The sequence below is a fragment of the Pedobacter fastidiosus genome, from assembly GCF_014306625.1.
GTDB classification, from domain to species: domain Bacteria; phylum Bacteroidota; class Bacteroidia; order Sphingobacteriales; family Sphingobacteriaceae; genus Pedobacter; species Pedobacter fastidiosus.
The window spans coordinates 203,119-260,789 of record NZ_JACRYL010000003.1 but is presented as its reverse complement, the minus strand read 5'-3'; the positions used below and the strand labels follow the sequence as shown (position 1 = coordinate 260,789).

Sequence of the window (57,671 nt, the reverse complement as noted above, 5' to 3'; positions counted from 1 at the left end):
GAAAACATGGTGCAAATACTGCTCACGTAAAAGAATATATTGATTTCGCCGCTAAAAATGGTTTAGATGCCGTTTTAGTTGAGGGATGGAATGAAGGTTGGGAAGATTGGTTTGGTAAAACAAAGGATTACGTTTTCGATTTTGTAACGCCTTATCCAGATTTTGATGTGAAAGAATTGCATCGTTATGCAGCAAGTAAAGGCATTAAAATGATTATGCATCACGAAACTTCTTCATCGGTTCGCAATTACGAAAGACATATTGATACGGCTTATAAATTTATGAAAGCCAATAGTTACGATGCGGTTAAAAGCGGTTATGTAGGGAATATCATTCCTCGAGGCGAACATCATTATAGTCAGGATATGGTTAATCACTATTTATTCGCCATTACTAAAGCTGCAGAATATAAAATTATGGTGAATGCGCATGAAGCCATCAGACCAACAGGCTTGGCTCGTACGTATCCTAATTTAATTGGAAATGAATCTGCAAGAGGTACAGAATATGAGGCATTCGGTGGAAGCAATGCAGATCATACCACAATCTTACCTTTTACTCGGTTAATCGGCGGACCAATGGACTATACTCCAGGCATTTTCGAAACCAAAGTGAGCGCCTATAATCCAGAGAATAAATCTTTTGTTCATACTACATTGGCACGTCAGTTGGCATTATATGTAACGATGTACAGTCCATTGCAAATGGCAGCAGATTTACCAGAAACGTATAATAAATACATGGATGCTTTCCAGTTTATTAAAGATGTAGCCGTTGATTGGGACGATACGAAGGTTTTGGAGGCAGAACCCGGCGATTACATTACTTATGCCCGTAAAGCAAAGGGAAAGGATAACTGGTTTGTTGGCCGCACAAATGACGAAGTTGGACGTACATCTAAAATTGATTTCAGCTTTTTAGATGCTGGTAAAAAATATATAGCAACAATTTATGCTGATGCTAAAGATGCTCATTACGAAACTAACCCAAAAGCCTATACCATTCGCAAAATTGAAGTGACCAATAAAAGTAAGTTAACTCAATACTGTGCACCTGGAGGTGGTTATGCAATAAGTATAATGGCGAAATAAACGAATGTGTTTTAATCTTAAAATTATATAGTCGCAGCTTTTTGTTGCGACTATATTGCTCTATAAAAGAGGCCCGTCATTGCGAGGCACGAAGCAATCGTACAACTATAGGTTATAGCTTTTGCATTAGGATTGCTTCGTGCCTCGCAATGACGAACTTTTTAAAAATGATTTCCGCAGAAACTATAATTTTTGCATATTGCTATCAATAAAATCTGCGTAAATCCTCTTTATCTGCAGAAGAAGAAATATACCAGCAATCATGGCAAGAACTAAAAACCACATCGAACTTCAATTTTTAAGCGAGCCCGCTGATGTTAATTATGGCGGTAAAGTTCATGGAGGAATGATGATGAAATGGATTGACCAAGCGGCATTTGCTTGTGCGCTACAATGGAGTCAGTCTTACTGTGTTACCGTTTATGTTGGTGGAATTCGATTTTTTCATCCTGTTCATATTGGGCATTTGGTAAAAATGGAAGCCCGAATTATTTATACAGGAAAAACCAGTATGCATATTGCTGTTGATGCTTTTTCTAAACCAGTAGGACAGGCAGATTTTGTGAAAAATACCCATTGCATTATTGTTTTTGTCGCGGTGGATGATGATGGACAGCCGAAACCAATTCCAGCTTTTAAGCCTAAAAATGAAAAAGAAATTGCCATGCATGGTTATGCCATCAAGTTAATGGAATTACGTAAAAGCATAGATAAGGAAATGGAACCTTATATTGTTTAAAAGTGAAGATTTGCAAAACCTTTTTTTCCCCAAGTTCAACATGCCCTTCGGAACATATCGAACAATAAAGTGCTTTACTATATGTCATCTTTCACGCGTAGGCGGGAAGCTTACTACTCTTTAAATCTCCCGCAAATTAAGGTGATTCTCGCAGATTTATATTTGTCTTTTTGTAGCATCTCGTTAAAACTAGGTTATTAATCTATCTGAAAATATTATGCTACAGGTAAGGTAAAGCAAAATTTACTTCCTTCTCCAATGGCGCTAACCACCCAAATTTTTCCCTGTTCCGCTTCGATAAAATCTTTTGATATGGCTAAACCCAAGCCTGATCCAGATTTATTTTGCCCATCGGTAGGTACTTGAAAATACCGATCGAACAAACGTTTTTGATATTTTTCATCAATTCCCTTTCCATAATCTTGAACTGAAAACTGGATGAATTTGTCTTTTTGGAAAACATCAATAATAACCTTTGATTTTTCTGAACTGTAGCGCAAAGCATTTGACAAAAAGTTAACCAAAACCCAAGCCGTTTTTTGAATATCTGCATTTACATCAGGTAAGTGTTCATCACAATTAAGCTCCAAATTTATTGATTTCTGTTCTGCCTGGAATTTAACCGCATCCACCGCATATTGAACAATTTCCAATGGTTTTGTTATGGCAAATGTCAGTTTCAAGTTACCTGTTTCGGCTTGCGAAAGGTCTAAAAGTTCGCTGGTTATTTTTAAAAGCCGGTCGCTATCTTCCTTAATGTGGTTTACCAACTGACTTTGTTCCTCATTCATTGCACCAACTCGTTCGTCGTTTAAAAGCTTCAAACTCATTTTTATCGATGAAAGAGGTGTCTTTAATTCGTGAGAAACCGTGGCAATGAAATTTGTTTTGGCTTCATCTAATTCTTTAAACTGAGTGATGTTTTTCAATACATAAACACTTCCTGCAGATTTTGAAGATTCAATTAATGTCTTTTCTTCTTGTTCTTCATAATTTGGAATAACGATTTCTCTACTTTCTAAGAGGAAGTAAGACTCTTTATCATCAGCGTAAATTTTAAGAGTTTTATCATCCGTTTCGGGTTTGATGATTCGTTTTAATAACTCATTCTTTTTAATCAGCTCGCTTACATTCTGACCGATAATTTTATCTTCATCCAAGCTAATCAGCTTTGCTGCCAAATGATTTAAAAAGAGTACTTCCCCCTGCTCATTTAAACCGATAATGGCATCCTGCATTTGGGCAATTATGGCTTCAATTCTCGATTTTTCTGATTTAATTTTGGAGAGATTACTGTTTTCCCATTCATTTAGCTTAACAACCATTCCGTTAAATGCATCAGCGAGTTCGGTAAATTCATCATCGTTTTCAAAACGCAATCTTTGCTTGTAGTTTTTACGACTAATCTGCCTAATTGCCGAACTAAACTCTGCCAATGGGTTAGCAACAAAGCCCGGGAAGTTTACGATAAAAGTAAAGAGGATTAAAAAACTCAGCGTTGCAGCAATCATAATGTATAAATTCGCTCTACCAGATGCTTCGTTTGCCAGTTCATTTTTATGATAAATGGCCGTCATGTTAAGGTTTTCGATGTTTTGCAACTCTGCTCTTAACGCTTTCACGGTATTTTCATTTTCTTGAGCAGATTTAGAACTTAGAAATGCTTTATAAAGCTCGCTTAATTTTAAAAAAGCTACTTTCTCGCCAGGTTCGGTAATGTTGTTCCCTTCGTTTTTAAGATTAATTTCAAAAGCATTTTTACTTAGAACAGAAAGCGGAAATCTGTTTTCATCAAGTACGTTGCGCATAGATGAAACGTATTTTAGTGATTTGTAGTTGTCTTTTAAAATCACTTTAGATTTATCAGAAAGCTCATTTAGATAAAATAAGGCGATCAATCCGAAGGATAAAACGATTATAAAGAGAAACCCGAATCCGAGGCGGAGTTTGGTTTTAATTTTCATGGTGTTGTTGTTTTGTTTTTACCACAGAGGGCACTGAGTTTTTCACAGAGAAAAAGAGATTAAAAAACACAACTCTGTGTTTTCCCGTGAATATTTCTTTGTGTACTCAGTGGTTAATAATTTTAAGAAAGTATAACTAAATCAATTTCCTTTTCTGCTAAATTACGCAAGAGTTGGTTAAAAATTGCCGTTCGCATAATTACCTGAAAAATATTTAAATGGGGTTTGCCAATGCAGATGGTGGTAATTTCCTTTTCTGTTGCCATATTGATTATACTTTGGGTAATTTGATTGCTTTTTACTTTAATTACTTCAGCGCCCAACTCGGTAGCCAGTTTAAAATGATTAATTAAATGGCGCTGCTTATCCAGTTTAATCCGCTCCAAACTCTCGCTATCACTTTGTATATAAAGTACAATCCACGGAGAATGATAGTAAGAAGCCAATCGAGCAGTTTTTCTAATTACCACACCCGCAGTTTCGGCATTAGAAGAAATGCAAGCTAAAAATCTTTCAGGCCTTAGCTTAATCGATTTTGGAATTTCCGTTTGGATTTTCCGTTCTACCTGATGAACCACTTCTTTTAAAGCAAGTTCCCTCAACTGCAATATTTTATCCGATTGGAAAAAGTTTTCTAAGGCTCTTGCAATTTTAGACTGATCATAAATTTTCCCTTCTTTTAGCCGAGTTACGAGTTCATCGGCAGTTAAATCTATATTCACAATTTCATCGGCAATTTCTAAAATTTTATCAGGAATTCGCTCGGTAACGCTGATGCCCGTAATGTGCTCTATTTCTTCGTTTATGCTTTCTAAATGCTGAATATTTACTGCTGATATTACGCTTATGCCAGCTTCTAGAATATCGAAAACATCTTGCCAGCGTTTGCCGTTTTTGCTTCCTTCTGCATTGGTGTGGGCAAGTTCATCAACGATTACAATTTCTGGGTGGCGGTTGAGAATGCCTTGTAAATCCATTTCCTCTATCTCTTTACCACGATAGAAAATATTTTTTCTGGGGATAGTTGGTAATCCACCTACCAATGCTTCTGTTTCGGCTCTTTTGTGAGTTTCTACATAGCCAATGCAAACATCAATTCCATTACGCAATAAAGCATGCGATTCTTGCAACATGCGATAGGTTTTACCCACACCGGCACTCATCCCAATATAAATTTTGAGTTTTCCTCTTCTGGATTTTTGAACCAAATCAAGGAAATGTTTTACCGAATCGTCTTTTTCTTGCATTGATGTAAAATGTAATGATGCGTAATAGGTAAGACGGAAGATGTAATATGGATTATGGAAGCTCCCTCCTCATCCATCTTACATCATCCATTTTTTAGAATGCTACCGCTATACTTGCTGTTAAAGTTGTATTTGCATTAACGAAATTCCCTTCGCGATTAAAAATTTTATCTTTACTATCATAAGTTTTTCCTTCTAAACGGATCACTGCATTTGCAATTGGAGCATAATCTATATTTAATGAATAACCTTTAGTTTTAAATCCATTTGGTGTTCCTGTAGAAATAAAAATTCCATTCTTGTCTTCATAATATTCGAATCTTCCAGCTAAAGCCCATTTATCAGCGAATTTATATTGAGCAATTGCAACTGGAGAAATTACTTCATTTTTACTGCTATTGCCCTTTTGTTTTTGTTGTGTGCCATAATCAAAACCTAAAGTCAAGCCAAATTTATCTGTAACTTGATAAATGCCATACACATTATGATAAAAGCGATTAACCCGAACAGAGTCTGCGCCTTCGGTACCCAAATAGTTACTGTAATTCAACGTAAATTTAGCGTTTGGTTTCCATGTAAGTTGCAAGCCACCAGCAGGTTTGTCATTTCCATTTTGGCGTGTAATTCTTTGCCAACCATTTAAGTAGAGTAGGGTCGCGGTAAATTTTCCGTCTTGGGTGCCATAAGAAAGTTTAGCGCCAGATTCGTAATAAGGTGTATTTTCTGATGATATATTTCGAGTTAAGACCCAGCAATCTTTCGATACAGCGCCCTCGAAACCGATGTGTGAAGAAAATATTCCGGCATCGATCCATAAGTTTTCTGATTTTGATAATTTAACACCTGCATTGGCTTCAAAAATATTTTTTAAAACACCAGGTTCTGCAGACAGATTTGCGTTTGCATAAGTTCCGGCCATTACGGCTAAGTTTGCTCTAATTGCACCGCTATCGTAGGCGGCTTTAATAAAACCTAAGTTTAAGTTAACTTCATTGGCACGGTTGTGTGAATAAATAAAACTCGGGCGATTATGGTCTTCAGGCTTATTAAAATCGTATCCATAGTAGGTTTCCAAGTAGCCCGAAAATTTAACTTTGGGTTGATCTTGTGCGTAAGCAGTTATTGTTGCTGTTAATGTTGTGATAAGGGTGATTAGTTTTTTCATGATGTGATAAAGTGATTGCACTGATTTTATAAATTTTTGTTTAAAGAGGTCGTCATTTCGGCCGTAGTGGAGAAATCTTTGGACAATTTTTGAAAGGTTCAAAGATTTCTCCGTTTCGCTGCGCTCTAGTCGAAATGACGGAATTGGCGGAGAATTAATTTCATAGAGGCGATCGTCATTGCGAGGCACGAAGCAATCCTACAACGAAAGCATTAGTGGCGAACGGATTAAGATTGCTTTGTGTCTCGACCACATTTAGACTTACAAATTATCCAATGCTAAATTCAGTTTCAAAACATTTACTGATGATGGGCCAAACAAACCCAAAAATGGTTTTAAGGTATTCATGGCAACTAGCTCTTTAACTTTTTTCTCATCTAATTTTCTGGCTTTAGCAACTCTTTCAATTTGAATTGTTGCACCTTGTTCTGAGATATTTGGATCTAAACCACTTCCAGAAGCAGTAACCATATCTGCAGGGATTTCTGATTTTTTTAATCCGGGATTGTATTTTAAAAGGGTATCTATTCTATTGGAAACTTCTTTTAAATAATCTGGATTTGATGGCCCTTTGTTAGAACCTGCAGAACCTGCTGCATTATACGCCACAGCAGATGGTCTGCCCCAAAAATATTCGGGTTTGGTAAAAGATTGTCCAAGTAACGCATAACCAACAACTTTTCCGTTTTTAGTGATTTTTTCGCCACCACCGTTTCCTTTAGAAAGTTTACCAGCTAAAGCGATGCCTAGTGGATAAAGGATGCATAATAATACGATTAAAACTAAGGTTAAGCGTATAGATTGTATGATGTAATTTTTCATGATGATATTTGTGTGATTACACAGATTTTAAATGATTATAAAGATTCAGGCTTGTCATTCTGAGCTTGTCGAAGAACTTTTATAAGCGTTTCGACAGGCTCAGCGTGACAGCTCGGTTAAACAAATAGTCCTACTAGCAGATCAATTAATTTGATTCCTATAAATGGCGCTACAACTCCACCAATCCCGTAAATAAACAAGTTTCTACGAAGCAAAGCGGTTGCTCCAATTGGTTTATAAGCAACACCTTTTAATGCTAGTGGAATTAAAATCGGAATAATGATTGCATTAAAAATAACCGCCGACATAATTGCGCTTTCTGGAGAATGCAAGCCCATAATATTTAAGCTTTGCAATGCAGGAATCGATGCGATAAATAGCGCAGGAACAATGGCAAAGTACTTCGCCACATCATTCGCGATAGAGAAAGTTGTAAGTGTACCACGTGTAATTAACAACTGTTTCCCGATTTCTACAATCTCGATTAATTTTGTTGGATCGTTATCTAAATCTACCATGTTACCCGCTTCTTTCGCGGCTTGGGTTCCACTGTTCATGGCTACACCAACATCTGCTTGTGCAAGGGCAGGGGCATCATTTGTTCCATCACCCATCATGGCAACCAGTTTACCTAAAGCCTGCTCATCTTTAATGTAATTCATTTTATCCTCAGGTTTTGCTTCTGCGATAAAATCATCTACACCTGCTTTTTCTGCAATGTATTTAGCTGTCAAAGGATTATCACCAGTAACCATTACTGTTTTAACGCCCATTTTGCGCAAACGCTCAAAACGTTCGCTGATGCCTGGTTTAATAATATCCTGAAGTTCAATTACGCCCAAAGCTTTTTCATTTTCAGAAACCACTAATGGCGTTCCACCGTTTGAGGCAATGCTTTTTACGTGATCTTCAATATCTGAAGGAAATATATTACCTGCTTTTTCAACTATATTTCTGATCGAATCGAAAGCGCCTTTTCTAATGCGTCTGCCATCAACAGTATCTAATCCGCTGGAGCGGGTTTCTGCAGTAAATTTGATGAAAGTAGAATCTTTCGGTGTGGTTAACGGTTTAAAGCCTTGTTCATTTGCCAGTTCGATAATCGATTTTCCCTCTGGAGTTTCATCTGCTAGCGAGCTTAAAACACAGGCATCCGTAAAATCTTTAATTACAACGCCAGCAGTTGGGTAAAAATTGGTTGCTTTTCGGTTTCCTATGGTAATTGTACCGGTTTTATCTAGAAGCAGAACATCAATATCGCCTGCAGTTTCTACAGCTTTCCCCGATTTGGTAATTACATTTGCACGTAAGGCTCTGTCCATTCCCGCAATACCGATGGCAGATAATAATCCGCCGATGGTTGTTGGGATTAAGCAAACAAAAAGTGAGATTAGTGCTGCGATTGTAATTGGTGTATTCGCATAATCTGCAAATGGTTTTAAGGTTACACAAACGATTATGAAAACCAAGGTAAAACTAGCCAGTAAAATGGTTAGCGCAATTTCGTTTGGTGTTTTCTGACGAGATGCGCCTTCAACCAAAGCAATCATTTTATCTAAAAAGCTTTCGCCAGGAGCGGTGCTTACCTGTACTTTTATTTCATCAGATAATACTTTTGTTCCGCCGGTAACTGAAGATTTATCACCTCCAGATTCACGAATTACAGGAGCAGATTCTCCCGTAATTGCAGATTCATCAATGGTTGCAATCCCTTCAATAATTTCTCCATCGGTTGGAATCGTATCGCCGGTTTCGCAAACAAAAACATCACCTTTTTTAAGTTGATTAGAAGAACGGATTTCTATTGTTCCATTGTCTAAAAGTACTTTGGCTGGTGTTTCTTCTCTGGTTTTACGTAAACTATCTGCTTGTGCTTTACCTCTTGCTTCGGCAATTGCTTCGGCAAAATTGGCAAATAAAACAGTGAGAAACAGCACTAAAAAGATGAAGAAATTGTATATCGGCGATCCTTGTCCGCTATGGCTGAAAGAATAAACCGTAACATAAGCCATTACCAATGTGCCAATTTCTACGGTAAACATAACTGGGTTGCGAACCATAACCCGAGGATCGAGTTTGATAAATGATTGTTTTAATGCAGTTTGCACTAAAGCAGGTTCGAATAATTTATTTGATTTCATTTTTCTTGATTTAGTTGTCATCCTAAGCTTGTCGAAGGATTTACAAAGCATTTCGACAAGCTCAATGTGACAGTTCTATTTTAACATCGTAAAGTATTCTGCTAATGGACCTAACGCCAAGGCAGGGAAATATGAAAGTGCATTTAACACTAAGATTACTGCGAAAGTCATCAGGGCGAAGGTTTTGGTATCAGTTTTTAAAGTACCTGCCGATTCTGGAATGAATTTTTTAGCACCTAATAAACCTGCAATTGCAACCGGACCGATAATGGGTAAAAAGCGACCTAAGAAAATGATTATCCCGGTTAAAACGTTCCAGAAAACATTGTTATCGCCTAAGCCTTCAAAACCAGAACCATTGTTTGCATTTGATGAAGTAACCTCATAAAGCATTTCGGAAAACCCATGGAAACCTGGATTATTTAACCAGTTTTTAGGCTGAACTGCCCAAGCTGCGCCACCATGATTGGTGAAAACATAACTTGAAATTGCTGTTCCTGCCAAGATTAAAAACGGACTTAAAAGCGTGATAATCGCTGCAATTTTAATTTCTCTTGCCTCTACCTTGTGTCCTAAAAATTCTGGCGTTCTACCAACCATTAATCCAGAGATGAAAACGGCAATAATTAAGTAGATGAAATAGTTAAGCAATCCCACACCACAGCCACCATAAAACGCATTAATCATCATGGCTAATAATTGCCATAAACCGGTTAAAGGCATTGTACTATCGTGCATTCCATTTACCGAGCCTGTAGAAATTACGGTTGTTAATGTACTCCAATAAGCTGTTGCAGCAGGGCCGAATCGAACTTCTTTTCCTTCCATTGCACCAGTTGTTTGGGCAATTCCCATTTTAGCTAAAGCAGGATTTCCACCCAATTCGGAACTGAGCGTAGGAATCATCAACATAAACAAACCGATAGTCATTACACCAAAAATGGTCCAAGCTAATTTTTTTCTACGGATGAAATATCCAAAAGCGATAATCATGGCTATGGGAATAATTACTTGCGCAATCATTTCGACCATATTGGTAAAGTAACTTGGGTTTTCGAATGGATGGGCAGAATTTGCACCAAAATACCCACCACCATTCGTTCCCAAGTGTTTTATGGCAATCATCTGTGCCGCCGGACCGCGAGAAACATGAACTGTATCGCCTTGAACGGAGATAAACTGATCTTTTCCTTCGTAACTTGCTGGCGTGCCGTTAAAAGTTAAAACTAAGGCAATTACTATTGATAAGGGCAATAATAATCGGGTAATTGCTCTTACAAAAAACTCCCAAAAATTTCCAAGTTGTGTAGTTGTTTTATCTCTAAAAGCTTTAAACAACACAACGGCCGCTGCAATACCAGTGGCTGCGCTTACAAATTGAAGAAACATTAGCACGAATTGCTGTGTTAAATAACTCACACCACTTTCGCCAGAATAATGTTGAAGATTACAGTTGGCTACAAAGCTAATTATGGTGTTAAAGGCTAAATCAGGCGTCATGCCTGGGTTTCCATCCGGATTAAATGGAAGTTTATCCTGAAAAATCAACACAAAAAAGCCGTAAACCAACCATAAAATATTAATAGTAAGTAACGCTTTTAGCTGCTGTTTCCAGTTCATTTGCTCTTTTATGTTAATGCCAGAAAGTTTATAAATTCCGGTTTCGAGCGGTTTTAAAAAGTCTGTCCAAACTTTTTCTCCTGCAAATACCTTTGCTAAATATTTACCCAAGGGGATAGCAATAATTAAGGTGAGCAGGAATGTGGCGATGATGCCGATTAATTCAGTGTTCATTTTTTTGTTTTTTGAATTTCCCTGTAGAAATTAGGGGTTAAAATTTTTCGGGTTTAATCAACACGTAAATCATATAGATAAATACGGCGATAGAAATGATGAATAGTGCTACCATGTTTTTAAATTTTTTCGAACCAATCGATTGATTTGTAAGTTGCCCAGCAGAGCAGGAGAATAATTAGAGATAGGATAATTGTCATAATTGTAATGATTTATGAAATGCCTATTGCCAACTGTTGTACCATTATAATTGTTTTATTTTTAATGAACTGATTTTCAGTTGTTTGATTCTAAATATTTCAATTTTAAAATTTTTAAACATAAAAAAACCCTTCCGTTTTGGAAGGGTTTTTATCGATTTGGGTGGACTAATTAATTATTGGAAATTCTTCTACTAGAAAATAAGTAGTATTATTAGCTCAATAACTATTCAATATCGGCTCAAAAAACTTTCAATTTGAGCTGATTTATTAATTAAAGTGAGCTGATTTAAGTTTTTGTGAATTTATTGGCTCAAAATAAGCTATATTTAATTTACAATTGAGCTGATAATGAAAACCGAAAATAAAAACGAAATAATTTCAATTTTAGAAAGTCGAGGTACACTTTCATCAAATGAGATATTTCAGGCTTTAACGGATTCTCAAAGCCTTGCTACAGTTAAAAGAATATTGTCCAATCTTGAAGCTGATGGGATTATACTATCTAAAGGTAAAGCTAGAGCCACTAAATATGAATTGAGTCCTTCTTTTCAATTATTGAAAGAGATAGATTTGCGAGAATATTTTAAAAAGGAACAGGATGAAAGGGAAATCAAAAATAATTTCAATTTCAATCTGATCACAGAAGTGCTGAGTGAATCCCAGCTTTTTACGGTAAAAGAACAAGAATCTTTAGAAGAATTACATGATTTTTTCAAGGAGAAAATATCCAAGCTTTCTAAAACAGAATATAATAAAGAGATGGAAAGGCTAGCGATAGATTTAAGCTGGAAATCTTCGCAAATTGAAGGAAATACATACTCTCTTCTGGAAACTGAATTATTGTTAAAAGAAAAAGAAACGGCTCCAGGTAAACCTAAACAAGATGCAATTATGCTTTTAAATCATAAAGAGGCATTAAATTTTATCATTGAGCATTCAGATTATATTGTTCCGATTACGATAAGAGGAATTGAAGACATTCACAGTTTGCTTATTAAGGATTTAGATGTTGATAGGAATATACGTAGAGGAAGAGTTGGTATTACGGGCACTAATTATACTCCGCTTGATAATGAATATCAAATTAGAGAAGCACTACGTGAGATGTGTTCCGTTATAAATGCGAAAAAAAATGTTTTAGAAAAAGCGCTTTTAACGTTGGTCCTACTTTCCTATATTCAGGCATTTGCTGATGGAAATAAAAGAACTGCAAGGATTGTAAGTAATGGTGTGCTATTCGCTTCTGGATATTGCCCCATTTCATTTCGAACCATCGATTCGATTACATATAAAGAGGCAATGTTGGTTTTTTATGAGCTAAATAACATCAGTGTGTTTAAAAGAATTTTCATTGAACAATATACTTTCGCAGTAAAAAATTATTTTTAATTTCTCAACATATACCTACTTAAACTTCCTTAATCCCGTATTCCTCAATTTTTCTATAAAGCGTGGTTAAACCAATGCCCAATAATCTTGAGGTTTCGGTTTTGTTGCCCTTGGTATGAATCAACACTTTTTGAATGTGCTGTTTTTCTATTTGCTGTAAATTATAATCGTTCGCTAGTGGGGTAAATTCAAAAAACTCTGGTGGCAAAGCCGAAGTATTCAAGGTTTCACCATCAGAAAGAATAACCAAACGTTCTATTACATTTTTCAACTCGCGGATATTTCCTTTCCAACTGTGTTCTGTAAAAATGGATAAAATTTTATCATCCAAATTCAATTCTTTTCGGTTTACCTTATCCGAAAATTCAGTTAAATAATGTTTGGCCAACGCAGGAATATCACTTTTTCTCTCTCTCAACGGAGGAAGAATAATCGTAAACACTGATAAACGATAATATAAATCGGAACGGAATTTACCTGAAGCCGCATCTGCCTTTAAATCTTTATTGGTGGCTGCAAGAATGCGAACATTTACTTGTTGAGTTAAGGTATCGCCAACTTTAATAAAGCTTTGATTTTCTAAAACCCGCAATAGCTTAGCTTGCAGATCGAGGTTCATTTCTCCAATTTCATCCAAAAACAAAGTTCCGCCATTGGCTTCTTCCAATAGTCCTTTTTTATCTTTATTTGCGCCAGTAAAGGCACCTGCTTTATAGCCAAATAATTCGCTTTCCAGTAATTCAGGACTAAATCCGCTACAATTTAAGGCAACAAATGGTTTTAATGCCCTCGGACTTTCGTAATGGATGGATTGGGCAAAAACTTCTTTTCCTGTACCTGTTTCGCCCAAAAGTAAAACTGTTGTATCGGTTTGGCTTACTTTTTTTGCTAAATCTATTGCTTCTTTTAAAGCTTTGGATTGACCAATGATGGTACTGAAACTATGTTTTTTGGTGATTTTATTTTCGAGATCAAAAACCCGCTTTTGGAGATTTGATTTGTCCATTGCCTTGTAAAGCAGAGGAATTATTTTATCGTTGTCATCGCCTTTTACAAGGTAATCGAAAGCCCCGTTTTTAATAGCCAAAACGCCATCAGCAATTGTCCCGTATGCGGTTAAATTAATAATTTCTACAAAAGGCTTAATGGCTTTAATGTCCTTAACAAGTGCAACGCCATTAACATCCGGTAATTTTACATCGCTAATCACCAAGCTTACGTCGTTAGTTTTTAGTAGTTTAATGCCTTCTTTGCCTGTATTGGCTTGTAAAGTTTTAAAACCTTCGAGTTCTATAATTCTTGAAAGTAAACTGCAAATTTTCTTTTCATCATCAATGATGAGGACAATCCCGTTCATAGGTTTAATTTATGTGGCAATATTAAGAATAAAAAAATGATTCTATTTTTAGTAAATTCAAATTGAATTTAATGTTTCAAAATAAAAAGGTAAATTTGAGTATGAGAACCTTAACAATCAATATTGATGATTCAAAATCAGAGAAAGCTATAATTGATTTTTTAGACAATATGGGATTGGATTACTCTGTTGATTTAACAGAAAAAACTTACTCTTGGTGGGCAGATCAAGAAGTAATCAATAAATTAAATAATCGTTCTGAGAATTTAAAAAGTGGAGTTGATAATGGACTTTCTTTTACAGATATTAAGAATAAACTCTTGAATAAGTAATCTCTTTAAATTGAATTACATTATTATATTCTCGTCTTCGGTAGAAGCAGAAATACAACAATCTTACGATTGGTACGAAGAGCAAAAATCAAATTTGGGAGAGCGATTCCTAAATATAATCGAAAGTTCTATACAAGCAATTTCAAAATATCCAGAAGCCTTTCCTCTTAAACTTGGCACTTTTAGAGAATACGTAGTTCCAAAATTTCCATATGTCATAGTTTACGAATTGATACCCGAAAAGGGATTAATTTACATTCTCCATGTTTTTAATACTTATTTAAACCCCAATCGAAAGAGAGAAGTTTAAAATTTTACTTAATACTATAGTCCCACCTAAACAAACCAAACAATAAATCTTTAAAAATTTATAAAAATTTCCATCAAATTATCCTGTACCTTTTTCGTTTCCAAAGCATCAAAATAAAAGCAAATTGATCATATTTGGATACGCAAAGCAAAATTTATGTTTAAGAGACTAACCACAATACTTTTCTTAGGATTTTCCGTGATTTTTTGTTCCGCCCAACAGGTAAGGCCGGCAAAATCATCAGAAATTTTTAGGGAACTAAAAACACTGCAACACCTCCCTAAAGTTTTATATCTCGCTGCACATCCCGATGATGAAAATACAGGTTTATTATCATGGTTAGTTAACGAAGAAAATGTAGAAACTGCTTATTTATCTTTAACCAGAGGTGATGGTGGGCAGAATCTTTTGGGTACAGAACAAGGTGCCGCTTTAGGTTTAATTAGAACACATGAACTTTTGGAAGCCAGAAAATTAGATGGTGCACAACAGTTTTTTACGCGAGCAATTGACTTTGGCTTTTCGAAAAATACAGACGATACTTTTAAACAATGGGATGCCGATAGTATAACTGCTGATGTGGTTTGGGCAATTCGAAAATTTAGACCTGATGTAATTATCTGTCGTTTTCCGCCAACAGCGGCTGCAGGGCATGGGCAACATGCAGCATCCGCTGTAGTTGCCGAAAAAGCTTTTAAAGCTGCGGGTGATAAAAATATGTTTCCCAATCAACTAAAATATGTAAGCATTTGGCAACCAAAAAGATTGTTGTGGAATACCTTCAGATTTGGATCTGTAAATACGACTGCCGAAAATCAGCTAAAAGTTACTGTTGGCCAGTACGATGCACAACTTGGAATGGGCTATGGTGAGCTTGCGGGTTTAAGCAGAAGTTTGCATAAAAGTCAAGGTGCGGGTACACAATCTGTGGCCGGGATAAGAAGTGAATACTTTACTCATGTTGCTGGCGAACCTGCTAAAACTTCACTGTTTTATGGTTTAGCTAAAAACTGGACGAGTAAAGGTGTTCCAGAAATTGATTTGGCTTTAAGTAAAATCGTTTCAGCTTTTGACTTTAACAAACCCGATTTAAGCCTGCCTGCTTTACTTGCGGTAAGAAAAAAGATTGCCCTTTTGAAGGATGCAAATTTGAAAAAAGACAAGCTCAAATCTATAGACAATATTATTTTAAGTTGTGCAGGTTTTATGGGTGAGGTGGTTACCAATCAGGCTGAAGCTGTTGCTGGAGACAATTATAATTTTAGGTTAAACCTGATTTCTAGAGCAACGGATGATGTTGTTGTTGAAAAGATAAATTGGTTGAACACATCTGAATCTATTAACAGAAAATTATCGAACGATTCTTTGATTACCATTGAACATAAAATCCAAATCCCCAATAATGCAAGTTTAACCGAGCCTTATTGGATGGAAAAACCCGCTAAAAATCCAGCAACTTTTAGTGTAACCAACGATACCCTTATCGGATTGCCCGAAGCAGAATCGCCATTAATGGTAAAGATTTTGCTTAAAATTGGAGCAGAGAGATTGGAAGTTAATCTGCCTTTATCCTACAAAAAATTAGACCCAGTAAAAGGTGATGTTGTTGAGCCTCTAAGAATTGTTCCTGCGGTGGAAATTAAATTTGCTGAATCCGTTTATTTCGCGAATGATAAAGAAGATTTAACTGTTAAACTTCGAGTCCGAGCAAATAAAGATGTAACCAACGGAAAGATAATTTTGAAATTTGGTAATGAGTTGACTCAATCCATGTCTGTAGATCATATCAATTTAAAAGCGAACGAGATCACCAATATTAGTGTACCAATAAGCAAGGATCTTTTATTAAAAATCAAGTTAAATCGATCTGTTGTACAAGCTTCTTTAGCAACTGAAACTGGTGTATATAGTAAAAGTCAACAGGTTATCCAGTATGCTCACCTACCTGTATTGCAATATTTTGTGCCTGCTACGGCTTGGTTGCTCAAAGGAGATCTTAAAGTAACAGCTAAGAAAATTGGCTATATTCCGGGGGCTGGAGATCTTATTCCAGAGTTTTTAAGGCAAGCGGGTTTACAGGTTGATGTATTAAGCGAAACAGAAATTTTAAATCCTGCAAAATTGGCTACTTATGATGCCGTAGTAACAGGCGTTCGGGTAATCAATACAGAAAAGAGAATAAAAAATTGGCAAGTTGCATTGCGTTCTTACGTAGAAAATGGGGGCACAATCGTAATGCAATATAATACCACACAGGATATGGCTTTGCAAGATTTTGGAGTTTATCCATTAAGTATTGGCGGTAAAAGAGTAACTGAAGAAAATGCCGAGGTTAAAATATTAAATCCAGATCAGCGCCTTTTAAATTATCCTAATAAAATTACGGCTGAAGATTTTAAAGGTTGGGTGCAGGAACGTGGTGCTTATTTTCCAGATAAATGGGATAAAAATTACCAGCCACTTTTCGAAATGCACGATACTGGAGAGGAACCCTTGCAAGGATCTACACTTTACACGAAATATGGGAAAGGTAATTTCATTTATACACCTTTAGCATTTTTCAGACAATTGCCTGCCGGAAATGTTGGTGCTGCCAGATTGTTTTTCAACTTTTTATCAGCCAGTAAATAATGAGAAAAGTTGTTAAAAACTGGAATACTTGGTACATTCTTCTGGGCTTGGCTTTGGTTGCTCAAATCTTTTTTTATTATTTATTTACTAAGCACTGGGCATGAGTAATATCGATTGGTTTGTACTCATTTTTACCCTTTTTGCTGTGGTTGCTTATGGCGTTTTTATCGGTCGTGGGCAAAAAAGTAACGAGTCATATTTAAAAGCCGATAACAAAATGCCATGGTACATAGTACTGTTAGGCATTATGGCCACTCAAGCCAGTGCAATTACATTTTTATCTGCTCCTGGACAGGCATATACTGATGGAATGCGTTTTGTTCAGTATTATTTCGGTTTGCCATTGGCAATGATTGTAATCTGCATTACGTTTATTCCAATTTTCCAGCGATTAAATGTTTATACCGCTTACGAATATTTAGAGCAACGTTTTGATAAAAAAACAAGAGTTTTAACCTCGTTGCTTTTTTTATTTTCCAGAGGATTATCAACCGGAATAAGCATTTATGCGCCAAGTATAATCCTATCGAGCGTACTCAATTGGAATATCTATTTAACTAATATTTTAACAGGCGGAATCCTTTTAATTTACACTTATGTTGGTGGTGCAAAGGCAATTGCACACACTCAAAAACTTCAGTTTCTAATTATTTTAGGAACTATGGCTTTTGCAGGTTATCTCTTGGTGCAAAATATGCCCAATGGGATCGGTTTTAAAGATGCATTGTATCTCGCCGGAAAATCTGGCAAGTTAAATGTGATAACAACTGATTTCGATTGGAAGGATAAATACAACATTTGGAGTGGAATTATTGGAGGTTTTTTTCTAGCCTTATCCTACTTTGGTACCGATCAAAGTCAGGTTGGGCGATACATTACAGCCAAAGATAATACCAATGCCAAAATGGGTTTATTGCTAAATGGAATGGTTAAAATACCGATGCAGTTTGCGATTTTACTTATTGGTGCTTTACTTTTTGCTTTCTTCTCTTTAAAGCCAGCACCTATTTATTTCAATGAACGATCTTACGAACATTTAAAAGAAACTCAACCCAAGAGAGCTGCCATTTTTGAACAGGAGCATCAGGCGTTGCAACAAAAATTTAATGAGCAATCGAAACAAATTCTGGCAGAGAAAGATAATTCTTCAACGCAGTTAAACGCTTCGATTGATAATTTTAAAACTACACAAAAACAGGTTGCTTTATTGCACACCAAAGTGGAGGAGGCGATTAATAAATCGAATTACAACGCAGAAAAAACGGATACCAATTACATTTTTCTATATTTTGTTAAGAACACATTGCCTGTTGGAATGATCGGTTTGCTTTTTGCTGTAATCTTTTTGGCCAGTTGGGGATCTATTTCTGCTGCATTAAATTCTTTGGCTGCGTGTTCGTTAAAAGATGTTCATCTTATTTTTAGTAAGGAAAAACCAAATGATCAGCAGGAATTAAGATATAGCCGATTGCATACTTTGGCTTGGGGGATTTTCTCTATCGCGGTTGCCATGTTTGCCACTCAAATGGGGTCTTTAATTGAAGCTGTAAACGTATTGGGTTCATTATTTTATGGGCCAATTTTGGGAATTTTTTTGGTGGCTTTTTATTTTAAAAAGATAGATGGCTCTTTGGTATTTATTTCTGCAGTGCTATCAGAAATTGCAGTAATTACCGTTTATAAGTTCGATATAGTGTCATTTCTTTGGTTAAATGTAATTGGAGCCTTTGCAGTGATCTTATTTTCGGGTATGGGCTTATTGTTTTATCGTCCCAAAGCTTTAAATTCGTAAAATCAAAAACACAAAACAGATAAAAATATAAACTATGAAAACGATGATCAAATCTATCGCTCTGCTTTTTACAGCAATTACCATTTCGGTAAGCGCATTTGCGCAAGATGCTGCACAGCCAAAACCGAGCCCTGCAGCTGTAGCTACAGGAAAAGTAAAAGGCGCAACGATTACAATTAATTACAGCAGCCCAGCTGTTAAAGGACGTAAAATTTGGGGTGGGTTAGAAGCTTGGGATAAAGTTTGGCGTGCAGGTGCTAACGAAGCAACTACTTTCGAAACCGATAAAGACCTTAACGTAGAGGGAAAAACACTTCCGGCAGGTAAATATAGTTTCTTCCTAATCCCTAAAGAAAGTGGTACTTGGACTGCAGTTTTTAACAAAGAGCCAAAACAATGGGGTGCTTACAAATATGAAGAAGCGAAAGATCAATTAAGAGTTGATGTTAAAACCAAACCTTTAAAAGCAACACAAGAAAGATTAGTTTATAAAATAACTAAAAGTGGATTTTCTTTAGAATGGGATAAAATTTCTGTTCCAGTTTCTATTAAATAATTATAAATTTAATCATTTCAAAAGCCTTCCAGTTAATTTGAAAGGCTTTTTTTGTGCTTTTTATTGTGATTGCTAGTCTGGATTTGCAATCCCGTCTTTATTAAGCTAAGTATTTTTTTAATCCTTTAAACTCCAATGTGCTTTAATTTTCCGTGTGTAAAGAACATAAAACATAACAAATTCTTAATCTTAAAATATTTAATTTAGGCTGATTTATAAAACCACACAATCTCCCTAAATCTAATGAATCACAATACAATTAATAAAATAATACTCTTCTTACTTTTAATAACCAATCTTGGTGTTTACGGCCAAAAACAAGACAGCAATTTTTCTATTAAAAATACCAAGCCTGTAAGTTTGGTAAATGTTTTTTTGGGTTCATCTGCAGATCACGGACAAATGTCGCCAGCGGCATCTTATCCATTTAGCATGTTGAGCATTGGTCCGCAAACTTACCCTAAAACACACACGGGCTACGAATTTTTGGCTAAGAAGTTTTTAGGTTTTACGCACAATCGTTTCGAAGGCGTGGGTTGCCAAGGTTCTGGCGGAAATATTTTAATCAAACCATTTTTAGGCGATGATCCTGAAAAATCAATTCTAATTAAATCATCAGAAAATGCTGGTCCAGGTTTTTATGAAGTAGGTTTTGAAAATAAAATTAAAGCTAAATTTGCTGTTTTAGGAAATGCAGGTAAACATTTTTATCAATTTCCTAAGGGTAAAAAAGGATTCTATTTAGATTTAGGATATGCCTTTAATGGTGCGTTTGTATCCGAAGAACATCAAATTAATAAGAATGCTATTGGTGGTCGAGTTGATTCTAAAACAACCTGTGGAGCTGGTAAATATCGTATTTATTTCTACTTAGAAATTGAGGGAAATTCTGAGTGGAAACCATTGCAAGACCATAAGTTAATTGCGAGTTTGGCCGATGACGCCACCACTGCTGGAATTAATATTGCATTTTCTTCTGTAAGTGTTGAGGCTGCGAAGGCATCATTAAACAAATCGGCTTACGAAAATGTAAAGACTCAAAGTAGTATCGATTGGAATAATAATTTAAGCAAAATTGCTGTCGAAGGAAATTTAGAAGATGCAAAATTGTTCTACTCATTATTATATCGCACCATGCAATCGCCTTACGTAATTTCGGAGGCTAACGGAGACTATAGAAATACAAAAGGAGAGTTGCAACAAAGTAAGGACGTGCGTTACAATGGCTGGGCAATATGGGATAATTATCGTACTCAATTGCCATTGCTATCTATTGTTGCTCAAGATCGTTATGCTGGAATGGTTAATTCCATCGCTGATTTATACAATTCCGGTAAGAAGGATTATGCAACACAAACTGAACCATCAAATACGGTTCGTACAGAACACGCAATTGTGGTTTTGCTTGATGCTTACCGAAAAGGTTATCCAGTAGATTTTACAAAAATAACCGATTCTTTGGTTAAGGAAGTGAATGGATTGGATTATAAATCGCCTGATAAAGCCTTAGAATCTAGCTACGATAATTGGGCACTTTCTGAAATTTTCGGGATACTTAAAAACAAAGAAAAGGCAGATTTTTATAGAGATAAAGCTTTAGATTATAAAAAATACTGGAACAAGGATTTTAAAGATCTTACAAAGAGAGATGTCGATCAAATGCAGGCCAGAGGATTATATCAAGGTACGATTTGGCAATATAGATGGTTTGTTCCTTATGATTTTAAGGGATTAATTGAGCTGGATGGGGGAGAACAATCTTACTTGGCAAACCTTGATGAATTTTTTGAAAGGGATTTATACAACCACGCCAATGAACCCGATTTACAAGTTCCATTGATGTATAATGTAACTAAAGAAAGCTACAAATCTCAATATTGGGTGCATCAGATTGCTGCAGATACGGTGATTCAAAATTATTTTAATGATAACAGTCGTGGAATAGGAAGTTACATTGGTAAAATTTACAGAAACCAGCCACATGCCTATTTGCGCACCATGGATGATGATGCAGGCGCAATGAGCGCTTGGTATATTTTCGCTGCTAGTGGGTTTTCTCCAGCTTGCGTGGGCTGGCCGGTTTATTACTTAAATGTTCCATTATTTCCATCGATTACCTACCAATTACCAAAAGGAAAAACTTTTAAAGTTGAGGTTGAAAACTTTAATCTGAAAAATAAATACATTAAAAATGTGTTCCTAAATGGGAAGATATTTAAGAAAAATTACATCACACAAGAGGATATAAACAATGGAGGCATTTTAAAAATTGTTGCTTCTGCCATTCCTGTAAAAACTTCAGATACTGAAAATTGGATTTCAAGCATCACAAAATAATTATGAAAAAGATCACCCTACTGTTTGTTGCCTTTGTAGTTTTTGGTTTTACTGGTAATGCCCAAACGCCCCAGCAAAAACTCGTTTCGCTCTTTGATAAAAATAATAAAGAAATTTTGGTTGCTGCACATCGTGGGGATTGGCGAAATGAACCAGAAAATTCTTTAAGGGGATTACAGAACTGCATTCAAAAAGGAATTGATCTTGTTGAGCTCGATTTGAAGATGACGAAAGATAGCGTTTTAGTGGTGATGCACGATAATACGCTAGATAGAACAACAAATGCAAAGGGGAAGATTTCTGATTATACTTTTGATCAGATTAAAGTATTTAGGTTGAAGAATGGTTTAGGTAGGGTAACAACCAATGCAATCCCTACTTTTTTAGAAATGATGGAAGCCGCGAAAGGTAAGATATTAATTAATGTTGATAAGGGAAACACCTATTTGCCACAGGTTTTCGAAGTTTTAAAGCAAACGAATACAATGGATCAAGCGATTGTAAATGTTACGGATAATACGCAATACGATAAACTAAAAGCAGAAAACAACATTCCGGAAGGCGCATATTTGATGGTTGTTGTTGGGATGAAAAATGATGATGCCTTATCGGTTATAGCAAGTTATAAGGCTAATAAGAGAGCGATTATCCAGCCTATTTTTGATCAGGATAATTACCCAGCAATAAGCGAGTTGCCAAAAATTTCAAAAGATCAAGTGATTTGGCTTAACAGTTTATGGCCATCTTTAAATGGTGGACATGATGATGATACTGCAGTGGAGGAAAACAAGAAAGACGAAAGCTGGGGCTGGTTAATTGATAAAAAAGCTACAATTTTACAAAGTGATCGACCTATTGATCTTATACTTTATTTAAGAGGAAAAAAGCTTCATAAGTAATCCCGAAAATAATTTCATTTTGACCAATTTTTAACAAACTAATTTAATGCAATCCTGTTTATAGTTATATAAAATATTAGAACATGGCCCCATTAGATTTAAACTTACAACAAAACGCTACACTAACCAATAAAAACACTCCAGAAACTCAAAACGATCAAACATTTGATTTACATCCAGAAGCATATAAAGTGAAAGGACCGTCTCCAGAAAAGATGAACTCTGTTTCTGCCTCATTACGCTCTTATGCGCACGGATTATACGGTTTATTATAAGTCGTTTATCATATAGTTAGTCGCAACAACCGTTGCGACTAATACTTAAACTTATTTTTTCTTATCAATTTATAAGGATTAATTTTCTCAAATATCCTCTACCTTTGTTTTTCTCTTTTTAATTTCTCACTTTGACTATTAGTAGAAAGCTTCGTTTTGTATATGCTTAAAATTAAAAATCAGCCTTAAAGGCTAATGTTAATTTAGTTCCGTTTAAATCACTCAGAATATCCAAACGGCCATTTAGCTCGTCGGTTCGGTTTTGAAGGTTTTTTAAACCCATGCCTTTGCTATTTTCACTTACTTTAAATCCCTTGCCATCATCTTTAAAGCTAATAGTACAATCTAACTCGGTAAAATAAATTTTAATCCAGATATTACTTGCTTCCGCGTGCTTAATGGTATTTACAAAACACTCTTTCAACCAAAAATATATATGCTGAGATTGATTTGGAGACAGTCTAGTACTGATTTCGAACTCATTAAATTCGGGGTATATTTTAAGTAAGCCGCTTTCCAAAAACTGAATTCCAATTTTATGGAGATAATCCGATAAATTATAAGAAAGGCGATCTTCTGAGCTTTTTAACGGACTTGATAATTGGTGACTGTAATCTCGAGTTTGCACATATAAACTTTCCACCTCTAGTTCAACCTCACTAAAACCTTTTCTTTCATTTTCAGAACCTGCTTTTCGTTTATAATCACTAATTAGGTAACGGAGAGAAACTAAACTACCGCTTAAATCATCATGAAGTTTTCGCCCAATAATTATCCTTTGCTCTGTAACTGCTTTTGTACGTTCGTTTTTAAGGTTAAAATCTTGTGTAAGCAATATTTCTGAGGCTCGGATCTTTTCAGCTTCTAAGGCGATTGTTTTTAAATTGGCATTTTTTAACGCGGCATATTTTTCTTCAGTATCCATTTTCATTTTGTAGCTAATTGCCAACGAAAAGAAAATAATTTGAACAAAGAAACCCAAAGAAATGAAGGTTAAGCTGGTAAGATGAAATAAATATCCTCCATTATAAACAGAAACAGCGGTAAAAATATTGAAGAAAACGGTACAAAAAGCGCCCCACAAAATGTATGTATTAAATACATTTCGTTTTTCTTTGTAGAGCGTAAATAAAATCATAATACTTGATAACAAAATAACCGAATCGAATACTAAAGTAAGAATGGAAACAGTTTGTTTAAGATCATCCCGTACAATGTATTTCGCCGAATGAATTAGCACACAAATGGGGAAAATAATCCAGTTTTTTCTGGTATAAGTAATTAAAAATGATTGGTGTTTATTTCGAAGTCTTAAAGTTGATAAAATAAAATTTAAGTAAATAAGATAGGATGACCAAAGTGTTGAGGTACACAGAATATAGGGAAAAATCGGCGTCGTATCTATCTTTCCATTAAGTGTTCCAGTTGCCTGTAACAAAAAACAAAGGCTTACCCACAGGTATAAACTGTAATTGCCAAGCAACATTGTCCTGTTAAAATAAAACAAGTTAATGTGGTAAATGGCGACAATTAAAAGTGCGCCAATAGTAAAGATAGGGATTAAGTCGTCCCAATAAAATTGATAAAGCATTGTATAGAATGATTAGGATTTTGGGACGCGTTTAAAGATAAAAAAAATAATTGTAATACAAAAGATACATAGTTTTTAAGCGCTTTAATATGGGTTTTAGTCTTGCAGAATTTTGCGACTTTTTTATGGAAAAGATTGTAATAAATTTAAATTCCCGACAAAACCTGCATGGTGCTAAATGAAAAATTTAATACTGATTTGGCCAGAAGAAAAGAGTTTAGGCGAAAATGTATCTACTAAAAAAAAATATATTTCATTTAATTAATAACCTAATAAATAGGCTGTTATAAAATTTTTATAACCATTTTTTTCTTTTACTTATGGGCATTACCACAATGGCCCAAGTAAACAATAAATGGAAAAATCACTTCATCAGATTATGGTTTACCCTTACCAGGTGCTAGCATAAAAGTGAAAGGTACAACAGCAGGAACTTCCACAGATTCAAATGGAAATTTCTCTCTTCAGATACCACAAAATAACGCAACAATTATAATTAGTCTTTTGGGTTTTGCTCCAAAAGAGGTTAATGTTGGAGACAAAACAACAATTAATGTGGCGCTCGTTTCAGATTCTAAACAGTTAGAAGAAGTGACGATCTCTACAGCTTTAGGTATAACAAGGCAAGCAAAATCTTTAGGTTATGCTGCTCAAACCGTAAATTCTGCTGATTTAAATTTTAATCATCAGCCAAATCTAGTTAATGTCTTGCAGGGTAAAAACACAGGTGCTGATGCCGATGATTTGGATAGAAGACATATTTATAAAGTTTCGGTAAATCAGGCAGATAAACAAGCTTTAAGTATTGGGAAAGGTATCGAAGCTTATCCAGTAATTTTAGCCGATAATGAAACCGTAGTTTGCTTAAGCTCTACTGCACAAAGACCACTTTTGCCGGCGGTTTTAACAAATAAAAAGTCACTTCAACTTGTCGGTGAGGAGCTCATTCCAGCTGATTTTCCTGCAAAGCAATTGGTAGTGCCCAAACATATAAGCTTTAAAGCTGCAGATGGCAAAACCATTTACGGACAGTTATTTACGCCAAAAAAATCTACTGGAAAATCCCCAGCAATCGTATATGTTCATGGTGGTCCACAACGACAAATGTTTTTAGGCTGGAATCCGATGGATTACTATTCTATAGATTATGCCTTAAATCAGTATCTGGTTAATTTGGGTTTTACCGTTTTGTCTGTTAATTATCGTTTAGGCTTAGGTTATGGTTACGATTTTCACAAACCTGCAAATGCTGGTGCCCAAGGTGCTTCAGAGTATCAAGATGTTAAAGCCTCAGGAGAATGGTTAGCCAATCAGCCAAATGTTGATCATAAGAAAATCGGAATTTATGGAGGCTCATATGGCGGTTATTTAACGGCTTTGGCATTGGGGAAAGATTCAAAAATTTTCGCTGCTGGGGTTGATATTCATGGGGTTAACAATCGTTTTAGTAATTTTAGTGCTGAAGGGAAAGAGATTGCTCCTGATGCCGATTTGGCTGCCAAACTCGCTGCGGAATCATCGCCAATGAGTTATTTAAATACCTGGACTTCTCCAACTTTAATCATTCATGCTGATGATGACCGCAATGTTGCTTACAGTCAAAGCGTAGACTTGGCCAAACGGTTTGAAGATAAAAAGTTCGAATTTGAGTTTTTGGCCATTCCTGATGATACACACCATTGGATGAAATTTTCTAATGGTTTAAAAGTAAGTGAAGCAACTGCCGAATTTCTGAAACGAAAACTGATGGATAAATAGGGCTAATTTCATTAACCTACATTTAACACGCAATCTTTAATTAATTATTTGGGCGTTTTACACGCGGCAAAGCCACCCCTTTGGGGCTATCCGTTGTATCTTTTTGGTAGAAAAACCAAAAAGGATGCCACTTCTATCATTAATGCAAATCAAACTTGGTAGATTGTCATTACCCTTTTTTGATTCTTTTTAAAATCATTAAGCTTAGCGGATTAAAAGCATAGCCAGAAATGTTATTCTGTAACATCACAACCGATTGATCATAGAATAAAGGAACAACTGGCGAGTAATCCATTACCATTTGATCCATTTGGCGATAAAGCTTAAATCTTTTTTCATTATCTGGCTCGTAATAACTTTTTTCGAAAAGCTTATCGAAATCATTATTGTAAAAGGCTGTATAGTTTGGCCCGTATGGAACTTTGTTTTTTGAATAAAACATAGAAAGGAAATTTTCGCCATCAGCATAATCGGCTAACCAAGAACCACGGAAGAAATTTACATTGTTCTTAGACATTAAATCTCGCAAACTAGAACTTGGGCTCACATCTATTTTTGTTTTCATTCCAATTGCATTTAATTCGCCCTGAATAAATTCTATTAAATCTTTATAAGTTGTAGTGGTGTTTAGAGTAATTTCGGTTAAACCTTTACCTTCAGGGAAGCCAGCTTCGGCTAATAATTTCGCGGCTAACTTAGGGTTGTAGGGATAACCTTTAACCGCCAAGCTATCAAATCCGGGCATTCCTTTTGGGATAAAACCAGACGTTGCTGCAATTCCGATCCCGTTTCGGAGGTATTTAATCAGCTTATCCCGATCAATAGAATAATTAATGGCCTGCCTAACCTTTTTAAATCTTAACGGAGAATTTTTTACAATGCTTAATGAGGAATCTACCAAAATGCCCACATATTCTGTACACAAATAAGGGCTTTTTGTGAGGGTAAATTTCCCTTTGTATTTAGAAGCCATCTTACCACTTTTGGTTAGAATATCATCACGATAGCTTCCATCAACATTGTAATAAAAATCGAGATCCTTTTTTAAGAAACTCATAAAACCACTTTGCTTATCGGTAATGAAGGAAGCTTTTAAAGCATCAAGATAGGGCAACTGTACGCCTTTATTATCCTTTTCGAAATAGTGTTCGTTTTTTAAAAGGACTAAAATTTCACCTTCTTTCCAATACTTAAATTTAAAAGGTCCGGTGCCAACCGGGTGACTTCTAAAATCCTTTCCATAATGTTCTACCACTTCTCTTGGAACTACGGAACAATATTGAGTAGTGAGTAAGCTCATAAATGGCGGGAAGGGGCGAACCAGTTTAATTTGAAAAGTAGAATCGTTTAAGGCGATAAAATTTTTCTGGTCTTTTACTTTGTCGCTAAAAATCCAGCCACCAGAAGAGGCGATTTTTGGATCGATTAATCGATAAAAACTATATGCAAAATCGGCAGCAGTTACTTTTCTACCTTTGCCGTTTTTAAAAATTGGGTCATCGTGAAAGTAAACATCGTTGCGTAGATTAAAAGTGTAGGTCAAAGCATCTTCAGATATCTGCCAGGTTTTTGCAATACATGGAATGGTTTGTAAAGTAGAATCTATCTGAACCAAACCATTAAAAATCTGGTTCGTCATCCAAATTGCATTTTGGTTTCGGGCAAAAGCCGGATCTATGGAAGTTAAGCCTTGATCTAGATTAATATTAAATGTTTTTTTGTCATTATGATCCGATTCTTCTTTGCAGGAAATTAGGACAATAGCGCAGAAAAACCAAAATATATATATAATTGAGCCTCGCATGAGTTAAGGAATGTTATTTTTGCACAAATTAATAAATTTAATGCAGATGTCTTTTTTAAACGATTTATTTATTGGCCTTGATGCCACCGAGCAAGAAGAATTACAGGAACGTTTAGATCTGGTAGAGCATAAAATTAAGTTTATGGATAAAATGCCCGTGGCTTGTTTAGATGTTAGTAATTACCCAAGTTATTTTCTTTCAGAAGAAATTGCTCAAGCTGGCGGAATGATCGAATCTGATGCTTTGAGTGCAGTATTTATCATTTATTATCAACCAGGGAAAACCTTAACGGATTTGATGAGGGAAGTTCCCACAGTTTTGGATCCTGATTGGCAAGCGGTTCAAAACAACAGAATTATCTTATTAAATGATGATGTTAATCGAACCATAACAGCCGAAAATGCAGTTTCTTTAATTGAGGATATTGCTGAAATGTTACATCCTGGTTCTTTTATTTTTGGGCATGAAGGTGATAAGTGGATTAGATTTGGAGCTTAATAACGACTTAAATTTTTTTCTAACTTTGAGGGGAAGCCAACTGAACCATACTCGTCATTGCGAACAGAAGAGGAAGGTATGTAGTGGGGTGAAGCAATCCCCACGTTCTCAGCATTTAACTTTTGACAATTTAATAGTCTAAATTCTCCCGTAGATTTTAGCAGATAAAAAACGCTGATCAAATCGAAGTGTTCAAATCTTAAAATCCGAAAATTCTTATTTAAAACTTAATAAACTTATCAATTTGTTCGTTGGTAAATTTTATGGTGTCTGGTTGAATTAAATTGCCATTGGCATCAAGCTCGCTTTTAATGTTTGGGATGTGCAAACGAAGTGGTAAAACATTCAAATGCACATAATGACAAACGCCCGTAAAATGATCTACGCCACGAATGTTGCCGTATTTGCCAGAGGAAACGCCAACCAAAGCCGCCTTTTTATCGTAAAAACTATCTGGGAAATTGCAAGCATCGATAAGCACTTTTAAAACTCCTGGGTAGCTTCCGTTATATTCTGGCATTATAAATAAGAACTTGGTAGTCTCATTAATCAGATCTTGAATTTTTTGAAATTCAGCCGATCTTTTACCATACATATCGGTATTTAAAACATCAATTGGTAAATGCTCCAAGCTAAATAAGCCGGCTTCTACACCTTTTAATTTAAGCTGTTGTTGGTAATATTTAGCAACTTTTAGCGTATTGCTATTGGGCCTATTGGTAGCGGCTATAATTGTAACCATGCGTAATTGTTAATAAGATGTTTAAAACCCGAATGCCCTTTTTGCTAAAATTGCCATATAGTTTGTATCTTAGCTGATTGAGAAAAAGGGCGTAAACAACGCAAAAATAGAACTTTTTGCCAATTAAAAGGCATAAATTACACAACCCAAATAAACGTTAAGTAAATTTCGGAGATATAGATGAGCAAAATAATTGCATTAGCAAATCAAAAAGGTGGTGTTGGTAAAACAACTTCATCTATAAACCTGGCTGCGAGTTTGGCCGTATTAGAATATAAAACTTTATTGGTAGATGCTGATCCTCAGGCAAATTCGACTTCAGGTATCGGTTTTGATCCCAGAAATATAAAAGATAGCATCTACGAATGTATCATTAACGATATCGATCCTTTACAGGCCATTCAGAAAACAGATACTCCGAATTTAGATTTATTGCCAGCACACATCGATTTAGTGGGTGCGGAAATAGAGATGATAAACCTGAATAACCGCGAGTATAAAATGAAGGCGGTTTTGGAGAAAATTAAAGATCAGTATGATTTTATTATCATCGATTGTTCTCCATCTTTAGGCTTAATTACCATTAATGCTTTAACGGCTGCAGATTCTGTAATCATCCCTGTTCAGTGTGAGTATTTCGCTTTGGAAGGTTTGGGTAAATTGCTAAACACAATTAAAATTGTGCAGAACCGTTTAAATCCTGACTTGGAAATTGAAGGTATATTGTTAACCATGTACGATGTACGTTTGCGTTTATCGAACCAAGTTGTAGAAGAGGTTAGAACACATTTCCACGAGTTGGTTTTTGATACGATTATTCAACGGAATACACGTTTAAGTGAGGCGCCGAGTTATGGCGTTTCGGTAATTATGCACGATGCAAATTGCAAAGGCGCCATAAATTATTTAAATCTTGCCCGAGAAATTGTAAAGAAAAACGGCTTGTTGAAAGAGGAAGAAAACATAGATACAGCAACATTATAAATTTATAGATGACATCTTTTCAGCGAAAAACAGGTTTAGGAAGGGGTTTAAGTGCGCTTTTAGATGATAGCGATTCTGCTCATCCGCCTAAGCAAAGTGTAAATCACTTAAGCGAAACCGAGCAGATTGGCAACATCAGTCACGTAAGTTTAACTGAAGTTGAAACCAATCCATACCAGCCACGTACCGAGTTTGACCAAGTTGCTTTAAACGAACTTGCAGATTCGATAAAAGTGCAGGGTCTTATTCAGCCGATAACGGTTAGGAAAATAGGTGCCAATAAATATCAGCTAATTTCTGGTGAGCGTAGGTTTAGGGCATCTAAACTTGCTGGCTTAACTCAAATTCCGGCATATATTCGCAGTGCGAACGACCAACAAATGTTGGAAATGGCACTGATTGAAAACATTCAACGAGAAAATTTAAACGCAATTGAGGTTGCCCTAAGTTTTCAGAGAATGATTGATGAAGTAGGCTTAAAACAAGAACAGTTGGGCGAACGTGTTGGTAAAAACCGCACAACGGTTACCAATTATTTGCGCTTGTTAAAATTGCCGCCAGCAATCCAGGCATCTATTCGCGATACAAGAATTTCTATGGGCCATGCTCGTGCTTTAATTAATGTTGATGGTGTTGATAAGCAATTGTTTATTCACCAAGAGATTTTAGATAAAGGTTTATCGGTACGCAAAGTAGAGGAGCTGGTTCGTAATTTACAGCATGCTCCTTTAAAAGCTGAAGACAAACCTAAAGTAAAAGGTGTTTCTTTTCAATATCAAAAATTGCAAGATGATTTGGCATCTAAATTTGCAACTCGTGTTAAGTTAAAGGTTAGCCAGAACGGTAAAGGAGCAATAGAAATTCCTTTTATGAGTGATGATGACTTGAACAGAATTTTAGAATTATTAGACTGGTAATGCAAAAGGGCAAATTTTTAATACTGCTTTCTTTGTTCACATTTTTCCTTGTAAATCTGGCATCAGCCCAGGTTAAGGATTCTGTATTAAAGCCAGTTGATACCGCCAAAACTAAGGTAAAAGCACCTATGACTAGGCAAGATTCGATGAAAGCCAAATATGTTAATCCGGGTAAGGTTGCAGGGCGTAAAGCAGTTTTTAGGTCGATGATTTTTCCAGGCTTAGGTCAAATTTATAATATTCAATTGCTTAACGATGGTTATGGAACTAGAGCAGGCAAAAGTCAAGCTTTCCAAAAAGTATATACCATTGGTAAAATAGTAGCTATTTATGGCGGTTTTACTGCGCTAACCGTTTCTTATATAGACAGTAGAAAGAATTACAATATCTTTTTAAAAGAAGCACAATTTAGAGCAGAAAGAAGCGCAGGAAATAAAACTGCAACTGGTAACCCAGATTTAGCAAGATATTCTGATGCGGGTGTAGTTGCCAATAAAAGTACTTTTAACCGTAACGGCCAAATCGTATTATTCTCTTATGGTTTGCTCTACGCTGCAAATATTATTGATGCTTATGTTGCAGCCCGTTTGCATTTCTTTAATATTGATGATAAGCTTTCTTTTAAAGTGCTGCCATCAATGATCAACTCTAATACTATGTACGGTTTTAATGCAACACCAGCGCTAAAACTATCCCTAACATTTTAATTATAAACCATGAAAATTGCGCTTTTAGGTTATGGTAAAATGGGACAAATTATCGAAAAATTTGCCCTTGAACGTGGTCACGAAATCGTTTTAAAAATCTCAATAGATAATCAGGAAGATTTAACCCGTCAAAATCTAAAAAATGCCGACGTGGCGATAGATTTCAGCACTCCAGATTCTGTTCTTAATAATATTGATACTTGTTTTGATGCAGGCGTTCCTATTGTTGTGGGTACAACGGGCTGGTATGGCAAACTTCAAGAAGTTAAAAATGAGTGTAACAGCAGTAACAATACTTTGCTGTATGGGTCTAACTTTAGTATTGGCGTTAATTTATTCTTTAAGATAAACCAAACTTTGGCAAAGCTGATGAATAATTATCCAGCTTACGAGGTTCAGGTAGAAGAAATTCACCATACACAGAAGTTAGATTCGCCAAGTGGAACAGCGATAACGCTTGCTGAAGGGATAGTTGATAATTTGGATCGTAAGAATGAATGGCTAAATGAAGTTGTAGGTACAGATGTAGATTTAGTTCCAAAAGCGGATCAATTGTTAATCGAATCGCATAGGATTGAAAATATTCCTGGAACACATACCGTAATTTATAGCAGTGAAGTTGATGAAATTGAAATTAAACATACTGCACACAGCAGAGCAGGCTTCGCGTTGGGCGCAGTGGTTGCTGCAGAATGGCTTCAAAATAAAAAAGGATTTTTCAGTATAACTGATATATTTGAGTAAAAAGCTGAAAGATATAACAGGCACTAGATATTAACGCTTTGCGCTCCCTCTCCTTGGGAGAGGGCTGGGGTGAGGCAAACTAAATAAAAAATATGAATTACAAATTCTGGCAGAAGAAAAATAATGCCGAAAAGAAGAAAAAAACTAAAACTCGTGAGTGGGTAGATGCAATTGTATTTGCCGTTGTTGCTGCAACAATTATCCGTGTTTTCTTTATTGAGGCTTACACCATTCCATCTGGATCTATGGAAAGATCTTTATTGGTAGGGGATTTTCTTTTTGTGAGTAAAGTAAATTATGGCGCTCGGATTCCTATGACGCCAGTTGCTTTTCCTTTTGCACACCATACTATGCCCATTACAGGTACAAAAGCCTATTGGGATGGCGTTCAATGGAAATATCACCGCTTACCTGGCTTATCTGAAATTAAAAGAAATGATGTAGTTGTTTTCAACTTTCCAGAAGGAGATACCGTAGCATTGGAAAACCAAAATCCAAGCTATTATGATTTAGTTAGACAGAGCGGAAGAGAAGCCATTAATACTCAGTATCATGTTACGAGTAGGCCAGTTGATAAACGCGAGAATTACATTAAACGCTGTATTGGGATTGCTGGTGATGTAATTAGTATGAAAAATGGTGTAGCTAATGTAAATGGTAAAGATGAGCCGATTAAAAGTACAGGCATGATGCCTTATAAAATCGAATTGAAAACGCCAAATGTTAACTTCAGTGTTTTTGAGGATTTAGGGTTGAAAACTGCAGATATGCAACAGGTTTCTGCGGATACTTATATTGCAAATTCATCTCCAGAGATTGCGGAAGAAGTTAAAAAATTAGATTTTGTAAAGTCTATAACAATGGCGCCTGAAGTTGCGGGTTCTGATGGCGGTTTGTTTCCTCACGATCCTAAACGAGTTTGGAATGTAGATAATTTTGGCCCGATTAAAATTCCGGCAAAAGGATGGACGGTTCAAATCGACAGCAATACAATGCCGTTATATTACAGAGCAATTAGAACGTATGAAGGTAATAAAGTAGAGAAAAAAGGGAACGATTGGTATATTAATGATAAAATAGCCACTTCTTATACCTTCAAAATGAATTACTATTGGATGATGGGTGATAACAGACATCAATCTGCAGATTCTCGTTATTGGGGATTTGTGCCCGAAGATCATGTTGTAGGTAAAGCATTATTTATCTGGATGAGTTGGAATGGAGATGGCTCTTTCTTTAGCAAAATTCGCTGGAGTAGGTTGTTCAGGGGTATTCATTAAGAGATTATAATCTATAAATAAAAGGCTTGCAGAGATGCAGGCCTTTTTTTGTTGAAAAAATACTTTTAAAAAAAATTAATAAGTTGCGTAATGTTTTGAAATTATTTTTTAAGTTTGTTTTAATAATCAAATAAACATGTCGATAATAGTAGAAAAAGGTCAACGTTTGAGAGCGGATATTATTAAGCACCTATACTATAAAAAAGTATTATCGCTAACCGATTTGAGTAAGCTTACTCAAAAAAGCTTACCATTAGTTACATCGGTAGTTAATGGATTAATCACTGAGGGTTACATCTTAGAGCAAGGATTGGCACCATCAACAGGTGGTAGAAGAGCATTAACCTATTTGCTAAATCCACAACATAAAAAATATATCGTAGCTGTTGCTATGGACCAGTTAATTACCCGATTAACAATTTACGATCTGTCAAGAAGCACGGTAATTCCGATTCAGCTGTTAGATTTTGACATGACTAATGAGGAGAACAATGCGGATGTTTTAATTCAGTTTATTAATAAAAGCATTGGCATTTCTGGCCTTTCTAAAGATGATATTATTGGGATTGGAATTGGTATGCCGGGTTTTGTTAATGCAGAGGAAGGTATCAATTATTCATATTTAAAAGTAGAAGGCGGAGCCACACTACAATCCTATTTATCATTGAAAATGGATTTACCTGTTTACATCGATAACGACTCTAGTTTAATTGCCTTGGCCGAACTCAACTTTGGCGAAGCCATGGATTTAAAAGATGTAATGGTTGTTAATATTGGTTGGGGTACAGGTTTGGGAATGATTGTTAATGGTAAGCTTTATCGTGGAAGTAGCGGTTATGCAGGTGAATTTAGTCACATTCCATTATCGGATAGCAATAATTTATGTTCCTGCGGTAAACGCGGTTGCTTAGAAGTAGATACTTCGCTTTTAGTAATGGCTCAAAAGGCTGAAAAAGCAGTGGCTGACGGCGCAGAATCTAGCATGCAAGAGCTTTTTAAAGATAAAAGCAAACACCCTGGAGATCATTTTTTAGATGCAGTGATCAGCCGAGATCCTTTAGCTATTTCCATATTATCGAACGCGGCCTTTCAAATTGGAAAAGGATTAGCAACATTAATTCACATTTTAAATCCAGAAAGTATTGTGCTCAGTGGCCGAGGTGCAAAGGCTGGAAAAATGTTATTGCCACCCATCCAGCAAGCCATTAACGAATTCTGCATTCCTAGAATTGCAGAACAAACCACCATAAAATTATCAACACTTGCAAATGATGCCGAGCTTTTGGCTGCTGCAAGTTTAATGTTAGAACATAGCCAATTCGAATAAACTAAACCTAACCCATAACCTATGGAAAAATAAAATTAAAAAATCAAAATCCCTCAAATAAACAACTAATCAATACTAAACTAAAAAAATTATGAAAAAAATGTACTTAAAGTGTTTAAGTATATTGTTGTTAACTTTTTTAACAATAACAGCTTTTGCACAAAAAACCATTACCGGAACGGTAAGGGAAGCATCTGGCCCCCTTCCAGGTGTAAGTGTTTCCGTTAAGGGAACAACAAGGGGTACTCAAACTGATGCAAATGGAAAGTTTTCTGTTTCAGCAAATACCAATGAAGTGCTGGTTTTCTCGGCCATTGGTTTTGCAAAGCAGGAGGTTTCAGTTGGCGATCAATCTTCAATCAACATCACCTTAAAAGATAATGCAAATGAACTTACAGAGGTAAGTGTAGTTGGGGCATTGGGTATCATCAAAGAAAATAAAAATCTTGGTTATGCTGTAACAACCGTAAAGGGCGAAGATATTACAAGAACCAATACAGTTAACCCGATTACAGCTTTACAAGGAAAAGTTGCCGGTGTAAACGTAAATGTAATGAGTGCAGCAGGTGTTCAAACCTCTCCATTTATCCAGATCCGTGGCGCAAAGGTTTTGGGCTCTACTCCTGGTCAGGCCAACAATCAGCCAATTTTTGTGGTTGATGGAAACGTACTTCAAAACAATATTGTAAGTGCAGATGATACAGATGGTGGATCTCAATTAAAGAATTTAAATCCAGATGATTATGAATCAATCACGGTATTAAAAGGTGCAGCAGCAACTTCGTTATATGGTTCTCGTGGTTTAAATGGAGCAATTGTGATTACCACTAAAAAAGGCAAGACTGGCAATGGTTTAGGAATTGAACTTAATTCTACTTATCAAACTTCTAATATTTATAAAAGCCCAATGGAGTTTCAAAACACCTATGGACAAGGAAGTGCGCTAACTAGAGAAGGTAATTTTGCGCCAGATGGAACTCAGGCAAATACCGTTGGTAGTTGGGGTCCTGCTTTTGATGGAACATTACACCCTGTAATCTACGATCATTCTAGAATGACACCTTACGTGGCTCAACCGGATAACTGGAAAGCTTTTTATCAGGATGGTAATTTTATTAATAACAACATTTCATTAAGTGGCGCTAACGATAAATTTAACTATCGTTTATCTTACTCAAATAACTCGAGTAAAGGTATGCTACCCAATAACGGTTTAAAAAGAAATGCTTTCGATATTAAAGTAGGTGGCGATTTAAACAAAGTTTTCTCAACCGAAATCGGAATCAATTACGCAAATACAGCTACATCAAACTACTTTAATCAAGGTAGATATGCTTATGGTGGCGGATCGAATTTAGCATTTAACACTTATTACCTACCTCGTAATTTGGATTATAACGATTGGCGTGCAACGTATCGTAATGCAGATAACTCCATTAATAGTGCGGGTGTTTTCGGAAATTTAAGTAGTGTTACGGCAGCATTTTCTGTTTTCGATAAAAACAATTATCGCAAAAACGAAAATTCATTTTTAGGTTATGCGCAGTTAAAAGCACAGGTTACACCATGGTTGGATTTATCTGGTAGAGCCAATGTTAACTTCCTTAAAATTTACGAAGAGACCAAAAACTACGGTAACGATAAAAATAATGCGGGAGGTGAATATGCGAGTAGAGGAAATTATTCGACAGATTATACCTTATTATTTATGGCTCACGCAGCTAAGAAGGTACTTAATGATGATTTAAATATTGATTTAAGATTACTAAATGAAATTTATGGCAACGGTTTATCAGAAAACTATGGCGTGAGTACAAACGGTGGATTGGCAGTACCCAATCAGTTTTTTCCTGCAAACTCTGTTAATGATATTCAAAGAAACTATTATTACAATTACAGTTATAACGGTGTAAATTATCCAGGATCGCGTACGGCCAATACTAAAACCATTGGTTTGGGTGCGGTGTTAAACTTAAATTATAAGGAATATTTAAATTTAGAAATTACTGGCCGTAACGATTGGTTATCAACCTTAACTTACCCATACGCGGTAGCAGGAGCAAATAACTATTCGGTATTTTATCCTTCGGTTAATTTATCCTATGGTTTTTACGATCATTTAAAAGCGGATATGCCAGCTTGGTTATCAAGCGGAAGATTGCGGGCATCATTAGCTTATGTTGGTAATGCCGGTGTTGCTGGTCCTTATGCAACTGGCGCAGGTTATGCTCCAGGTACAATTTTTAACAATAACAACCAAACTATTGGAAGTGCCTCGCAAATCAACGCAGATATTAAACCAAACTTAGATTTAAAACCTCAAAGACAACGTTCAATAGAATTGGGTACAAACTTTGGATTATTTAAGGAACTTGTTAATGTTGATTTTGCATGGTATAAAACAAATACTTTCGATCAGTTACTATATGTTCCTGGAGTTATTGAAACTGGTTTTAGCAGAAATTTCCTTAACGCAGGTAACATTCAGAATAAGGGTTTGGAGTTGTTAATTAACGTAACGCCAATCCGCAGTAAAGATTGGAACTTAAATTTTGCCGTAAACTTAGCCCGCAATAAAAGTAAAGTTATCGAGTTTGGAAACGGTATAAAAGAATGGGAATTAAGCGGTGGTTACGATGGTGCCAACGTTTATGCTTACGAAGGTGGAGAATTTGGTGTGTTAACTGCTGAAACTTGGGCTGCATCTAAAAAGGATCCAGCAACAGGCTTCCCGATTATTCAAGTGAGCAGTCGCCAAACCAATACTAATCCAACGGTAAAATATGATATCGCAGATTATGCAATCGTTAATCCTGATTATTCTGATGATCAGAAAAGAATTAACATTGGTAAAATTGAGCCTGATTTAACTGGTGGAATTAGCACAACTTTGCGCTATAAAAACTTAAGTTTATTTGCTCAGGTTGATGGTCGTTTTGGAGGTTACGTTTATTCAGAATCTTTAAGTTATGCTTCTGGTCAAGGTACATCTGCAAATACTTTAAACTTCCGAGATCAAGAACATGGTGGGGTGGCTCGTAAAGATTCTTACACTGGCCAAACTAGATATGATGGTGTTATTCCTGATGCAGTTTTCGATGCAGGTCAGATGAGTCCATTAAAGCCAGGTATAAGTATAGGAGGGATGACTTTCAGACAAGCTTACGATCAAGGTTTGGTTGAACCATGGAAAGCTTCACTTTATTACAACACTTTCTACGGATGGGGAACAAATATTAATGGTAACGAAACGGCCTCTAAAAATTCGTGGATTATGTTACGCGAAATTACTTTAGGTTACCGTTTACCAAGTTCTCTATTGGATAAAGTTCATATTAAAGGTGCTAGATTAAGTGTTTCTGCTCGCAACATTGGTTATTTATACAGAACATTAAGTGGAGGTCAAAATCCAGAATCTATCCAAAGTAACGATCCATTTAGACCATATATTACTGGCGGTGTGCCGTTTTACAGAAATTATTCGGTTAGCTTAAACATTACTTTATAATGCAAATCCTTAGAAAAATGAAAACGATAAATAAATACATACTAGGATTGATTGCTTTAGCTACTGTAAGCCAATCCTGCAAAAAAGAATTAATAGATACCAATACCAATCCTAAAACGTTAAGTGATGCCAATCCTGAATTTTTATTTACAGGCGCTACGGCAGATTTTAATTTAACATCCAGAGGAAATACTGCACAGAAATACGCATCTACCATGACGTATATGCAGTATATCGTTGCTGATGGCGTTGATGCGAATGGTTTAGCAGGAAGTTATTGGAATCCAACAAAACCCATTGGTCCAAATCCAGGCTTCCCTTACTACAATGATTACTTTACTGGAAACGGACGTGATATGAATCGCATTATTGCGAAAATTAATTCTTTGCCTGATGCTCAAAAAAGTACCTATCAAAGTTTAAAAGCAATTTGTTCAATCATAAATACTTACCAAGCGTGGAAAGTTGCTGATGTTTTTGGAGCACTTCCTTACACTCAGGCATTTAATGATGTTCAATATCCGCTACCAGCTTATGATTTTGATTTTAACCTTTATAAAACCTTCGATACCCAATTAAAAGATGCAGCGATATTATTGAAAAACAGTACCGGTCAGTTTGCTTTGGGTGCTCAAGATTTCTTTTATAATGGTGATTATGCCAAATGGCTTTCTTTTGCTAATACGTTAAGAATTAAAATTGCTCAACGTTACGAGAAGCGTGACCCAGCTCAATTAACCGCAGTATTAACAGATATTGCTAATAATTTTGCAGGCAATATTATATCTTCAAACGATGCGTCTTTTGGGTATAACCAAACCCGCGATTGGAACAACAATGTGGATGATATCAATGTAATCCTATTTTCTTACAATGCGGCCTTTCCTTTTGTAGAGTACTTAAAATCTACCAATGATCCACGAATCGGGTTTATGGTTCGTCAGAATGATTTTGGAGCCAACTATAAAAACTATTTAGTAGTACAGCAAAAGGGCGATGCAGCAGCGCAAGCCGCTTTATTGCAGCCCGAAAATCAGGTGCGTTATTGGGGTAAACATACCTTTCCAGCTTCTGCAAGCACTACCTATGGTTCGACAGGTGGCGATCGTTTCAAAACTTTTACCATTACTGGTGGTACTCAAACTTTAGGGTTTTTATCTGCAATACAAAGTAGACTATTTATTAAGAATGGTGGCTTCGGAGGCTTCGATGCTCGTTCATCAAAAGATTTATTACATGATGATGAGCCATTTGTTGATGGTGCAACCGTAAAAATGCGGACTCCTTATTTAACCTATGCTGAAACTTGCTTTATGATGGCAGAGATTGCTCAAAAAGGAGGTAATGGCTTAGGAAAATCGGCTTCTCAATGGTTTTATGCGGGCGTTCAAGCATCCTTCGATGCTTACAAAGCAGCTGCTATTTCCACAAATGTTCCAAATGCTGCAAACATTACTATTGGAAATTTTGCAACAACTCTACCATTTTTAGGCTTGCCAAGCATCTACTCTCAAGCATGGGTTAATTATTTAATGCAGCCAGAAGAATCTTGGGCAATGTGGAAAAGAACAGGTTATCCTCAGTTTACAGACGTGAGACCAGGAAATAATGGTTTAATCGGAACATCATCAATCGCTTATTTAGAAAGTCTTTATGATGGTAGTCAGAATTTGCTTATTCCAAGACGAAATTCTTTGGATTTAAGTTCTGGTTCTAACCTTAATTCTGCAAATTATGCAGCGGCAATCCAAGCAATGATTGCAAAAGATGCAGCTTATGGAATTAACGCGCAAGATACAAAAGGAAGAATTTGGTGGGATAAACAATAAAAACCGATGCAGTATTTGTTAGTTTAAACTAGCGAATACTGCACAATCACCAAAATGGAATTCTCAGCCCAGTATGGTGGGTTATAACCATATATGTTAGTTAAGCCGTAGATTCTGGTTAAATCTGCGGCTTTTTACATGGATGCTTTTGCGTTAAACTAAACCTTCAATTCCAAGTTTTTCTGCCAATTCATTCAAATCCTTAACCACAACATCAATAATTGGAATGCCGCTAACTTTTCTTTCCAATTCAAATTCATGTTCTGGCTCTCCCGGAATAATAACTTTCTTATTAGGATCAATAGTTTCAGCACTTTTGAAGCGTTCTATCCAATTATCTAAATGGCTTTTAAAATCTTCTTTTGGGCGGAAACCATCAACTCGCATGGCGCCTAAAAAATGACCCAAACCTTCTCCAACAGGATTTGCTGATGGTTCTAAGAAAGCAACAAAAGGAGGCACCCAAGGTCCGTAATTTGCACCAGAAAGCACAGCCGATAAAATATCTACAGTTGCACCTAATCCGTAACCTTTATGGCTTCCATGATCTTTATCACTTCCTAGAGGTAATAACGAACCACCACTTTTCAATTCGTTAGGATCGGTTGAGCTTACTCCATTTTTATCTTGAACCCATCCATCAGGAATGCTCTTATTTGCTCGTTGAGCAATTTCTAATTTTCCATTTGCAGCTGCCGCAGTTGCCATATCAATAATTACCGGAGGATATTTTCCAGCTGGGAAAGCGTAACACATAGGGTTGGTTCCCAATAATCTTTCGCTTGAGTAAGTGGGTGCTACAAGCGGACTTGCATTAGTCATGCTGATGCCAATCATATCTTGCTCTACAGCCATCAATGCATGATAACCTGCAATACCAAAATGATTTGAATTTTTAACAGATACCCAGCCACTTCCATATTTTTCTGCTTTTTCTATGGCTATTTTCATCGCAAAAGGCGCAACAACCAGCCCCAAACCTGCATCACCGTCAACTGTTGCTGTAGTCGGCGTTTCATGTACAATTTTGATATTTGGATTGGCATTAATCCGTTTCTTTTCCCAAAGGCGAACATAACCACTTAAACGTGCAACGCCATGCGAATCAATTCCACGTAAATCAGAACGGATTAGAACATCAGTTGCTAGGGCAGCGTCTTCATCAGAACAGCCCATTTTTTTGAAGACGTTATAGGTAAAAGTTCGAAGTGTGTTTTCGGTAAAAGTTATGAAGTTCATTTTTTTTATTTTCCATCCTTGCGAGGTACAAAGCAATGTTATTTGAAGCGATTGCTTCGTACCTCGCAAGGACGATTAAGTTAAGGCAATAACAAAGTGAAATCGCCACCTAAAGGTTCAAAGTTTTCTATGCACGAAGAAAGAAAATCTTCCCCATAATTTACATACATGGGTGCAATATTTAAAATTCTTTCTTGTAAGGTTCCGTTAGGGAAAAGCCTCTTTTTAACATTATCAATTTGAAGCAAAGCCACTTCATGTTTCCGTTTCTCGGCCCTAAATAACTTCTTTTCCAAATTCGCCAAAAGGTGATTGGTTTTCTGCTTTGCTGTATCGGTAGAAACGGAAAGCGTTTTATCTATCTTGTAAGCATTTAATTTTATCTGGTCGAATATGCTGTTAATCGCCCTTGTTTCATCGGCTAAAATCAGTTGTGCGGTAGAATTTTTTCTCACCCAAATATTTTTCAGTTCTTCTGCAGAAAGGAAAAAATCTTCTAGTTCAAAACCTAAACTGTAAATATTTTGAGCGCTTCTTTTATCAATTAATAAAGCCGAGTTGCGTAAAAGTAATACAGGAAAATCTACTTTATAAAAATCGAAATTAGCTTTTAATTGCATCCAATAAGCAACTTCAGCACCACCACCAATGTAAGCGATGTTCGGTAAAATTACCTCTTGATACATGGGGCGCATCACTACATTCGGACTAAAACGTTCTGGATGGGTATCTATTTCCGTTTTAATCTCTGCTTCCGTAAAACTGATCTCGGTGTGGTTTACAGTATATTTTTCATCCTTCAAAATAATCCGTTCACGAAGATTATCTTTTAAATAAAAGAAATTAATATCGCGTCCGTTTACTTGAGATTTATAGCCGTTTTCTTCTAGTTTTTTAGAAGTCTCCTCAATAATTCTCGAGCTGTTTTCTTCAATTATATCTTTAGTAATGATATTTGCGAACTGCTTTTTCAATCTGGCATCATCGGCGTTAACAATCACCAAGCCATATCTTTCAAAAAGATTGTTTACCAAAAATCTGGTTGCATCAGCTAAATTATCATGCTCTAAATAAGCCTGTTCAACCAATTTGGCGATTCTTTTACCATTTTTAGAAATACCTAAATAACCTTTATAAGCAAGAACGGCTGCGGCCACGGTTTTGGTACTTAATCTTCCGGTTGCGCCATTGGTTTGCTGAATCCAGCTGATGTTTTTTTCATCAACGCTTACATGATTTATTTCGTCAAAATCATGATCCTCAGTAGCCATCCAATAAACAGGAATAAAGTTTTTATCTGGATGCGCCATCTTTAATTCTATGGCAAGATTTATTGTGGTAACAATTTTATAAATAAAATATAATGGCCCGGTAAAGAGATTTAGCTGATGGCCAGTTGTAACTGTAAATGTATTATCGAGCGTTAATAACTCAATATTTTTAATAACCGATTTATTAGGCTTAAGATGCTCGTATTGCTGAAGTAATACGTCAGACAAAGTTTTTCTATTGCCAATAAAATGTCTGTTTTCTATTGCTTTTGCCAAGCCATCCATATCAGGACGAAAACTATAAAAGGCCGAAAGGTCTTCTTGGTTATTTATATAATCTAAAACCAATTTAGAAAAAGAACCGGTTTCTTGATATGAAATATATTTTGCCTGCATAATTCGCTAAAGTAAGGCAATTTAGGAACAAATATTTTTTGATGTCTATATTTTACATTTAGTAAATAATAATTTAGCACTAAAACGTATTGTCACTAAAAAGTTAAATACTACTTAAATAGTCGTCTATTTGTTTTATTTTCTATATTTGGATAATAAATTCACTTAAACAAATAACAACGTATGCGTAAAAAACTTTACCCTATTCTTACATCCCTCATTTTATTTTCTTTCAGTTTACAAGCACAAACTATTAAAGGTGTTGTTAGCGATTCGCTCCAAACCATTATTGGCGCAACCATTACCGTTAGCGGTCAGGGTTTAAAATCTGCTACTAATGCGCAAGGTGCCTATCAAATCAAACTTTCATCCGCTGGAACTTATTCGGTTACGGCAAGCTATTTAGGTTACCAAACGCAACAGAAACAAGTTAAAGTTGGTGAAGGTGAAACTAAGGAGTTAAACTTTACCCTCTTAGAAAATAAAAACGATTTGGACGGAATTGTGGTAATTGGCTCAAGAAGCGCACCTCGATCTCAATTAGAAACAGCGGTTCCAGTAGATTTAGTCGATGTTAGAAAGATTGCGCAGAATGCACCTCAAGTTTCTTTGAGCCAGATTTTAAATTATGTAGCTCCTTCATTTACATCTAATGTTGCCAATTTAACAGATGGGACAGATCACATCGATCCAGCATCCTTAAGAGGATTGGGCCCTGATCAGGTTTTAGTTTTAATTAATGGTAAACGCCGCCATACTTCCTCGTTAATTAACATTAATGGAAGCTTAGGGAAAGGCTCTGTAGGTACGGATTTAAATGCAATTCCAACCGCAGCCATTAAAAGAATAGAAGTTTTACGTGATGGCGCTGCAGCCCAATATGGATCGGATGCAATTGCTGGTGTTATCAATATTATTTTAAATGAAGATGTGAACAAACTTACGGCAAGTATTACTGGAGGTGGTTTTGCCGGTAAGCATTCTGATGGTTTAGATGGGCAAACTGCTCAGGCCAATGTTAATTATGGCGTTAAATTAAATGATAAAGGTGGGTTTTTAAATTTAACAGGCTCATTTGATTATCGCGACTTTGCATCTCGTACTACACCATATAGCGGTGTGATTTTTACAGATTACAATAATCCAACATTATATCCAACACCAACAGGCGTTAATATAACAGATGCTGAATTGGTAAGAAGAGGCTTAACTCGTGCTGATTTTGTTCCAAATATCGGACAAAGTAAAAACCGTGGTGGCGCATTATTCTTTAATGCAGTTGTTCCGGTAGCTGATCATGCGGAGATATACGCATTTGGGGGTTTAAATTCTAGAAATGGAACTTCGACTGCATTTTATAGAACACCAAGACAATTAACTCAAACCAATGCTACTATTTACCCGAATGGATTTTTGCCTCAGATTGTGACTGATAACAGCGATCAATCTTTAGCCATTGGTATTCGTGGAAAATTAGGAGAATGGAAAACAGATTTCAGTAATACTTACGGTCGTAACCAGATCAATTTCACAACTGCAAATACGCTTAATGCTTCAATGTTAACGGCATCACCAACATCATTTGATGCCGGTGGTTATGATTTTGTTCAAAATACGACCAATCTGGATTTTACTCGCTTCTTTAAAAATACTTTGAGTGGTATAAACGTTGCTTTTGGGGCAGAACACCGTTATGAAAATTATAAAATTATAGCGGGAGAAGAAGCATCGTATGCCAATTATGGAAATGCAATTAATGTAGGAACTACTGCAAATCCTATTTTAATTCCAAATTTTAAAGGAAATATTTCCACTCGTTTTGCAGCTAATGGCGCTGCCTACACTGGTGGAGCACAAGGTTTTCCTGGTTTTAGTGCAGATAATGCAACGAATGTAAGCCGTTCTTCTGTAGCTGGTTATGGAGATATTGAAGTTAACTTCACTGAAAAATTTTTAGTTGATGGAGCAATTCGTTTCGAAAACTATTCAGATTTTGGATCAACACTTAACTTTAAAATTGCTGGCCGATATAAATTTTCTGATAAATTTTTGCTCCGTGGTGCCGTTAGTACGGGCTTTAGAGCACCATCTTTACAACAACGTTATTTTAATGCAACATCTACTGTGTTTACAGATGGTATTTTCACTGAATCTGGAACTTTTGCCAATGATAGTCGTGTAGCTCAACTTTTAGGTATTCCAAAATTAAAAGAGGAAACATCTAACAGTTATAGCGCTGGTTTCACTTCAAACTTGGGTAAGATTAAAATTACGGTAGATGGATATTTAATCCGTATTGATAACCGTGTAATTTATACAGGTGGTTTTACTGGTAGTAACGCTGCAAGTGCATCTGCACAGGATAAAGAAATCTACAATATCTTACGTCAGGCAAATGCAAGTACAGCACGTTTCTTTGCAAATGCAGTAAATACAGAAACTAAAGGCGTAGATGCAGTTGTTTCATATTCTACAAGTTTGGGTAAGGGTACTTTAAGGACAGATCTTGCCGGAACAATTTCTAAAACTTCATTAGTTGGTGGGATTAATACATCGCCGCTTTTAGCTGGAAAGGAAAGTATTTATTTAGATGATGCTAGTATAATTTTATTAACTAAGGTTGTGCCTCGCCTTAAAGCGAATTTAACTTTCGATTACAGTATTGATAAATTTAATGTGTTTTTGCGTAATGTTTATTTTGGTAAAGTTTCGCAACCAACAAATACAGTTGTAAACCAACAAGAATTACCGGGTCGCGTAATCACAGATTTGGGCTTAGGTTATAACTTAACCAAAAGCTTAAAACTTACAGTAGGTGCTAACAACATTTTTGATGTGTATCCAGCAGAACTTTTATTAGGTAGCCAAGGAACATCAGGTATTTTATATCCGAACCAAGCACCACAATTCGGTTTCTTGGGTCGTTATGTATTTACCCGTGTGAATTTTAATTTCTAAAGTAAAATGGAAATAAAAAAATCCGAAGGCTTAATAGCTTTCGGATTTTTTTTGCAAATAGATTTTGGCTTTTGATTTTCTTAAGGGTTTTTATATCCTATATAAAACCATTAAAAACAGCATTAAATTTATCTAATAAACGCTTTTTGGCCTCTCCGTCGTTTAGTGGGTATGGTTTTGTAGACTGATCGAGCTTTATTTTTTCAGTTTCTATTAAATCGATATATTTTTTCAATTTCGGCGGAGCTTCAAAGTAAAATATGCTTGATGCTGGGAGGTTATCATAGTGTCTATATATAATTTTATCACAATTTATTTTAACGAGTAATTTAGAAATTAGTTTAGGTTTAGCGGAATTTACTAAACGGATGCTATAGATCGAATCTGATAACTTTATTCCATAACGATAATAATTACCTAAAAGAAAAGAATAAATCTGCTCATCGGTTTTGAATATACTGTCTGGCAGCTCGTCGTTTATTCCGTAATAATTGTTCAAAGTTTTAGAAAGTTCGGGCGAATACATTTCATTAAAAGAAGTATCTACAGTAACGTTTAATTTTTCTTTTATAAATTTGGATAAGAACTCTATGGCAGGTTTTTCATTAGGATAATATTTGTCAATCTGTTTTTCTCTTTTAACGGCGTAAAATTGACTTATATAATCGCTTAAGGTGCCAAGTAAGAAATAGTTAGCATCAATTTTTGGAATAACATTATCGGCTATTTTTGTTGGATAAAGTTTAATTTGTCCTTGAGCAAATGCTATTGTGTTTGAAGTGAATATCATCACCATCAATATCACTTTGGTTGTTTTTATTCGGAGCATTATATATAGTTTTTTAAATATAGTACTAAATATATTACGAACGATATTAAACAAAAAAGCCGTCCTGATTGATCATCAGAACGGCTATAAAATATTTGGTTTAGTGATTTACCATTTTTTTCTGCGTTCGCCACTTCCGCCTTCACGACTTCCACCTTCTCTGCGTCCACTTCCGCCAGTGTTGCCACCTTTGTCATCACGGCTACGTCCAGAGAAATCTCTGAAACCGCCACCGCCGTTTCCACCTTCACGTCTTTCGCCACCGCCAGATCTTCTTTCGCCTCCGCCGCGGTAACCACCGCCGCCTCCGCCACTTCTTCTCTCGCCGCCGAAACCACCGCCACCAGATCTTCTTTCACCACCACCGCGTCTTTCGCCACCGCCTTCACGTGGGCTATCTCCGCTTTTTTCGATACGAACACTACGACCGTTGAATTCTACAGATTTAAATCCTTCGAAAACTTTATCAGCAACATCATCTTCTACTTCAAAGAAAGAGAAAACACCTTTCAAATCGATTTTTCCAACGCTTTTGCCAGCAATTTTTCCGTTGTTACAGATAAATGATAACATATCGCCACGTGTAAATTCATCTACAGAACCTAAATTGATGAACAAACGAGTGTAACCTTCGCTACCACGTCCACGTCCACCTCTTTCGCCACGCTCGCCTCTTTCACCACGATCATCGCCAACTGCAGCGTTTAAATCAGGAGCTTTAGAATAGTAATCTAAGAAACGGTTGAATTCTAATGATGCAAAACGTTTAATAACATCTTCTTTGGATAAATCCTTAAACTCATCCATTATCCGAGGAATGTATTGATCTATTTGCTCAACATTAACTTCTACATTATGTACTTTATGTACTAAAGAGAATAATTGTTTTTCACAAACATCAAATCCTGTAGGTAACTCAGCTTTAGTAAATTGTTTACCAATAATGCGTTCCAACTGACGGATTTTTCCAACTTCTTTAGAGTTGATGATACAGATTGAAATACCAGTTTTACCAGCACGACCGGTACGGCCAGAACGGTGAGTATAACTTTCAATCTCATCAGGTAAAGAGTAGTTAATTACGTGTGTAACACCACTTACATCGATACCACGAGCAGCAACATCAGTAGCGATTAACAATTGCATGTTACGCTCACGGAAACGTTGCATTACTTTATCACGTTGTTGTTGCGATAAATCGCCGTGTAAAGCATCAGCATTGTAACCATCTTTAATTAAATGCTCTGCAACATCTTGTGTATCCAATTTGGTTTTACAAAATACTACTGCAAAAATTTCAGGGTTGAAATCAACAATACGTTTTAAGGCCGCGTATTTATCACGAGCACGAACGATATAATATTCGTGTTCGATGTTTACGTTACCCGTGTTTTTTGTGCCCATTGTTAATTCTACAGGGTTATCCATATAGTTCTTAGCTATACGGCGAACTTCTGCTGGCATTGTAGCCGAGAACAACCAGGTTTTTTTGTCATCAGGAGTAGTTGATAAAATGTCGTTAATGTCATCCTGGAAACCCATGTTTAACATTTCGTCAGCTTCATCAAGCACAACAAATTTAACTGCAGAAAAATCAATTGCCTTACGGCCAATGATATCCAACATACGGCCGGGCGTGGCCACTACAATTTGTACGCCTTGGCGTATTTCGCGTAGTTGTTGCATAATGTTAGCGCCACCGTAAACGGCAACAACATGAGCATTAGCAACGTTTTTAGAAAAGTTTTTAAGGTCGTTAGTGATTTGTAGGCAAAGCTCACGAGTTGGACACAAAATTAGTGCCTGTGGCTTATTACTTTTAAAATCAATTAGTTCTAACAGCGGCAAACCAAATGCGGCTGTTTTTCCTGTTCCTGTTTGGGCCAAACCAACAAAATCATTAGTGCCTTCTAACAGTACAGGAATACTTTGTTCCTGAATAGGAGTTGGAGTTTCAAATCCAAGGTCCTTTACGGCATTAACGACGTCATCACTTATCCCCAATAATTTAAATGGGTTTGTCATTCGTCTTTTATTTTTTAATTGAGCCGCAAAGGTAAGGTTAATAATCCGTATTTTACTGATAGTTAACTAAATAGTTTTTAATCGTAATGATTTGAAAATTAGGGCTTAAGCTTTTTTATAGATGGATTAGTGGAGTGAGGTGCCTCAATTAAACTTTTTGGATGGCAATTCCTTTAAACATGTGCCTAAAAATAGGTTCGCATTTTTCTTTGCAACAGGCATAAAAATCTCCATGTTTCCAGAAATTGGATTTTGGCGATTGTCCCCACCAGAATTCTGCCATCGCAATCGGCTTCATTTTATGCAAAAAAGAATACTGTAAAAGTTTTGGCGCTGCGCATTCTCCAGCCCCTGCAGGCGGGTTTTTATGACCGATATCTTTAAAAATTTCAATTAGGTTTTTTTCTTCACCAGCCTGATTAAGAAAATGGTAATGTTCAAAAATTTTGTTTTGAAGCACTACTGAATAATTTCTTCTAGCTATTTTTAATTGATGGATTTGATCTTTTAAGTCTGGATTATTTTGTTCTTCTAAACTCTTTATTTTCAGATTCATTTCGCTGAGGGCTTCCATTCCAATATTTAGAAAGCTGTTTTCAGTAAGCAGATCGAAAACAGGCGGAACAAAGTTTGCGTGTTGATTGCTTCCCGCTAATTTGCCAGAAAAGGCAGATAGAAATCCAATTTCGTTATTTTGATTTTGAACCACAAGAACCCCGAACATTTTACCAATAATAGCACCGTTATCCTGATCTGATAAGCCAAAATTATGTGTCCAATCGGTTTGATTAGTTAAATAACTTTGCAATTGTTTGGCGGCCAACAAACATAGTTGATGCGGCTTTTCAACCATCAAACTGAGATAATCTGGAATAGAAATGTCGTTTAGGTCTTCATTAAAGTAGGTAAAAAATGGGTCTATTGGAGATTGGGACATTACTTTGAGTATAATAGGCAGAAAACTTACCTCAGCCTTTCAGCCGAACGAATTAACCTTTCATCTTTATTGATGCCAAAAATGGCCAATACACAGAATAAGATTGCCAATGCTGGTAAATAGGCGCCGACTCCAAAACTTGCTCCATCTAAACCTCCTGGGATTTTTTTTGCATAAATACTACACCAAAATGCAAAACCACCGATAGCTGCAATATTAAAAATGATGATTCGCTTTTGAAGACTTCTTCTCTTGAAGTTGAAAATATTAATAAAAGCCAGTGCAGCAACGGCAATATTTGTAATGAGCAATGGGAAAAAGGGCTGTACACTTAAGCTTGACATATTATTGTCTTCAAATTTTTGATGTAAGCCATTTGTATATATTTCCGATTTAGCCCCATTAATTTCTTTTGTTGCGATTGGTAAAACCAACATTAAAATCAGCGTAAGAGTTGCTAAAAAAAGCCAGATAGATTGTATTCTTTGTATCATGTTAATTTAATAATTGAAGCAAATATATTTAAAAGCAATATATCAACTCATCAAATACAAAGAAAAAAGTATTTTTGCATCGCTTTGAGTAAAAAAAGATATTTCATACAGCTTTCTTATGATGGCAGCTTATACCATGGCTGGCAAATTCAGCCTAACGCAATAACGGTTCAGGAGTTGTTAGATAAGGCAATGTCTACTTATTTTAGGCAAACTATAGAAACCTTAGGCTGTGGTAGAACCGATGCCGGTGTACACGCTACTGATTTTTATGCGCACTTTGATGTTGAAAATATTGAGGAGGAAAAGGTTATAAAATCGGTAGCTGGAATTAATGCCATGTTGCCGTATCAAATTGCAACAAAAACTGTAATTCCTGTAAGCAATGAGGCGCATGCACGTTTTGATGCCATTGCTAGAGCATATAAATATTATATCCATTTTGACAAAGATCCTTTTAAATTCAATCGATCTTGGCTGCTTAAAGATAAATTGGATGTTGATTTAATGAACAATGCAGCCGAACAGTTGTTAAATTATACCGATTTTTCTTGCTTTAGTAAATCCAACACACAAACCTTTACCAATAATTGCAAAGTAACCAAGGCAGTTTTTGAAGAGGTAGAAAATGGATTGGTTTTTACCATTCAAGCCGATCGCTTTTTAAGAAACATGGTGCGGGCAATAATGGGAACTTTGGTTAGAGTAGGGAAACGCGAAATAGATTTAGACGATTTTAAAGCCATAATAGAAAGTAAAAACCGAAGTAAGGCTGGTCAATCAGTTCCTGCTTGTGGCTTATATTTAGTAAAAGTTAAATATCCTTATTTGGGTTAATTAGCTTAATCGGTGAATTGTTTAACTGGTTAATTAATGAATTACCTACAGCGCAATTAACCAATTTATACAATTTAAACAGTTAAACACGATAATGGCAGTAACAGGCGACGTATATAACACAGGATTACTGAGACGTATTTTTCAATACGTAAAGCCTTATCGTTCCGTTTTTATTTGGTCGGTAATTTTAACCATTTTACTTGCTGCAATTTCTCCCGTTCGTCCGTTTTTAATTAAATACACGCTAGATCATTACATCTTAACAGGCAAATATTCTGGTTTGGTAAATATGACCATGCTGATGGTTTTTATGTTGATTCTTCAAACTTTAATTCAATATAACCACACGCTTTTAACCAATACTTTGGGGCAATCTGTTATTCGCGATTTAAGAATAAATGTATTTAACCATATTACTAAACTCCGACTTAAATACTTCGATAAAACGCCAATTGGTCAATTAATTACGCGAACAGTTTCTGATTTGGAAACCATTGCCGATATTTTTTCGGAGGGATTAATTTCTATGATTGGCGATACACTCCAGGTTATTGTAATTATTGGAGTAATGCTTTATACCGATTGGGAATTGAGTTTGGTTGTGCTTTTGCCTATTCCGCTTCTGATTATCGCAACTCGAAAATTTCAAAAAGCAATTAAGGTTTCTTTTCAGGAAATCAGGAACGAAGTATCAAATTTAAATACCTTCTTGCAAGAGCATATTACAGGCGTTTCAATTGTACAGTATTTTGCAAGAGAGAAGCAGGAATATAGAAAATTTAATGCGATTAATAAACGCTATCGTGATGCAAATATTCGTTCCAATTGGTATTACTCTATCTTTTTCCCCGTAGTCGAATTAATTTCGGCAATGTCTTTGGGTTTATTGGTTTGGTATGGCTCGAAAAGTATTTTGGCTAAACCGCTTGATGTTACTCCCGGAACTATAACCCAGTTTATTATGTATTTGGGAATGGTTTTTACGCCAATTCGCCAGCTGGCTGATAAATTTAATACCCTTCAAATGGGAATGGTTGGTGCAGAACGTGTATTTAAAGTTTTGGATACTGATGAAAGTACCCCAAATTTAGGCACACAAAAACCCGAAAAACTAGAAGGAAACATTCAGTTTAAAAATGTTTGGTTTGCATATAATGACGATAATTATGTATTGAAAGATTTATCTTTTGAGGTAAAGGCCGGACAAACCATTGCCTTGGTTGGCGCAACAGGAGCAGGAAAATCATCTACAATTAATATTCTAAATCGCTTTTACGAAGTTAAAAAGGGAGAAATTACTGTTGACGGCATTGATATTGAAGATTTGGAACTTGATTATTTGCGCAGCCATATTGCAACGGTACTGCAGGATGTATTTTTGTTTTCGGATACGATTTTAAATAACATCACTCTAAATAATCCAGAAATTACACTTGAAGAGGTTGTTAACGCGGCTAAAAAAGTTGGCGCTCACGAATTTATTGAGCGTTTGCCTGGCGGTTATCAATACAATGTAATGGAAAGAGGTGCAACCCTTTCTGCTGGTCAGGCGCAGTTAATTTCTTTTATTCGAGCACTGGTTCATAATCCAGCAATTTTAGTTTTAGATGAGGCAACTTCATCCGTAGATACCGAAACGGAACTGTTAATTCAAAAGGCGATAGATAGTTTAATGGAAGGTAGAACATCAATTGTAATTGCACACCGTTTATCTACGATTCAAAAGGCCGATCAAATTATTGTTCTGGATAAGGGCGAAATTAAAGAGCGAGGAACCCATCAGCAGTTATTAAAGATAAACGGCTATTATAAAAAGCTTTACGACCTCCAATTCTCATCAGAGGGGATTGCCAAAAGTTCTTAAATCTTATTTTTTTCGATTAATTTCTTAAATTGACATCTTCTTAAACTCAATTCGAAGATGAAATCTTTAAAACTATTTGCTTTACTATTTTTTTTTATATCTGCTTTAAATGTTTCTGCACAGCAGAAAAAATATGTCATGGTAATTCATGGCGGTGCGGGTACAATTCTTAAAAAGAATATGACACCAGAAAAGGAAGCGGCTTATGTTGCTGCGTTAACTGCAGCTTTAAATGCCGGTTATGCAGAAATTAAGGCAGGCAAAACAAGTTTGGATGCCGTTGAAGCAACCATTCATGTTTTAGAAAACGATCCTCATTTTAATGCAGGTAAGGGCGCAGTTTTTACACATGATGGTCGCAATGAATTGGATGCTGCAATTATGGATGGAAAAACCTTAATGGCTGGTGCAGTTGCAGGCGTAACAACAATCAAAAATCCAATCTCTGCTGCTCGTGCCGTAATGGAAAAATCTGAACACGTAATGATGTTTGGTGATGGAGCTGATAAATTTGCCAAAGAAGTAGGTTTAGAAATCGTTGATCCTAAATATTTTTGGACAAAAGAACGTTGGGATGGTTTGCAGGATGCGATAAAAGAAGATTCTACCAAAGCCGTTTTAGATCATGGAAGTAAAAAATCTTCACTTTTAGGAACCATTAATCACGATTATAAATTTGGTACCGTTGGATGTGTCGCATTAGATAAGGCCGGAAACTTAGCTGCGGGAACATCAACCGGCGGCATGACGAATAAAAAATACGGACGTGTTGGCGATTCGCCAATTATTGGTGCCGGAACTTATTGCAATAACGAAACAGCAGGTATTTCTTGTACGGGCTGGGGCGAATTTTATATTCGTAATGTAGTGGCCAAAACCATTTCAGATTTAATGGAATATAAAGGTTTATCAGTAGCTGATGCCTCTAAAATTGTATTGGATAAAGTTGGCAAAATGGGAGGCGATGGTGGCTTAATTGCTTTGGATAAAAAGGGAAATGTAGCCATGCCATTTAATACAGAGGGAATGTACAGAGGTACGGTTACTGCTGATGGTAAAATAGAAGTTAACATTTATAAATAATGAAAACAGCCTTATTATTTCTATTTACCATCGCTTTATCAATCGGATTAAAAGCTCAAAACAACACTGCTAAGGGCAATTTGTTTATAATTGGAGGAGGCGATCGATCTGATGCTTTGATTAAACAACTGGTATCAACTGCGGATTTAAAGGCGAACGATTACATCATTATTTTGCCAATGGCGAGCGAAGTTCCAGATACTGGATTTAAATATATTTCTGCCCAGCTTAAACTGCAAACTAGCGTTGCGATTAGAAATTTCAACTTTAGTAAGCACGATGTTAATGATAAAAAATGGGTCGATTCTTTAGCTGGAGCAAAGCTGATTTATATTTTGGGTGGCGATCAAACCCGATTTATGAAGTCTGTTTTGAATACTCCAGTGTATAATGCAATTCATAAGGCATATCAAAATGGTTCTACCATTGCAGGCACAAGCGCTGGCGCAGCCGTGATGAGTAAATACATGATAACAGGAAAACAACTTCTGGATTCGGTATATAAAGAAACCTTTAATAAACTTCTGGATAAAAATATCGAATTTGCCGAAGGGATGGGTTTACTTCAAAATACAATTATCGATCAACATTTTTTAAAGCGCAATCGCTATAATCGATTAATTTCTGCATTGGCTTCTCATCCAGATTTGGTTTGTGTGGGGATTGATGAAAGTACAGCAATCATAGTCCATGGAAATAAGGCAACAGTTGCTGGCGATTCGCAAGTGATTCGCTTGGCAAGTCCGAAGAATTTAAAATCGACCGAAAAAGGCTTATTAAAGTTTAATCAGGCCGAATTCGGAATTTTTACCGCGGGCGATGTAATCGATATTAAGCCATAGTATTAACAATCTCATATTTTGAAACCTGTTTTAAGAAATTGAAACAGGTTTTTTTATTTTCAAGAGTTTCTCGATCTAAATTTTAGGCAAAGGAAAAATTAATCTATATTTCAGTCTTCAAAACTGATTTAATGAAATCAATCCTATCCAATTTAACTTTTCAGGTTCTTGTCGCCATTACGGTCGGAATCTTAGTTGGCGCTTACTTTCCTGGTTTTGCTCCAACAGCAAAATTAATTAGTCAAGGCTTTATCAATATGATTAGCATGCTAATCGCACCAATTATTTTCTTTACCATCGTTTTGGGTATTGCACATATGGGCGATATGAAAAAGGTTGGCCGGGTAGGAGGGAAAGCACTTTTGTACTTCGAAATTGTAAGTACAGTTGCAATTGCAATCGGCTTATTAGTTGCAAATATTCTTAAGCCTGGAGTTGGAATGGAAACTGGTGGTGGCGACGCTACGAAAATTGCGGGTTATGCGGAGCAGGCAAAAGAGATGAATTGGGCAGAATTTTTTCTTCATATTATTCCGCATAATGTAATCGCATCTTTCGCTGAAGGGAATATTTTACAGATCCTGTTTTTTGCAATTCTATTCGGTTATGGCTTAAATAAGCTGGGCGGCGAAGGAGCTTCAGTTTTAAATGCTTTTGATAAGATTTCTAAGGTGCTTTTTAAAATTATGAAAGTGGTAATGCGCTTAGCGCCAATTGGTGCTTTCGGCGGAATGGCTTTTAGTATAGGTACACATGGATTGCAGAGTATAATTGGGATGGCAAAACTAATGGGGTCGGTTTATTTAACCTGTATTCTTTTTATTTTTGTTGTTTTAAACGGAATCTGCAGGTATTATAAATTTAGTCTTTGGCAATACCTTAAATATATCCGTCAGGAAATTTTAATCGTATTAGGAACTTCTTCATCAGAATCTGCTTTGCCAAGTATGATGCAAAAAATGGAGGCCATCGGTTGTGATAAATCTGTTGTTGGCTTGGTAATACCGACGGGATATTCTTTTAATCTGGACGGAACAGCAATTTATTTAGCCATGGCGGTTATTTTTCTTTGTCAGGTTTTTCATGTCGATTTATCCATTGGGCAACAATTAACCATTTTGGCTATACTCATGGTAACGTCTAAAGGCGCTGCTGGTGTAACTGGAAGTGGTTTTATCGTTTTGGTTTCAACATTAACCGCTTTAAAAATTATGCCGATTGAGCACATCTCAATTTTAATTGGAGTAGATCGTTTTATGAGTGAAGCAAGAGCCATAACTAACGTAATCGGAAATGGAATCGCAACAATTGTAATTGCTAAAAGCGAAAATCAATTTGATGAAGCGAAGTATTTGAAGGCCATTCAACCAGCTATGATTGAGAAAAATGAGGAAGGTTAATGTAGAGTAAAAGGTTTCAACCACAGATGCACACAGATAAACACGGATTTGGTGTGGTTTTTATTTGCTACTAATACCAGAGATAGAGATCGCCTCGGTTTCGTGTCTCCACGAAACGAAATTGGTTTAGTGATTCGTGGAGACACGAACCAAAGCTCAGAGAGTAAAAAGTTTTTGACCACAGACGCACACAGATAAACACGGATTTGGTGTGATTTTTATTTGCTACTAATACCAGAGATAGAGATGGCCTCGGTTTCGTGTCTCCACGAAACGAAATTGGTTTAGTGGTTCGTGGAGACACGAGCCAAGGCTCAAGAGTAAAAAGTTTCAACCACAGATGCACACAGATAAACACGGATTTGGTGTGATTTTTATTTGCTACTAATACCAGAGATAGAGATGGCCTCGGTTTCGTGTCTCCACGAAACGAAATTGGTTTAGTGGTTCGTGGAGACACGAACCATGGCTCAAGAGTAAAAGGTTTCAACCACAGATGCACATAGATAAACGCGGATTTGGTGTGGTTTTCGTTTCGTGTCTCCACGAAACGAAATTGGTTTAGTGGTTGTGGAGACACGAGCCAAGGCTCAAGAGTAAAAGGTTTCAACCACAGATGCACACAGATAAACACGGATTTGGTGTGGTTTTTATTTGCTATTAATACCAGAGATAGAGATCGCCTCGGTTTCGTGTCTCCACGAAACGAAATTGGTTTAGTGGTTCGTGAAGACACGAACCAAGGCTCAAGAGTAAAAG

Annotated in this window: 44 protein-coding genes (1 of these 44 running past the window's edge); 27 read left to right on the top strand and 17 right to left on the bottom strand. The window is 36.1% G+C overall.

The features are described 5' to 3' along the window. Positions 1 to 1,091, top strand: partial view of a glycoside hydrolase family 97 protein gene (locus H7U22_RS04720; RefSeq protein ID WP_317172937.1) — the 3' portion only. The gene continues 1,045 nt to the left of window position 1, outside the view; the window shows 1,091 of its 2,136 coding nt (coding positions 1,046-2,136); its start codon lies beyond the left edge, outside the window; the stop codon is at positions 1,089 to 1,091. Between the two features lie 262 nt (positions 1,092 to 1,353). After that, a complete protein-coding gene (locus tag H7U22_RS04715) occupies positions 1,354 to 1,830 on the top strand; it encodes an acyl-CoA thioesterase (protein ID WP_187070195.1) in 477 nt (158 codons plus the stop codon). Positions 1,831 to 2,045: 215 nt separating this feature from the next. Here H7U22_RS04715 and H7U22_RS04710 read toward each other — a convergent pair whose 3' ends face one another. The 7 genes from H7U22_RS04710 to H7U22_RS23475 all read right to left on the bottom strand — a co-directional run bounded on the left by H7U22_RS04710 (position 2,046) and on the right by H7U22_RS23475 (position 11,078). Continuing rightward, a complete protein-coding gene (locus H7U22_RS04710) occupies positions 2,046 to 3,794 on the bottom strand; it encodes an ATP-binding protein (RefSeq protein WP_187070194.1) in 1,749 nt (582 codons plus the stop codon). Between the two features lie 122 nt (positions 3,795 to 3,916). Continuing rightward, positions 3,917 to 5,041 (bottom strand): sensor protein KdpD, encoded by a 1,125-nt coding sequence (locus tag H7U22_RS04705; RefSeq protein ID WP_187070193.1) that lies wholly within the window; start codon positions 5,039 to 5,041, stop codon positions 3,917 to 3,919. 94 nt (positions 5,042 to 5,135) lie between these two features. After that, positions 5,136 to 6,206: a porin gene (locus H7U22_RS04700; RefSeq protein WP_187070192.1), complete on the bottom strand. Its 1,071-nt coding sequence runs from the start codon at positions 6,204 to 6,206 to the stop codon at positions 5,136 to 5,138. 261 nt (positions 6,207 to 6,467) lie between these two features. Beyond that, positions 6,468 to 7,028, bottom strand: a complete 561-nt coding sequence (locus tag H7U22_RS04695; protein WP_187070191.1) for a K(+)-transporting ATPase subunit C — start codon at positions 7,026 to 7,028, stop codon at positions 6,468 to 6,470. Between the two features lie 116 nt (positions 7,029 to 7,144). Then, positions 7,145 to 9,169 (bottom strand): potassium-transporting ATPase subunit KdpB, encoded by a 2,025-nt coding sequence (gene kdpB, locus H7U22_RS04690; RefSeq protein ID WP_187070190.1) that lies wholly within the window; start codon positions 9,167 to 9,169, stop codon positions 7,145 to 7,147. A 75-nt stretch (positions 9,170 to 9,244) separates the two neighbouring features. After that, positions 9,245 to 10,963 (bottom strand): potassium-transporting ATPase subunit KdpA, encoded by a 1,719-nt coding sequence (gene kdpA / locus H7U22_RS04685; protein WP_187070189.1) that lies wholly within the window; start codon positions 10,961 to 10,963, stop codon positions 9,245 to 9,247. A 37-nt stretch (positions 10,964 to 11,000) separates the two neighbouring features. Continuing rightward, positions 11,001 to 11,078: a potassium-transporting ATPase subunit F gene (locus tag H7U22_RS23475; protein ID WP_109926617.1), complete on the bottom strand. Its 78-nt coding sequence runs from the start codon at positions 11,076 to 11,078 to the stop codon at positions 11,001 to 11,003. A 436-nt stretch (positions 11,079 to 11,514) separates the two neighbouring features. Here H7U22_RS23475 and H7U22_RS04675 point away from each other — a divergent pair, with 436 nt between their 5' ends. Further along, on the top strand, positions 11,515 to 12,555 hold the full coding sequence (locus H7U22_RS04675; RefSeq protein WP_187070188.1) for a Fic family protein: 1,041 nt from the start codon (positions 11,515 to 11,517) through the stop codon (positions 12,553 to 12,555). A 19-nt stretch (positions 12,556 to 12,574) separates the two neighbouring features. Here the strand turns inward: H7U22_RS04675 and H7U22_RS04670 are convergent, their stop codons facing one another. Then, a complete protein-coding gene (locus H7U22_RS04670) occupies positions 12,575 to 13,912 on the bottom strand; it encodes a sigma-54-dependent transcriptional regulator (protein WP_187070187.1) in 1,338 nt (445 codons plus the stop codon). A gap of 71 nt (positions 13,913 to 13,983) precedes the next feature. Here H7U22_RS04670 and H7U22_RS04665 point away from each other — a divergent pair, with 71 nt between their 5' ends. The 8 genes from H7U22_RS04665 to H7U22_RS04630 all read left to right on the top strand — a co-directional run bounded on the left by H7U22_RS04665 (position 13,984) and on the right by H7U22_RS04630 (position 23,044). After that, positions 13,984 to 14,244, top strand: a complete 261-nt coding sequence (locus H7U22_RS04665) for a hypothetical protein (protein ID WP_187070186.1) — start codon at positions 13,984 to 13,986, stop codon at positions 14,242 to 14,244. A 10-nt stretch (positions 14,245 to 14,254) separates the two neighbouring features. Then, the gene (locus H7U22_RS04660; protein WP_187070185.1) at positions 14,255 to 14,554 is read left to right on the top strand and encodes a type II toxin-antitoxin system RelE/ParE family toxin; all 300 of its coding nucleotides are present in this window, start codon (positions 14,255 to 14,257) and stop codon (positions 14,552 to 14,554) included. A gap of 156 nt (positions 14,555 to 14,710) precedes the next feature. Further along, positions 14,711 to 17,185, top strand: a complete 2,475-nt coding sequence (locus H7U22_RS04655) for a PIG-L family deacetylase (protein ID WP_187070184.1) — start codon at positions 14,711 to 14,713, stop codon at positions 17,183 to 17,185. 100 nt (positions 17,186 to 17,285) lie between these two features. Next, complete coding sequence (locus tag H7U22_RS04650; RefSeq protein WP_187070183.1) at positions 17,286 to 18,977, top strand: sodium:solute symporter; 1,692 nt, start codon at positions 17,286 to 17,288, stop codon at positions 18,975 to 18,977. A gap of 34 nt (positions 18,978 to 19,011) precedes the next feature. Then, entirely contained in the window at positions 19,012 to 19,533 is a 522-nt protein-coding gene (locus H7U22_RS04645; RefSeq protein WP_187070182.1) for a DUF2911 domain-containing protein, read from the top strand. Positions 19,534 to 19,776: 243 nt separating this feature from the next. After that, positions 19,777 to 21,870 carry a glycoside hydrolase domain-containing protein gene (locus H7U22_RS04640; RefSeq protein ID WP_187070181.1) on the top strand — a complete coding sequence of 698 codons (2,094 nt, stop codon included), beginning with the start codon at positions 19,777 to 19,779 and terminating at the stop codon, positions 21,868 to 21,870. 2 nt (positions 21,871 to 21,872) lie between these two features. After that, the gene (locus tag H7U22_RS04635) at positions 21,873 to 22,769 is read left to right on the top strand and encodes a glycerophosphodiester phosphodiesterase family protein (RefSeq protein WP_187070180.1); all 897 of its coding nucleotides are present in this window, start codon (positions 21,873 to 21,875) and stop codon (positions 22,767 to 22,769) included. An 83-nt stretch (positions 22,770 to 22,852) separates the two neighbouring features. Continuing rightward, positions 22,853 to 23,044, top strand: a complete 192-nt coding sequence (locus H7U22_RS04630; protein WP_187070179.1) for a hypothetical protein — start codon at positions 22,853 to 22,855, stop codon at positions 23,042 to 23,044. A 172-nt stretch (positions 23,045 to 23,216) separates the two neighbouring features. On the opposite strand, the gene H7U22_RS04625 is transcribed toward H7U22_RS04630, so the two are convergent. After that, on the bottom strand, positions 23,217 to 24,635 hold the full coding sequence (locus tag H7U22_RS04625) for a sensor histidine kinase (RefSeq protein WP_187070178.1): 1,419 nt from the start codon (positions 24,633 to 24,635) through the stop codon (positions 23,217 to 23,219). 351 nt (positions 24,636 to 24,986) lie between these two features. On the opposite strand from H7U22_RS04625, the gene H7U22_RS23380 reads away from it, so the two are divergent. Next, positions 24,987 to 26,393, top strand: a complete 1,407-nt coding sequence (locus H7U22_RS23380) for an alpha/beta hydrolase family protein (protein ID WP_317172940.1) — start codon at positions 24,987 to 24,989, stop codon at positions 26,391 to 26,393. A 169-nt stretch (positions 26,394 to 26,562) separates the two neighbouring features. Here the strand turns inward: H7U22_RS23380 and H7U22_RS04615 are convergent, their stop codons facing one another. Further along, positions 26,563 to 28,032, bottom strand: coding sequence for an ABC transporter substrate-binding protein (locus H7U22_RS04615; RefSeq protein ID WP_248284681.1), 1,470 nt, complete (start codon positions 28,030 to 28,032; stop codon positions 26,563 to 26,565). 211 nt (positions 28,033 to 28,243) lie between these two features. Here H7U22_RS04615 and H7U22_RS04610 point away from each other — a divergent pair, with 211 nt between their 5' ends. Continuing rightward, a complete protein-coding gene (locus tag H7U22_RS04610; RefSeq protein ID WP_187070175.1) occupies positions 28,244 to 28,696 on the top strand; it encodes a substrate-binding domain-containing protein in 453 nt (150 codons plus the stop codon). A 220-nt stretch (positions 28,697 to 28,916) separates the two neighbouring features. Here the strand turns inward: H7U22_RS04610 and H7U22_RS04605 are convergent, their stop codons facing one another. Continuing rightward, positions 28,917 to 29,438, bottom strand: a complete 522-nt coding sequence (locus tag H7U22_RS04605) for an NADPH-dependent FMN reductase (RefSeq protein ID WP_187070174.1) — start codon at positions 29,436 to 29,438, stop codon at positions 28,917 to 28,919. Between the two features lie 180 nt (positions 29,439 to 29,618). On the opposite strand from H7U22_RS04605, the gene H7U22_RS04600 reads away from it, so the two are divergent. The 8 genes from H7U22_RS04600 (at position 29,619) to H7U22_RS04565 (ending at position 40,734) form a co-directional block, all read left to right on the top strand. Further along, positions 29,619 to 30,422, top strand: a complete 804-nt coding sequence (locus H7U22_RS04600) for a ParA family protein (protein WP_187070173.1) — start codon at positions 29,619 to 29,621, stop codon at positions 30,420 to 30,422. Between the two features lie 8 nt (positions 30,423 to 30,430). Beyond that, a complete protein-coding gene (locus H7U22_RS04595) occupies positions 30,431 to 31,339 on the top strand; it encodes a ParB/RepB/Spo0J family partition protein (protein WP_187070172.1) in 909 nt (302 codons plus the stop codon). A 32-nt stretch (positions 31,340 to 31,371) separates the two neighbouring features. Further along, complete coding sequence (locus H7U22_RS04590; protein WP_187070171.1) at positions 31,372 to 32,046, top strand: DUF5683 domain-containing protein; 675 nt, start codon at positions 31,372 to 31,374, stop codon at positions 32,044 to 32,046. A 9-nt stretch (positions 32,047 to 32,055) separates the two neighbouring features. Further along, positions 32,056 to 32,790 (top strand): 4-hydroxy-tetrahydrodipicolinate reductase, encoded by a 735-nt coding sequence (dapB, locus tag H7U22_RS04585; protein WP_187070170.1) that lies wholly within the window; start codon positions 32,056 to 32,058, stop codon positions 32,788 to 32,790. 92 nt (positions 32,791 to 32,882) lie between these two features. Next, positions 32,883 to 34,070, top strand: a complete 1,188-nt coding sequence (lepB, locus tag H7U22_RS04580) for a signal peptidase I (protein ID WP_187070169.1) — start codon at positions 32,883 to 32,885, stop codon at positions 34,068 to 34,070. A gap of 136 nt (positions 34,071 to 34,206) precedes the next feature. Further along, positions 34,207 to 35,397, top strand: coding sequence for an ROK family protein (locus H7U22_RS04575; protein WP_187070168.1), 1,191 nt, complete (start codon positions 34,207 to 34,209; stop codon positions 35,395 to 35,397). A gap of 91 nt (positions 35,398 to 35,488) precedes the next feature. Next, positions 35,489 to 38,905, top strand: coding sequence for a SusC/RagA family TonB-linked outer membrane protein (locus tag H7U22_RS04570; protein ID WP_187070167.1), 3,417 nt, complete (start codon positions 35,489 to 35,491; stop codon positions 38,903 to 38,905). 17 nt (positions 38,906 to 38,922) lie between these two features. Then, positions 38,923 to 40,734, top strand: coding sequence for a SusD/RagB family nutrient-binding outer membrane lipoprotein (locus H7U22_RS04565; protein WP_187070166.1), 1,812 nt, complete (start codon positions 38,923 to 38,925; stop codon positions 40,732 to 40,734). A gap of 153 nt (positions 40,735 to 40,887) precedes the next feature. On the opposite strand, the gene H7U22_RS04560 is transcribed toward H7U22_RS04565, so the two are convergent. Continuing rightward, positions 40,888 to 41,973, bottom strand: coding sequence for an Ldh family oxidoreductase (locus tag H7U22_RS04560; RefSeq protein WP_187070165.1), 1,086 nt, complete (start codon positions 41,971 to 41,973; stop codon positions 40,888 to 40,890). A gap of 80 nt (positions 41,974 to 42,053) precedes the next feature. After that, positions 42,054 to 43,640 carry a bacillithiol biosynthesis cysteine-adding enzyme BshC gene (gene bshC / locus H7U22_RS04555; protein ID WP_187070164.1) on the bottom strand — a complete coding sequence of 529 codons (1,587 nt, stop codon included), beginning with the start codon at positions 43,638 to 43,640 and terminating at the stop codon, positions 42,054 to 42,056. Between the two features lie 183 nt (positions 43,641 to 43,823). Between bshC and H7U22_RS04550 the strand changes: the two genes are divergently transcribed. Beyond that, positions 43,824 to 46,598, top strand: a complete 2,775-nt coding sequence (locus H7U22_RS04550; protein ID WP_187070163.1) for a TonB-dependent receptor — start codon at positions 43,824 to 43,826, stop codon at positions 46,596 to 46,598. A gap of 97 nt (positions 46,599 to 46,695) precedes the next feature. Here H7U22_RS04550 and H7U22_RS04545 read toward each other — a convergent pair whose 3' ends face one another. The 4 genes from H7U22_RS04545 to H7U22_RS04530 all read right to left on the bottom strand — a co-directional run bounded on the left by H7U22_RS04545 (position 46,696) and on the right by H7U22_RS04530 (position 50,883). Continuing rightward, complete coding sequence (locus H7U22_RS04545) at positions 46,696 to 47,427, bottom strand: hypothetical protein (RefSeq protein WP_187070162.1); 732 nt, start codon at positions 47,425 to 47,427, stop codon at positions 46,696 to 46,698. Between the two features lie 108 nt (positions 47,428 to 47,535). After that, positions 47,536 to 49,452 carry a DEAD/DEAH box helicase gene (locus tag H7U22_RS04540; protein ID WP_187070161.1) on the bottom strand — a complete coding sequence of 639 codons (1,917 nt, stop codon included), beginning with the start codon at positions 49,450 to 49,452 and terminating at the stop codon, positions 47,536 to 47,538. A gap of 148 nt (positions 49,453 to 49,600) precedes the next feature. Then, entirely contained in the window at positions 49,601 to 50,389 is a 789-nt protein-coding gene (locus tag H7U22_RS04535) for a pseudouridylate synthase (protein WP_187070160.1), read from the bottom strand. Positions 50,390 to 50,415: 26 nt separating this feature from the next. Beyond that, a complete protein-coding gene (locus H7U22_RS04530; RefSeq protein ID WP_187070159.1) occupies positions 50,416 to 50,883 on the bottom strand; it encodes a DUF4293 domain-containing protein in 468 nt (155 codons plus the stop codon). Positions 50,884 to 50,967: 84 nt separating this feature from the next. Between H7U22_RS04530 and truA the strand changes: the two genes are divergently transcribed. The 5 genes from truA to dctA all read left to right on the top strand — a co-directional run bounded on the left by truA (position 50,968) and on the right by dctA (position 56,912). Further along, a complete protein-coding gene (truA, locus tag H7U22_RS04525) occupies positions 50,968 to 51,720 on the top strand; it encodes a tRNA pseudouridine(38-40) synthase TruA (protein ID WP_187070158.1) in 753 nt (250 codons plus the stop codon). Positions 51,721 to 51,814: 94 nt separating this feature from the next. After that, positions 51,815 to 53,587: an ABC transporter ATP-binding protein gene (locus tag H7U22_RS04520; RefSeq protein ID WP_187070157.1), complete on the top strand. Its 1,773-nt coding sequence runs from the start codon at positions 51,815 to 51,817 to the stop codon at positions 53,585 to 53,587. A gap of 57 nt (positions 53,588 to 53,644) precedes the next feature. Next, the gene (locus H7U22_RS04515) at positions 53,645 to 54,670 is read left to right on the top strand and encodes an isoaspartyl peptidase/L-asparaginase family protein (RefSeq protein ID WP_187070156.1); all 1,026 of its coding nucleotides are present in this window, start codon (positions 53,645 to 53,647) and stop codon (positions 54,668 to 54,670) included. Continuing rightward, the gene (locus H7U22_RS04510) at positions 54,670 to 55,512 is read left to right on the top strand and encodes a cyanophycinase (protein WP_187070155.1); all 843 of its coding nucleotides are present in this window, start codon (positions 54,670 to 54,672) and stop codon (positions 55,510 to 55,512) included. The genes H7U22_RS04515 and H7U22_RS04510 overlap by 1 nt, the downstream gene beginning before the upstream one ends. Before the next feature lie 131 nt (positions 55,513 to 55,643). After that, positions 55,644 to 56,912: a C4-dicarboxylate transporter DctA gene (dctA, locus tag H7U22_RS04505; RefSeq protein WP_187070154.1), complete on the top strand. Its 1,269-nt coding sequence runs from the start codon at positions 55,644 to 55,646 to the stop codon at positions 56,910 to 56,912. Positions 56,913 to 57,671: the final 759 nt, after the last annotated feature.

Coding starts and splice junctions, on each gene's coding strand:
- H7U22_RS04570 (WP_187070167.1), top strand. CDS start 35,489: ATGAAAAAAATGTACTTAAAGTGTTTAAGTATATTGTTGTTAACTTTT.
- H7U22_RS04510 (WP_187070155.1), top strand. CDS start 54,670: ATGAAAACAGCCTTATTATTTCTATTTACCATCGCTTTATCAATCGGA.
- H7U22_RS04595 (WP_187070172.1), top strand. CDS start 30,431: ATGACATCTTTTCAGCGAAAAACAGGTTTAGGAAGGGGTTTAAGTGCG.
- H7U22_RS04675 (WP_187070188.1), top strand. CDS start 11,515: ATGAAAACCGAAAATAAAAACGAAATAATTTCAATTTTAGAAAGTCGA.
- H7U22_RS04605 (WP_187070174.1), bottom strand. CDS start 29,438: ATGGTTACAATTATAGCCGCTACCAATAGGCCCAATAGCAATACGCTA.
- H7U22_RS04665 (WP_187070186.1), top strand. CDS start 13,984: ATGTTTCAAAATAAAAAGGTAAATTTGAGTATGAGAACCTTAACAATC.
- lepB (WP_187070169.1), top strand. CDS start 32,883: ATGAATTACAAATTCTGGCAGAAGAAAAATAATGCCGAAAAGAAGAAA.
- H7U22_RS04630 (WP_187070179.1), top strand. CDS start 22,853: ATGGCCCCATTAGATTTAAACTTACAACAAAACGCTACACTAACCAAT.
- H7U22_RS04610 (WP_187070175.1), top strand. CDS start 28,244: ATGTCTTTTTTAAACGATTTATTTATTGGCCTTGATGCCACCGAGCAA.
- H7U22_RS04545 (WP_187070162.1), bottom strand. CDS start 47,427: ATGCTCCGAATAAAAACAACCAAAGTGATATTGATGGTGATGATATTC.
- dapB (WP_187070170.1), top strand. CDS start 32,056: ATGAAAATTGCGCTTTTAGGTTATGGTAAAATGGGACAAATTATCGAA.
- H7U22_RS04695 (WP_187070191.1), bottom strand. CDS start 7,028: ATGAAAAATTACATCATACAATCTATACGCTTAACCTTAGTTTTAATC.
- H7U22_RS04635 (WP_187070180.1), top strand. CDS start 21,873: ATGAAAAAGATCACCCTACTGTTTGTTGCCTTTGTAGTTTTTGGTTTT.
- H7U22_RS04550 (WP_187070163.1), top strand. CDS start 43,824: ATGCGTAAAAAACTTTACCCTATTCTTACATCCCTCATTTTATTTTCT.
- dctA (WP_187070154.1), top strand. CDS start 55,644: ATGAAATCAATCCTATCCAATTTAACTTTTCAGGTTCTTGTCGCCATT.
- H7U22_RS04560 (WP_187070165.1), bottom strand. CDS start 41,973: ATGAACTTCATAACTTTTACCGAAAACACACTTCGAACTTTTACCTAT.
- H7U22_RS04515 (WP_187070156.1), top strand. CDS start 53,645: ATGAAATCTTTAAAACTATTTGCTTTACTATTTTTTTTTATATCTGCT.
- bshC (WP_187070164.1), bottom strand. CDS start 43,640: ATGCAGGCAAAATATATTTCATATCAAGAAACCGGTTCTTTTTCTAAA.
- H7U22_RS04645 (WP_187070182.1), top strand. CDS start 19,012: ATGAAAACGATGATCAAATCTATCGCTCTGCTTTTTACAGCAATTACC.
- H7U22_RS04615 (WP_248284681.1), bottom strand. CDS start 28,032: ATGACGAACCAGATTTTTAATGGTTTGGTTCAGATAGATTCTACTTTA.
- kdpA (WP_187070189.1), bottom strand. CDS start 10,963: ATGAACACTGAATTAATCGGCATCATCGCCACATTCCTGCTCACCTTA.
- H7U22_RS04715 (WP_187070195.1), top strand. CDS start 1,354: ATGGCAAGAACTAAAAACCACATCGAACTTCAATTTTTAAGCGAGCCC.
- H7U22_RS23475 (WP_109926617.1), bottom strand. CDS start 11,078: ATGGTAGCACTATTCATCATTTCTATCGCCGTATTTATCTATATGATT.
- H7U22_RS04565 (WP_187070166.1), top strand. CDS start 38,923: ATGAAAACGATAAATAAATACATACTAGGATTGATTGCTTTAGCTACT.
- kdpB (WP_187070190.1), bottom strand. CDS start 9,169: ATGAAATCAAATAAATTATTCGAACCTGCTTTAGTGCAAACTGCATTA.
- H7U22_RS04625 (WP_187070178.1), bottom strand. CDS start 24,635: ATGCTTTATCAATTTTATTGGGACGACTTAATCCCTATCTTTACTATT.
- H7U22_RS04655 (WP_187070184.1), top strand. CDS start 14,711: ATGTTTAAGAGACTAACCACAATACTTTTCTTAGGATTTTCCGTGATT.
- H7U22_RS04530 (WP_187070159.1), bottom strand. CDS start 50,883: ATGATACAAAGAATACAATCTATCTGGCTTTTTTTAGCAACTCTTACG.
- H7U22_RS04670 (WP_187070187.1), bottom strand. CDS start 13,912: ATGAACGGGATTGTCCTCATCATTGATGATGAAAAGAAAATTTGCAGT.
- H7U22_RS04600 (WP_187070173.1), top strand. CDS start 29,619: ATGAGCAAAATAATTGCATTAGCAAATCAAAAAGGTGGTGTTGGTAAA.
- H7U22_RS04705 (WP_187070193.1), bottom strand. CDS start 5,041: ATGCAAGAAAAAGACGATTCGGTAAAACATTTCCTTGATTTGGTTCAA.
- H7U22_RS04575 (WP_187070168.1), top strand. CDS start 34,207: ATGTCGATAATAGTAGAAAAAGGTCAACGTTTGAGAGCGGATATTATT.
- H7U22_RS04700 (WP_187070192.1), bottom strand. CDS start 6,206: ATGAAAAAACTAATCACCCTTATCACAACATTAACAGCAACAATAACT.
- H7U22_RS04640 (WP_187070181.1), top strand. CDS start 19,777: ATGAATCACAATACAATTAATAAAATAATACTCTTCTTACTTTTAATA.
- H7U22_RS04650 (WP_187070183.1), top strand. CDS start 17,286: ATGAGTAATATCGATTGGTTTGTACTCATTTTTACCCTTTTTGCTGTG.
- H7U22_RS04540 (WP_187070161.1), bottom strand. CDS start 49,452: ATGACAAACCCATTTAAATTATTGGGGATAAGTGATGACGTCGTTAAT.
- H7U22_RS04535 (WP_187070160.1), bottom strand. CDS start 50,389: ATGTCCCAATCTCCAATAGACCCATTTTTTACCTACTTTAATGAAGAC.
- H7U22_RS04520 (WP_187070157.1), top strand. CDS start 51,815: ATGGCAGTAACAGGCGACGTATATAACACAGGATTACTGAGACGTATT.
- H7U22_RS04710 (WP_187070194.1), bottom strand. CDS start 3,794: ATGAAAATTAAAACCAAACTCCGCCTCGGATTCGGGTTTCTCTTTATA.